Below are 57,671 nucleotides of genomic sequence, written 5' to 3'. Positions count from 1 at the left end.
TTTCCAGATGCAATATCTTATGCAGAAAAACCTATTAAAAAATTTATGTTATCTCAGACTAGAGAAACAGACTTAGCATTTTATTCTAAAATTAGTACGATTGAGATACAAGATGCTAATCAAGTTCCTATGAAAATTTTATTACCTGCTTTTGTTACTAGCGAATTAAAAACTGCTTTTCAAATTGGATTTACGTTGTTTGTTCCTTTTTTAATTATTGATATTGTTGTTGCAAGCATTCTAATGGCATTAGGTATGATGATGTTGCCACCAACAACAATATCACTTCCATTTAAATTAATGCTGTTTGTTATGGCAGATGGATGGCAAATATTATTAGGTTCTTTAGTAAAAAGCTTTCAGTTAAATTGAAACATATATTATGACATCAGAATCGGTAGTATTAATCGGATTAAATGCAATTAAAATTGCATTAAAAATTTCTTTTTTACCTTTATTTGCTGCAATGATTACTGGATTAATTATCAGTATATTTCAAGCTTCTACGCAAATTAATGAAATGACATTATCATTTATCCCTAAAATATTAGCAGTTTTAGTAATAATTCTAATTTTTGGATCTTGGATGCTACGCACATTCTTAGAGTACATGATTAACTTATTTAATCAATTGCCGTATTTATCGGGATGAATGTATGATTGATATTTCAACAAATTTCTTTTTTGATTTAATTCATCAAGTTATTTGGTATGTAGCACGTATAAATGGGTTATTTATCAGCGCTCCATTGTTTAGTGAAAATATCATACAGAAAAAAATTAAAATTGGAATTTCAATTTTATTATCTTTAGTTTTTGCTTATCAATTTCCATTAATTAATATTAAATTTTTTTCTTTTGAAGGAATATATCTTTTAATTGTACAAATTATTATTGGATTTTTAATAGGATTAATTCTGCAATTTTCTTTTTGTAGTGTTAAATTTGCTGGAGAACTAATTGGATTACAGATGAGTTTATCTTTTGCTGTATTTTTTGATCAAATAAGTGGTCCAAATACTCCAATAATTTCAAGATTCTTGTATATTATGTTGGCATTAATTTTTTTGTCATTTAATGCTCATTTGATAATATTTCATATTATTTTTATAAGTTTTAAGTTGATTCCAATCAATATGCATTTTAATTTCGGAAACGAAATATTTTTTTCTATTATTAATTATTCCGGTATAATATTTAATTATGGCTTGCTACTTGCAATACCTTCAATTACTGCTTTATTAATTTTAAATATATTGCTTGGAGTTTTAAATAGATTTAACCCTCAATTTTCAATTTTTGTTATTGGTTTTTCTTTTACTTTAGTGCTCGGATTATTATCTTTAAATTTTATTTTGTCTAATTTTGAAAATTTTTCTAAAAAAGTCATTGAAGATGTTTTCCGATATATCACTGAAAACTTGATTTATTAATTAAATAAATTTTTAATTTATATCACTCCATTAAACAAAGACATATTTTTCATAATTTGAAAAACTTGCATAGAAGATTCTACAATTACTTTAGAAAATTGTAATTCGGAAGCCATACGAATTAGTTCGTTATGTGTTTGACCTAGAATATTTTGCGTATATTCATTTATTTTTTCTATATCTGATGTTGCAGACTTTTCTAAGTCATCTAATTTTGTTAAATAATTACCAGATTTTACTTGAGCAGAAAATACCTGATTTTCAGTTTTTTGAATTAATATTTTTGTTTGATTTATCAAATCATACGGTAATTCTATATTAATTTCTTGAGATTTTTCATTTTTTATTTTTTTTAATGCATATTGTGATAATTCATTGATTAAAGCATCTAATTTTTGAAATAAATTTTCTTTTTCATTTTTTATGAATATTTCGCTGCCTATATGTCCTATATCTATTTGCCAATTTTCAGAAATTTTTAATTGTAAGCATTTTTCTCCGCCTTGATAATTTTCTTGATTATTACTATTAAAAGGTGCTTGATTACATTGATCTCCAGAAAAAATATAATTTTGATTTTCATCTGTGCTATTGGCAAGCATAATAAGTTCATTTTTTAAGCTTTTTAATTCTTCAATTAAAATTGTAGGATCTCCTAAAGTTTTTTGAATACTAACAACTTTTACTCCTATAACGCTTAAAGTATTACTAATATCTTGTAATATACTACATTCTTTAGATAAGAAAGATTTTATGTAGTTTCGAGTTTGATTAAATCTATTTAATTTATATAATCTATTTTGATTTATTATATTTTTTGATATAGCACTAGGATTATCTGAAGCATTGCATACGCGTTTTCCCGAATTAAAATAAGATGTCAGTCTATGAAACTGAGATGTAGAATATGTAATGTTATTTGAGCAATTTTTATATAAAGAATACGTGCTTAAAGTCATTGAATTTTCCTCTAAATTAATACTTTAAAGAACTTAAATCAATTAACTATTTACTTACTATTCCTAATAAAGATTCGAATAGAGAAGAAGCGATTTTAATTAATTGAATATTAGCGTAATAATATTGGCGATATAATTCTATATAAATATATTCTTCTTGCAAGTTAATTCCAATCTTATTTTCGTGTTCCAAATGTAATTGATTGTTAATTTTTTCTTGAGAATCTTTTACATTTTGTATTTTTTTAGTGATTTGGCCTATATAAGACATAAAATCAGCGTAGTTTTCTGTAAAAGTTGAATTATTAAATAATTTTATATTTTGAATTTCTAAAAGTTTTAAAGCATTAACATTATTATTGTAACTGAGATTATTATCTGAAGCAGATAATAAATTTCCATCATTTAAATTTAATTTAATACTATCTGAAATATTCATAAGAGAACTAATTTGAAATTGATCGCCATTGTTTGGAATGCCATCTAAATGTACAGAAATATTGTCAAAAAGAATTTCATTTTTAAGATTTTTTTGATCTGTTTCATAATTAACCTTCGTTTCTTTTCCGTTAACGAGTTTAAATATAACCCAGTGATCAGATTGATATAGTAAGTTGTATCTTAAAGCAGAAATATTAGAGTCTTTTATATCTAGGTTAGAAATTTTCGCATTTCCAGTATTAAATTTGCTTTGTACTGAATTCAATTGTTGATATGAAAATATATCTTTTCCTTTATTTCGATTTAAATCATATCCTTCTCGATTTATTTTATTGAATTCCTGAGACAAATAAAAGATATTTTGATTAATTTTTTCTTTTAATATAGGTATATTATAATTGTAAAATGATATTAAACCTCCAATTTCTCCTGAACTAATAGTATTAAAATTAATTTGTACTTTTTCTTTCTGAGTTTTTGCATCATTTAAATATGAAATAATTATATTTTGATTGTTATCTTTTTCATATATTAAAGGGTAAGATTGAGTATTATCTAATAAAGTAAATCCATTTTCTAAAGTAATATGAGTTGATCCTTTTTCATTTAAATGAACTATAATTCCTATCTTTTTACTAAGTTCTTCGAGAAGAGAATCTCTTTTATCTAATAAATTTAAAGATACTTGATTATGATTTGAATTAGCAATTAAGTAGTTAATATTTTTTAATTCACTAGATAAATTGTTAATTGTATTAATAACAGAATAAATCTCTTCGGATGTATTAGATTGAATTTTATTTAATTGATTTCCTATATTATTAAATTGGTTTACAAGAGATTCAAATTCTAACACTATATTAGTACGATAAATATTATTGTCGGGTTGTTGAGCAATAGATTCTAATGAACTAAAAACGTTATCTAACTGTTTTGAAAAATTTTCGATATTATTGCTAAAAAAATTGTCCAAATTTTTTAGTTTATTGCTTTTAGCATAAAGTGCATATAAAGCACTGTTAGTATGTCGAATTTTTTCGTTACTTGCTTCGTCGTATATTCTAGAAATATTTGTAATTTCTATTCCGTTTCCAATGAATCCTTTTGCAACGTTTTTGCCTTCCATAGCTGTATTTATCAACTGTTCTCGATGATATTGAGTATTATTAGCATTAGATATGTTGTTTTCAGCAACACTTAATGCTAGTTCGCCGTATTTCAATGAATTTCCAGCGATGTGGTATAGATTAAACATGTATACAGCCTTTGTTTGATTTATTTAAAATAAAATAGTAATGATTATTATCGGATTAATTAATAAAAAATTTGATATTTATTAATATTTATAATTTTAAAAAATTCTTATACAAAAAATATTTATAATTTTTGGAAAAAGTATTTGTTAAAAAAATTTTTTAATCCTATGCTTTTTTGACTAATTTTATCAGATAGCATCTGATCGTATATCGATTGATATAACATAATTTGTTCGTTATTTAATAGATTTTTTTCTAAATGTGTAGAACGCATACTTTTTATCATCAAATTTACAAATAAGCTTTCCATTTGTTCAGAAGAAGCGCTTTCTAGTTTATTTAAATTTTTTTGATAAATTAAATCGGATTGATTCAAAAAATTACAGTTAGTGTTTTCTACAGATAGAAGATGATTCATTTTTAATTTACCTCAATTTTAGCATTTAAACATCCAGCAGATTTCATAGATTCTAAAATAGCCATTAAATCATTGGGCTTAGCACCAATGCTATTAAGAGATGCAATTACAGCATTTAAACTTGTGCTGGAAGAAATTTCTTGTAAAGAATCGCCTTGATTTTTAATTAAAATTTCTGTTTCTGGAGTTATAACAGTATTGCCGCCACCTAAAATTGTATTAGGTTGATTGACTTTATTAGTTTTTTTAATTTCTACTGTTAATTCGCCATGAGCTACAGCGCAGTTATTTAATACGACTTCACGATTAATAACTACAGATCCAGTTCGCGAATTAATCACTATAATAGCATCTGCAGGTCCAAGCATAATTGGAATATTTTGTAAACGTGCAAGAAATTCTATTTTTTCCATCTTATTGTTGCGAGATAGTAAAACTTGAATAGTTTTACTATCTATCGGATACGCACTTTTTTTCCCAAAATAAGTGTTAATTGCATCACTAATTTGTTGTGCTAAAGAAAAATCATTATTATTTAATTGTAATGTAATTGTTTCTTTATTGTTAAAATCTATTTTTATTGATTTTTCTATAATTGCTCCTTCGTGAATTCTACCACCATTTAATTGATTCACTTGTGTATTATTTCCTCCTGATTGCGCTCCAAAACCAGATATTAAAATATTTCCCTGTGCAAAAGCATATACTTGATTGTCTACTCCTTTTAAAGGAGTCATCAATAGTGTTCCGCCTCTTAAGCTTTTCGCACTTCCTAATGATGATACTATGACGTCTATTTTTTGACCAATATTTGCAAAAGGAGGTAGTTTTGCAGTTACCATAACTGCAGCTATATTCTTAAGTTGCATGTTAATTCCCGATGGAACAGTGACTCCTAATTGAGATAACATATTTCTTAGACTTTGAACTGTAAATGGAGTTTGTGTAGTTTGATCACCAGTACCATCTAAACCAACAACAAGTCCATATCCAATTAATACATTATCTCTAATCCCTACAACAGTAGTAAGATCCCTAATACGTTCTGCATAACTACTATTAATATAAGTTATATATGCAATTAAGATTGTTATCTTAATTAAAAAAGGTTTCATATTTTTTCCTTAAAATGGCAAATATTTTAAAAACAATCTTTGTAACCATCCCATTTTTTGCGCTTCATGAATGTATCCATCGCCGATGTATTCTATTTTAGAATCAGAAATTAAAGTAGATATAACTTGATTATTATGATCAATTGTTTTTGGATTAACAATTCCAGAAAATCGGATAGATTCTGTTCCTTGATTAATTGCAATTTTTTTTTCTCCAGCAACACGTAGATTTCCATTTGTTAAAATTTCCATGACTGTTACTGTAATAGTGCCATGAAATGTATTGTTAGCTTCAGCTCCACCTTTTCCATTAAAAACATTATTTCCGTTAACGTCTGTAGTCAATCGATTATTTCCCATAATGCCATTAAGTATATTTGGTAAAGCGCTAATATCTAAATTTGTGTTTCCTTTTCGGCTAGCATTTGTTGAAGTACTTTTGCTTGCACTGACATTTTCCTGCAATAATACAGTCAGAATATCTCCAATATTACGAGGTCGTCTATCTTCAAAAAGAGGCTGGTATCCATAATTGATATTATTTTCTGGCTGAAAAATTGTTCCATTCACAAAATTAGGTAATGGTGGATTAGGAGTGATAGTTGTAGATCCTTCTATTAAAGATTGATTGCGCGGTGTAGAACATCCTCCTAGGAGGATTAGGAGAGCTATTGTAAAATAGCGTGATTCGTGCATTATATGCCTTTAAACTTAAAAAAAATTAAAAACTAAAAAAAAATTAAAAAATTTTTATACAAATTATATTTGAGATAAACGTTGCAACATTTGGTCAGATGTGGAGATTACTTTACTATTTAATTCGTAAGCACGCTGTGCTTGAATCATAGTAATTAATTCTTCTGCAATGTTAACATTAGAATTTTCTACAAATTTTTGTTTTAAAGATCCTGCTCCATTAATTCCAGGAGCATTATCTATAGGTGATCCAGAAGATTGAGTTTCTCGATAAAGATTTTCTCCTACGTTTTCTAATCCAGATATATTAGCAAAAGTAGAAAGTGTAATTTGTCCTACTTCTTGAGGTTGTGTTTGACCTGGTACGGTAACACTTACTATGCCGTCTCTACTAATAGATACATTAGATGCTCCACTAGGTATTGTAATAGATGGTTGAATAGGATATCCGTTAGAAGTTACTAACTGGCCGTATTGATCTAATTGAAATGATCCATCTCGGGTGTACATATTGGTTCCATCTGACATTAATATTTGGAAAAATCCTTGACCTTCTATAGCGAGATCTGTTTCATTTCCTGTATTAGTTAATCCACCTTGCAAATGTATTCGAAGAGCAGCGGACGGACGTACTCCTGTACCTATTTGTAAACCTGAAGGTAATACTGTCTGTTCGGAAGATTTTGATCCTGGTTGTCTGATTGTTTGATATAATAAATCTTCAAATATTGCTCTATGTCTTTTAAAACCGTTTGTAGAAACATTAGCAATGTTATTTGAAATTATATCGATATTTGTTTGCTGTGCTTCTAATCCAGTTTTAGCAATTGTTAAAGAACGAATCATTTTATTTCCTTATGCTTGATTAAACGATAATATTTGATTAGATAAACGAGAATTTTCATTAATATCATTTATAATTTTCATATTAATTTCAAAATTTCTAGCATTATTTATTATTTTTATTATAGCATCTATTGTTTGAACATTGCTCTCTTCAAAAGCACCCGAAATTAATTTTACTGATGTATCTTCGGTAAGTTTTTTATTTTTATAAGTCATAAATATTCCATTATTATTTAAATAAAATTCATTTGGTTTTGCTTTTACTAATTTCAATTTTCCAATAGATACTATTGATTTTGGTGAATCTCCTGCACCAAGTACAGAAATAACGCCATCATTACTAATTGTTAATGAAGCACCCGGCGGTATTTCTATTTCGCTACCTTCAGAACTGAGTAGTGGATAATTTTTGACTTTTAATTTTCCTTCTTCGTTGATTGTAATGTTTCCATTTTTAGTATATCCTTCAGTTCCATTTTTTAATTGTACTGTTAACCATCCATCATTCATAATTGCTACGTCTAAATTATTACCGCTATAATATATAGGTCCTGGTGCACTACTGTGCATTGGTGTAGTGGCGATTGATAAGGTCCTTGTGGATAGCGTAGGACCTTGTATAGGAATTGATTTTGCAGTTGGAATTTGTGCACGAAATCCGGATGTCGAAGCATTAGATAAATTATTTGCTGTAATACTATGACGTTCAGACTCTGAAATAGCCGCATTCATCATTGTATAAATTGCACGATCCATAGTAATTACCTCATATTTACTAAAACTTGTAATAGTTGATCTTGTGTTTTTATTGTTTGAGCATTAGATTGATAATTGCTTTGCTGTATCATCATCTTTACTAATTCATTACTTATATCTACATTTGAAGATTCTAATTTTTTTCCTAAAATTTGACCAAAGCCTCCAGATTCAGAAGTTCCAAGTGTTGCAGCTCCTGATTCTTCGGTCTCTATCCAGCAATTTTCCCCAGTTGATTTTAATCCAGATGGATTAGTAAAGTTTGCCATTACTATTTGTGCAATTAGTTGAGTTTGTCCATTACTATAATTAGCAATTATTTTACCGGAATTACTTATTGTATAGTCAATAAATTTTCCTACTCCGTATCCGTCAATTTTTTGATTATAAATTTTATTTTCGGATTCTTGCTGAATTAACTGATTCATGGATATTGTTACTTCGAATGCTTTAGATCCATTAATACTCGAACTTGGTATGGTAAGTTGTGGATAAATTTCTCCAGATTTTTTTAAATTTCCATTTTCATCAAATGAAATTGAAACAGATTTAATGTCAATGTTTTGTCCGTTCATAATTGGCGCTGTTTCGTCGTATCCGTTCACTGTCCAATTACCGTCTTCTTTATTTTTTACATAAAAAATCTTAATAATATGTTTTTTTCCTAGACTATCATAAGCTTCTAACTGACTAGTGAAGTTGTAGCTGTCTGGATTATTAAATTGAAATTGTTCTATTTTTGGAGGTACATCATTTGATTTTAAGTTTCCTTGAATGCTGCCTTTTGTAGAAGCCATAGGATACATTGAATCGTCTGGTAAAAAAATATTTTCTATAGGAGATCCCGTGCTAATGGAGGGAGGATTACCTGTTGCTTGATATCCTGTAAGAAACTTATTTTGAAAATTAACAATTTGTTTGTTAGAATTTAATTTAAATTCTCCATTTCTAGTAAAATAAACTTGACCTCCATTATCTGATAATCGAAAAAATCCATTTCCAGAAATCGCAAGATCTAAATTTTTTGCACTGGATAACATTGATCCATTCTCGAAATTTTGTGTTATACCAGATGTTTGTGAACCTAATCCAATTGCGCCTGAAAATATATCAGAAAATGATATAGCGGAAGACTTGAAACCTACTGTTTGAGAATTTGCAATATTATTTCCAATAACATCTAGAGCTTGTGATGCTGAATTAATTCCGTTGATACCTTGAGAAAAACTCATATTTTATTTCCTAGTTATTTATATTTTTTTAATTTTTATTATGAAAATTTTTATTCAATAGAAATGACATCTTTAACGTCGATTAAATTTCCTTTTTCTAAAGCTAATTTAGACTGACCATTTTTAAAAATGATGTTATTAATTTTTTCGGATTTTAACGCATAAATTTCCGGACGATCTCCATTGTTATTAAATGCTTCAAAACTGACTCTAAATATATTATTTTTTTCATTACTACTGGAATGTATTTCTGGAACAGTACGATTGTTATTAATATTTAATTTATAAATCCCAGGTTTTAAATTGTAATAATTTTCTACATATGAATTTCCTGATGTATCTGTTAAATTCAAGATCACGTGATCGGCTTTCGAAGCGAGTTTAAATCCGTAATTTTTTTTACCTTCGAATGATACTACTGGATTCCCGGAAATCATAATTGTATGTCCAATCCAATTGGATAAATTAATTGCTTGAGTATTATTGTTTGTATTTTTTATTTCTTGCATAATTTTGCTTAATTTTTCTATTCCCAATGCGGTGTGCATTTGTGTCATTTGTGATGTTAAATGATTATTATCTATAGGATGTGTGGGATCTTGATTTTTTATTTGCACTAAGATCATTTTTAAAAAATTATTTGTTAATGATTCAAGATTACTGTTATTTATTTGAGAATTTTTATCAAAATTTTTTTGATTCTCTATACTGTATATTTCGGAAAAATTTCGATCATCTTGAAAATTATTTTTTATACTTTCAGAAAATTTTTCTGGGAAAATGCTACGCTTTTTTATGCGATTATGATGAATTGTATCTAAATAAATATTATTTTCGTCTAATATTTTTTGTATATTGATTTGTTTTGTTGGAATATTCATTTTTCATTTTTTTTGAAAATTTGATTTAGTATTTATTGTCCTAAAGATAATGTTTTTAATATCATTGAACGCGCTGTATTGATGACTTCAATGTTTGCTTGATAACTTCTAGATGCAGAAATTGTATTCACCATTTCTTCAATTATATTTACATTTGACATTTTTACATATCCATATTCGTTAGCTTTTGGATGATGAGGATCATATATTAATTTTAATGGTTTTTTATCATTAATAATTTTTTTTATTTTAACTCCACCTATTTGATTTTTATGATTATTATTATCTAATTGAAAAATTACTTGTTTAGATTGATATGGATCTCCATTTTTATCAACACTTTCTGAATTTGCTATATTACTCGCGCTTATATTAATTCGGCAAGATTGCGCAAATAAAGCTGATCCAGAAATTTTTAAAATATTTAGCATAATTTATCCTTTATATAATACAGACATCATATTTTTAATATATCCGTTTGTAATTGTAATGCTTGCATAATATTTAATACTATTTTCAAGAAAATTTATTCTTTCTCGATTCATGTCTACTGTATTTTGATCGGCTGAAGGCTGATCAGGTGTTCGATAAAGTAAGTTTTTAAAAAAATATTGTATATTTTTTCTATTAAGATGATTTTTTGATGTTAAATTTAAATTTATTATGGAATTTTTTTCTTTTTCTTCTGAATTTGAAGCTTCACGCAGTATTTTTTCAAAATTGATATCACGTGATTGATATTTTGGAGTATCTGCGTTAGCTATATTTGCCGCTAATATTTCTTGTCTGACGCGAAAAGTATTCATGGCAATTTTTTGAAAATTTAAATATCGTTCTAGTTTATCTAACATACGGTATATTTTAATAAAATTTGTCCGAACAATATGCTAATAGTTATTAGACATTTTTAATGGAGAAAATAACACAATGTTTTTTGCTTATTTACGGTTATCATAATTTAAAATTTTAATGGATTTACTTCAACATTTTTTAAGAAAAATTGCATATGAAAAAAAATTTAAAAAATTTTTTAGTTTTTATTTTATTTACACTTTTTTTTGAATTTAAGATATTGGCAAAAAATTCAGACTTTTTAATTCCAGAAATAGAAAAATTATTATATGAACGAAATAATAGCAAATTAGTGGAATATAAAATTTTTATTCTTTCTCCTAAATTTATTGAAGATAATTGCATAAAACCAAAACTTTATATGACTAATTATATAAATATCAATAATATTTCAATTGTCAATATACAATGTACAAATAAAAAATATATTTTCAAAATTAATATAAAAAGTTATTCAAAATATTATAAATCATCTGTTCTTATCAAACCTAAAACAACTATTAAAAAAACTCATATTCATCAAACATATGGTGAAATTACTAATTTACCTAATGATCTTGTTTTATCTAATTATCCTATAATAGGAACAATTTCTACAAGATTGATCGGGGTTGGACAACCTGTTACTTTTAGTATGATACGCGACCCTTGGAATGTACATCAAGGCGATAAGATCTTTATTGAACTTATTGGAAATGGATTCCGAATCCGCTATTATGGAATTGCCATGAAAAACGCTGTTATAGGAGACATATTAAAAGTAAAATTACCATCTGGAAAATTTATTCAAGGAATTTTAAATTCAGATAACATGTTAGTTTTCAATATAAAATAATTTTAAGAAAAATTATATTTTGTCGATAAAATACTGTGTTATTTATTTCCAAAAAATTTTTTTTAAATACAGATATTAAAGAAAATTATTAATTTTTTAAGAAACTTTAAATTTCGTACTGATTAGAATATGAAAAATAATACAATTAATTTATGTTCTTTTGAAGAACTGCATAAAACTTTAAATCACATCTTTTACAATTTAAAAAAATTCAAGTTTATATTAAATTTAGAAGCAAATTTTTTGTCTACTACACCTGTAAATTATTTAAAAATTCAATTTATTATCGAAAAAAAACAAAAGATAGTTAATAAATTAAATGAATTAGACAAAAAACGAATTTCTCTAGAAAAAACTTTGAATATTCGATCTAATGATTTAAAACATCCTAAATCCCAAAATTTATGGAAAAAAATACAAAGCATCACGCATGAAGTTTATGAAAGAAATGAAAAAAATAATCAAAAAATTAGTACTCAAATGAATTTTGTGAACACGTTACAAAAAAAATTTACACAAGTTATTCCAGAAGCAACATTTTACCGTTCCGACGGAAATTCGTATAAATTACTTACAAAAAATTTTCAGAGTAAAGCTTAAACTCTTTAAAGCTTATTTAAAATCAATAATTGAAGTAAATTTAATCGGTCTTGTATCAATAATTTCTAGAGTAGATAGCACAGTAATTTTTGGAAATGAATTTCTTAATAGACGCGATAATACGTTACGTATAACAGGATTAACTAACAATACGTAAGGTGCTTTTAATTTTTTTTGATTTTTTAAAGCATAAGAAACATTTTTTATAAGATTTTCGACGATCTTTGGCTCTAAAGCGCTTCCGCTTTTTACAGTATCTATTAATAATTTTTCTAATTTCGAATCTAATCCAATTGCTTGAATTTCATTTTTATATTGATTTTTTGGAAACCAATTTTGTGTAATAAATCTTCCTAATTTTTGACGCACTAAACTTGTTAAAATTTCAATATCATTTTGTTGTGGACAATTTTCTGCAAGACAATCGATGATTGATCGCATATCTCTGATGGAAATTTGTTCTGTAAGTAAGTTTTTTAATATTTTATTAAATGTTGTAATAGAAATTATTTCAGGAATAAGTCCATCTACTAATTTTGGTGTAGTTTTTTTAAGATGTTCCAGTAAATTTTGAGCTTCTTGTCTTCCAAATAATTCTCCTGCATATTGCATTAAAATAGAATGAAAATGTGTAGCAATTACTGTGCTTGCATCAACTATTGTATAACCAATTGAATTTGCTTCTTCTTGCATATCTTTGCTAATCCATACTGCTGGTAATCCAAATGCCGGTTCATAACATGTTTTTCCGATCAGATCTTTTTTAATAAAACCTGGATTAATTGCCATGATTTTTTCAGGATATACTTCGTTTGATCCAATTTCAACTCCATTTAATAAAATACGATAACAGATCGGTGTAATTTCTAAATTATCACGAATATGTATCACAGGAGGCAAAAAACCCATTTCTCGAGCAAATTGTTTTCTAATACCTTTTATTCTTTTTAGTAATATCCCATTATTTTTGTTATTGTCTACCATATTGATAAGTTTATAACCTACTTCTAATCCAAGTGCATCTTCTTGATGCACATCATTCCATGTAGCTTCATTAAAAATTTTATTATTTTTTTGCAAATTAGAATTTGGTGTTTTGGTGATTTTTATGCTGTTTGTATCTAATTGTTTTGATAATTTCCATGTTATAAAAAGTAATAAACAAGTAAAAAACAAAAATATTGTGTTTGGCATACCCGGGATTAAGCCAAAAACCCCTATAATTAATGCTGATAAAAAAATTACTTTTGGATTATTAAATAATTGAGACAAAATTTGCTCACTAACATTTTGTTGTGTAGTTACTCTAGTAACAATTACTCCTGCAGCTGTAGAAATAATTAATGCTGGAATTTGTGCAATTAATCCATCTCCTACAGTTAAAATAGTATATGTTTTGCCTGCACTTAATATGTCCATATTATGCTGCATTGTTCCGATTAACAAACCTCCAATTAAATTAATCATCATAATCAGTATTCCTGCTACTGCATCTCCACGAACAAACTTACTGGCTCCATCCATTGATCCATAAAAATCTGATTCTTGCGTAATTTCTGCTCGTCTTTTTTTTGCTTCTTCTTCTCCAATTAATCCGGAATTTAAATCGGCATCAATAGCCATTTGTTTGCCTGGCATTCCATCTAAAATAAATCTAGCACCTACTTCGGCAATGCGTACTGAACCTTTTGTAACTACCATAAAATTGATAATTACTAACATGGAAAAAACTATAATACCTACTGCAAAATTTCCACCAACTAAAAAATTTCCAAAAGCATCTATAATTTTTCCTGCAGCGGAATTTCCATATTGACCATTTAATAAAATTATACGAGAAGATGCAATATTTAATGCAAGCCTTAAAAGCGTTGAAAACAAAAGTATAGTAGGAAAAATTAAAAAGTCCAAAATACTACGAGTGAACATAGTTAACAGAAGAATGATAATTGAAAATACAATATTAAAAGTGAACATAACGTCTAAAATAAATGCAGGTAAAGGCAAAATCATCATAAACAAAATCATAAATATGATTATTGGTCCTGCAAGCATTTTATATTTAATTTGATTAAAAAATTTTTTTAAAAAAATTAAATTATCGCCTGTATTATTCATTCGAAATTTTCCGATTTTTTGAAAATTTTAGTATATTAGGAACGTTGATATTAGTTGGTTTTTCAGGAGGAATGCCACCTAAATTTCTCCAACTTTTTAAGTTGTACACCCATGTTAAAACTTTAGCAACAGATTCATACAATTCTGATGGGATATATTCTCCAATACGACAATATTTATATAATATTTGAGCTAAACTAGGTATTTGTATGATAGGAACAAAATATTTTTGTGCTTTTTCTTTAATTTTTTTTGCAATATTTCCTGATCCTTTCGCTAAAAGAACAGGAGCATGCATTTTTTTTTGTTCATATTTTAAAGCAACTGCATAATGAATTGGATTTAATATAATTACATCTGCTTTTTTAATATTATTCATCATACGATGATATGCTAATTTACGTTGTTTTTGACGTATAAAATTTTTTAATTGTGGATTGCCTTCATTTTCTTTATTTTCATCTTGAATTTCAAGACGTGACATTTTTAACTTTTTTTTGAAGTTAAATAATTGAAATAATATATCGAATCCTACAATAGGAACAAGACTTAAAAGTATTAAAAAAACACATTTTTTAATTATTAATACGCTTTTTTCTATCGCAAATAAATAGTAGTTGCTAGATAAATCTGCAATTTTGAATTGCATAAACCATAGGTATAAAATACAAAACGTAAATGTTAAAATAAATTTAAAAACTGTTTTAATCATTTCAAAAAAAATATTATTTTCAAATATTTTTTTAATTCCTCTATATGGATTTATTCTAGAAAAATCAATACGTAAAGGTTTCTTAATTAATACCCATCCTCCTAACAAACCGGAGGTTCCGATAGATACTATGATGATAGAAATAAAAATTATCATTAAAATAAAAAAAATATCTTTTATTGATGAATAAAAATTAAATAGAATAAAATTGTTTTCTTCTTCTTGAAGAAACCCAAAGTTTAAGTTTTTTGTAATAAAAATTTTTATATATTTGATTAAATGATTTCCTAAAAAAACAAAGATAAGCCACCCAAAAAATAATGTAACTAAAGAAGAGAGATCTCTTGAACGTGGTATATTTCCTTCAAATCTAGCTTTTTTTAAACGATGCGGAGTGGGGTCTTCGTGTTTTTCTGATTCATTATGATTCATTATGATTTCTTATTTATTTTTTATATATATAATAAATACATTTATTTTTAATAAACTAAGTTAAAAAATTATTATTCATTTTTTTTTGTAAAATTATTCAAATTAGATTTCAGTTGAAATTCATTTTTTCCAGTAAATGCTTGAGGAGCAGCTAATTTCCATAATTGAGATGCTGGATCATCATTAGTTTCAATAAATTCGCTATGACTTTCACTGTTTTCTTTTTTGATGGCTGCCTCTTGTTTTTGAGTTAAAATAACTATGCTAATTCTTCTTTGTGATGCATAATGAGAATGTTTGTGCTTTGTTGCCATCGTATTAGCCATACCAATCACCCTTAGTATTTTATCGCTCATTAATCCACCTTCTACAAGTTCACGACGTGATGCATTTGCACGATCTGCAGACAATTCCCAATTTCCATATCCACGTTCTCCGTTAATGTATGGTTGATTATCAGTATGACCTGCCAAACTAATACGATTAGGTAATTCGTTTAATACCGGAGCTATTATACGCATAATATATCTCATATATGGTGCGATTTCTTTTCCTCCGGTTGTAAACATTGGTCTTTTTTTACTGTCAACGATTTCAATTCTTAATCCTTCATGTACTAAAGTAATATGCATATTTCGTTGAAAATCACGCAATCTTGGATCATTTTTTAATATTTGTTGCAAATGATAACGTGTTTTGTTTAATCTTCTTATATCTTTTTGATGCGCTAGTTCTTGTTCTTTTCTTTGATTTGCATGTTCTGTTTGAATAGTGCTTCCACCATTTTCTGGCATAGGTATAGAGTGAATGTTAGTTTTTTGATTTTTGTTTAAATTATCTTTTATTGGCATACGAAAGTAATCAGCAATTTGTTCGCGTTGCTGCGGAGTGCTTGTGCTAAGTAGCCACATAACTAAAAAAAAAGCCATCATTGCTGTCATAAAATCAGCATATGCAATTTTCCAAGAGCCACCGTGATGACTAGAATTTTGAGCTTTTCTCCATTTAATTAATATTGTTGTTGGTGAGTTTTTTTTCATGAATTCACTGTTGCATTATCGTTACGAGATTCTAATCCTGATTTTTTAACTTGACGTAAATGTTCTTCAAGTTCAGTAAATGAAGGACGTTCAGATGAGTAAAGAATTTTTCGACCAAATTCGATTGCTATTTGAGGTGCGTATCCATTAATACTGGATAACAGAGTAATTTTAATACATTGTAGCATTTTAATGTGTTCGTCACTTTTTTGTTTTAATAAAGCTCCTAGCGGCATCACACAGCCGTAAGCTAATAAAATTCCTAAAAATGTTCCTACCATAGCGTGAGCAATTAACTCTCCTAATTCAGCTGCCGGTCTATCTGCAGCGGCTAACGCATTAACTACGCCCATTACAGCAGCTACTATTCCAAAAGCAGGTAGTGCATCACCAACTTGTAACAAACTGGTAATTGGAACTTCATGTTCTTGCTCGCAAGTTTCAATTTCTTCATTCATTAAGGCCTCAATTTCATAAGCATTCAAATTTCCGCTAATCATAAGCCTTAAATAATCTACAAGAAAATCTATAATGAGTTTATCTTTTAGCATTAATGGATAATTTGAAAAAATTTTGCTTGTTTCAGGATTATCGATGTCTTTTTCTAAACTGATTAGTCCTGATTGTCTACTTTTTGAAAGTAATCGATATATAAGGGACATGACATCCATGTACATATCTTTATTATAACGTGATGAGTGAAATAATTTTGGAAATGCTTTGATAGTTGCAAAAATAGATTTGCCGTTATTTCCAACAATAAAAGCACCTAATCCAGCCCCTAATATAATTAATAATTCTACTGGTTGAAATAATGCGCCAATTTGGCCTTCTGCTAATAAAAAACCGCCAAACACAGAAACGAATACAACGCAGTAACCGATTATAATTAACACAATGATCCCTTAAAAAATAATGAATATTAAAATTTGTGAGTTTTAGAATAAATTTTGAAAATTTATTTAAACAATATTAAAACACTGAACTTTTTAAACATTTTATATTTTAATTTGTTTTAAAGGCATACGCGATTATCGGCTGTAACATTAGAAAGTTTACGTTTTTTTACCGCTCTTGATGGTGGATGACAAAAACTGCAAATAAAAATTTTTTTTGGATGAAATGCATATGTAATAAATGCGCCGCTACATTTAGTACACTTAGTTTGCCCTAATAATTGACTATCAATAAAACGTAATAATATCCAAGCTCTAGTTAATCCCAGCACTGGTTTCCCGTTTTGGGATCTTGGACACAATTCTAAATATAAACGATAAGCTTTTACCATTGCTTCTATATTTGAAATGTTTCCTGTACGTATCAAGCATAAATAAGCATTATAAAAAGCTGAGGAATGAATGTTTTGTTCCCAGGATAAAAACCAGTCTGCAGAAAATGGAAGCAAGCCTTTTGGAGCAGGAGATCCTTGTACTTCTTTATATAATTTAAGCAATCTACTGCGACTTAAACATGTTTCATTTTCAAGTATAGGTAGTCGTGCTCCTAACGAAATAAGTTCTGTAGCTAATTGTATGTCTTTTGATTCTTGCATAATACTTTTTCTATACATAATAATTACTCCTTGAGTAAAGGAATAGAACGCGCATGATATGATTTTAGCAATTGCGTGGATAACATAATACCGGTGTGTACTTGCTGTAATTCGTCTACTCTAGATTCACGTGTTAAGCAATTAATCACTTTTTTATCATCTAATCTTAGTAAACAGATTAATTGATTAGTTGCGCCTAATTTAATTAATTCAGATAAAGAAAGTTCTGATATCTTATCTAGTGTTTCTTCACATACACCAAGGCGAAAGCTTGCTATTTTTTTATCTTGTTTGATTATTTCTTGAGCAAGCAAAAGATAAGATAAATTTATTTCGTGTATATTCTTTAGAATATTATCATTACTCATTTGTATGCATCCTTGTTTTTCTAGCGAAGAAAGATTTTAAATAAACTCTTAATTAATTAATTTACTAAATTAAAATTTTGATAATTGAGCTCATTTTATAAACTTAAGAAGTTAAGTTTTTGTTTTCAATATTAAAAACTATTTTTTTAAAAATATAATGTTCTCGTTCCTGAATATCAAAATATTAATCTATTATTTCATGTTCATTGGAATAAATTGAGATTTATTTTATTTTAAATAAAATAAAAAATGTTCTTTTTTTAATTGAATATAAATTCTTTTTATATCTTTAATTTTATCTCTAATAAATTTTTAATTTCTAATTTTTTTTAAATTTTAAATCGTATTGATAAATAGTTATTTTAATTTATCTAAAATTAATGATTCTTTATTTTTTATTATTTTTTAATTGATATTTTATTTTAAATATATAACAAAATTAATTTTTTTAAAAGTTATTTGAAAATCACAATTTTAATGATTCTAATTTAAAAATGATACTTTTGTCTATAGTTTATTTGTAACAAAATTTTTTGTATTTATTTTTTTTAAATGAATGGTGGGAAATATTACTGTTTTAATTTAAATACGTCAATATTTTTTTATTCAAAAAAATAAAAAATTTTTATTAATCTTAATAAGATAATTTTATATTTAAAATATAAACTATATTTTATAGACATAAAAAAATCTATTTTAATAAAAATAAAAAAAATAAATTTTATAATAAAAATAAAATTTAATTTTTATTAATTAATTTATATTCTTAATAAAATTTAATATAAAATCAAAAATTGTATGATTATTTTATAATTTTTGAATTAACAATTTTTTCTGTAATATGTTGAGGAATTTTTTTATATTTTAAAAATTCCATTGAATATGAAGCTCGACCCTGAGTTTTTGAACGTAAATCTGTAGCATATCCGAACATTTCAGATAATGGAACTTGTGCGGTAATTATTTTGATTAAATTACTTATGTCTTGCATGCCTTCTATTATTCCTCTTCTACGACTTAAATCTCCAATTACATCTCCCATGTATTCATGTGGAGTCTCTACTTCTACTTTCATAATAGGTTCGAGCAAAATTGGTTTTGCTTGCATAAAGGCATTTTTAAAAGCTATAGAAGCTGCAATTTTAAATGCTATTTCTGAAGAATCAACTTCATGATATGACCCATCAAATACAGTTACACAAATGTTTACAATTGGATATCCTGCTAAAACTCCGTTATTTAATTGTTCTTGAATTCCTTTGTCAATTGCCGGAATATATTCTTTTGGAATTACTCCTCCTGCAATTTTATTAATAAAAGTATAATTATTTTTATTTTTTTCGTTTTTTAAATTTTTATTTTTTGGTTCTATACGTAACCAAACATGTCCAAATTGTCCTCTACCTCCAGATTGTCGAATAAATTTGCCTTCTTCTTCAATAATTTCTTGAATAGTTTCTCTATAAGCTACTTGAGGTTTACCGATATTTGCTTTCACATTAAATTCTCGATACATGCGATCTATAAGAATTTCGAGATGTAATTCACCCATTCCAGAAATAATAGTCTGACCAGATTCGTTATCGCTATGTACATGAAATGATGGATCTTCTTTTGCTAATCTACTTAATGCTATACTCATTTTTTCTTGATCTGATTTAGTTTTTGGTTCAACAGCAATAGAAATTACGGGATCTGGAAATTCCATTTTTTCTAAAATAACAGGATGATCTGGATGACATAACGTATCTCCTGTAGTAACATCTTTTAAGCCAATAGCTGCAGCAATATCGCCTGATCTAACTTCTTTAATTTCTTCTCTTTTATTAGCATGCATCTGTACAATACGTCCAAATCTTTCATATTTATTTTTTACGGAATTGTATACTGTATCTCCAGATTCTATTTTTCCTGAATAAACTCGAAAAAACGTTAAATTTCCTACAAATGGATCGTTGGCAATTTTAAATGCTAATGCAGAAAATGGTGCACTAGTCTTTTCTGTTTTTTTTTGATTTATGTTTTCAATATTATTATTTATTTTATTAAAGCTTATATCAAGTGGTGATGGCAAATATTCAATTACCGCATCTAACATTGATTGTATCCCTTTATTCTTAAAAGCTGATCCGCATGTAACGAGTACAATTTCATTTTTTAAAACACGTGATCTTAATCCTTTTTTTATGTCTTTTTTTGTTAAATGATCATTTAAATATTTTTCTGTTAAAGTTTCTGAATTTTCTACAGCAGCTTCGATCAAGTTTTGATGCCATTTTTTTGATAGTGCATTTAATTCACTTGGAATATCTTTATAAAAACAGGTTACACCTTGATCTAAGGTATTCCAATAAATTGCTTGCATTTTAATTAAGTCTATTATTCCAGAAAAATTTTGTTCATTTCCAATTGGTAAATGAATTGGTATAGGATTAGCAGATAATTTATATTTTAGTTGATGAATAACATTGAAATAATTTGCTCCAACACGATCCATTTTATTAATAAATGCAATTCTTGGCACATTATATTTATTAGCTTGTCTCCATACTGTTTCAGACTGAGGCTGTACCCCTCCTACTGCGCAGTATACCATGATTGCTCCATCTAAAACGCGCATTGAACGTTCTACTTCTATAGTAAAGTCAACATGACCTGGAGTATCGATAATATTAATACGATGTAAGTTGAATTGATTTTTCATTCCTGACCAAAAACAAGTTGTTGCTGCCGAAGTAATAGTAATTCCACGTTCTTGTTCTTGTATCATCCAGTCCATAGTAGCGGATCCATGATGTACTTCTCCTATTTTATGATTGACTCCAGTATAAAATAGTATGCGTTCTGTAGTAGTAGTTTTTCCAGCGTCTATATGTGCGCTGATTCCGATGTTTCTATAATTTTCTATTGGTGTTAAATGGTTCATGTTTTCCTTCATACTATAAAATATATCATTAAAATATTTTATTACCATCGATAATGCGCGAAAGCTTTATTTGCTTCAGCCATACGATGCACTTCTTCTTTTTTTTTCACCGCGGCTCCTTTATTTTCTAAAGCATCTGATAATTCATTTTTTAAACGTATAGACATAGAATGATCTTTTCTTTTACGAGCAGCTTCTATAATCCATCTCATTGCTAATGTATTTCTACGAGCAGATCTTACTTCAATAGGTACTTGATAAGTAGATCCTCCTACTCTTCTGGATTTTACTTCAATGATAGGACGTACTTTTTCCAGAGCTAAATCAAATATTGTTAAGTAATCCTTATTTAATTTTTTTTCTAAAGAAATTAGCGCAGAATAAGTAATTTTTTCTGCAATCGATTTTTTACCATTCATCATTAAAATATTAATAAATTTTGATAATAATTCTGGTTTTAATTTAGAATCTAGAAGAATTTGTTTGTAGTTTTTAACGCGACGTCGAGACATTTCGACTCCGATTTTAATATATTGAAAATTTATATAGTTATATATGTTAATTAAAATTTATATATGTTTTTTTATGTTTTATTTTTTTTCATTCCATATTTAGAACGACTTGTCTTGCGATCTTTTACTCCGGCACAATCTAAAGCACCACGAATTGTATGATATCGTACTCCTGGAAGATCTTTTACTCGGCCGCCTCGAATTAATACGACAGAATGTTCTTGCAAATTATGTCCTTCGCCTCCGACGTAAGCAGTGACTTCAAAACCATTGGTTAATCTTACACGACATACCTTACGTAATGCCGAATTTGGTTTTTTTGGAGTTGTAGTATATACTCTAGTGCATACTCCTCTTTTTTGAGGACAACCTCCTAAAGCTGGCACATTAGTTTTTGAAACTTTTATAGCACGAGACTTACGCACTAGTTGGTTAATTGTTACCATATTTGTATTGTTCCTTATCAATAATTTTTATACATTATCAAATATAATTTTTAATTTTTATCAATGTTTTTAGCTAAATATCGACTTTTTTAAACATTTAAAAACAAATATAATTTTATATTATGTGTGATATATTCAAGTGTCAAGTGATAACAAAAATATTTAACCAAAATATTTTTTATACTCTAAAAATAAGCGTAATTTTTTAGTTTTTCTTAAAATTTTATTAAGTTTGTTTTTTTAATTATAATTTATATTCTTTTTTATTGAAAAATTTATAATGTTTTTTAATTTAATTTTAAACATATTTTAATATAAAATTAAAATCTATAAAAACTAATTTAATAAAAATTAATACATAATATTCATTATGTTAAAAAAATTGTTATAAATATAAATTTTATTAAAATTATTATATTAAATATAATTCATTAATTTAAAATAAAAAAAATTATAAATATTTAAAAAAATAAAATATTCTTATTTAAATTAATTAAATTTTAAAAAATTAAAATTTTTTTTGATTTAAAAAATGAAAATATTAAAAAACTTTTAAAAAAAATTAAAATTTATTTTTTTAATATACTAAAATTATTAATTTTTTGTTTATAATCATAATATATTAAATATATATTAATTTTTTTTTTTGAATTAAATTAAAAAAATTTTATAAATATAAATTTTTTTTACTTAAAAAAAATAACAATATTTTATATGAAAAATATATTTTTTATGTAAAATATAATTTTATTTTCAATTTTTAATAGAATGATAATTTTGAACAATCTTATATATTTTTTTATTAACATTTCTGATATTTTTTTGAAAAATTATTTATTTTTAATTTTTCACAAAATTATAAAGTAATTCAAAACCCATATCACTTAAAATACTTTCTGGATGAAATTGTACTCCATACAAAGGAAACTGTTTATGTTTAATAGCCATTATTTCATATTGATCATTTTTATGAGATAAATAATTTTTTGCATTTATTATAAAATGATCAGGTAAAGTATTACTTTGAATGATTAAAGAATGGTAACGTACGACATATAATGGATTTTTTAAATTGTGAAATAAGTTTTTGTTATTATGAATAATTAATGATTTTTTACCATGCATAATTTTATTTGCACGAATAATTTTTGCGCCAAAAGCTAATGCAATTGCTTGATGTCCGAGACATACTCCAAATATTGGAATTTTTTTGTAAAAATTTAGTATTAAAGACAATGATATTCCTGAGTTCTCTGGAGTACCTGGTCCGGGAGAAATAATAATTTTATCTGGCGACATTTTTTCAATTTCTAAAATACTGATTTCATCATTTTTTTTAACTATTACGTGTGTGCGCATTGCAGAAAAATATTGATATAAATTCCATGTAAAAGAATCGTAATTATCAATAATTAATAGTTTTTGCATAACTTAATAAAGTTCATTTAATTTTTTTAAAAAGTTTAATAAATAATTATATTTAGCACTTTAATTAATACGTTTTTTCGTAATATAAAAGATAGGTATTAAATTAAAAAATAAATGCCAAGAAATTATTAATATTACTGGTCCAAGAAAAATTCCAATTATTCCAAATGATAATAATCCACCAAATACACCACATAAAACTAATAAAATAGGAATTTTCATTCCAATAATTTGGATAAAAATAGGACGTAAAATATTATCCAAAACAGACACTAAAATAGACCAAACCAGCAAAATTGTTCCTGTAATATTATCTTCCACAAGATATAACCAAATTACTATTGGAATTAATACTGGAAGGGCTCCTAATTGAGCAATAGAAAAAATAAATATCAAAATTATTAAAATTGACATAACAGGAGCATTAATAAGAATTAATCCCACGGCACTTAAAAATGTTTGTATAACAGAAGCAAGTACAATACTAATTGCAACGGCTCTTATAGATTTTACGGTCAAAAGAATTATTTTTTCGCTTTTTTTAGCATCAACATATTTTCCAAAAATTTTAATAGCTTTTTTAATATGATTTCCGCGTATATATAAAAATGTACTAAATACAATAGTTAAAATACTATTGATTAATAAATTTCCTAGACTCATGATATGATGAAATATCCATTTAGTCAATTCCCCTACATATGGTTGCAATTTAGTAGTTAAAAAAAAATTTTTTTCGGAGAAAAATTCTTTACTGAAAATAAACAATTTTTCACCAACTATTGGAATATTTTTCATCCAAAATAAATTTGAAAGCATATAAATATCTGCATTAGAAATCCAAGAAATTATTTTTGGAAAATTATTAAATACTGCAATAATTACGATAAAAACAGGCAAAATAAAAAAAAATAATAAAAAAAATATCATTGATAAAACCGATAAAAAATACGAGTTCCATAAAATTTTTTTTAACTTAATAAAAATAGGCCAAGTAGAAATTACAATCATGGAAGCCCATAAGAAACTTAAAATAAAAGGTTTTAAAATAAATAAGCATCCAAATAATATTAATACAATAAATATTATATTCAACGATATCTTTATGGAAGAATTAAAAAGTATACGAAAATTCATAATGTACTCTTAAAATAAAAATTTTAAATTTTTAAATGAACAAAATATCTAAAGCATCACTTTTATAGTAGAATTAATATGTTTTTTATATATATTTTTTTAAAACGATTAATATTAAATTCTGAAAATAAGAAATTATATTATATAAGTATTTTTTTTAAAAAATAATACATATAAAATATAATCAAAATAACATGGAATATATTGAAAATATATAATAAATTATTTTAGGTAAATTTTTTGAATTTTTTGTTAAAATATAAATTATCAACTTATAGCTAATAGATTTAAATTTAATTTAAACAATTTTTGTGATACAAAAAAATATTAAATTTATATTCTATATGAAAATTAATATCTATTTATATGCAAACTAGCAAAATCTCTTGTATTCGTATTGCTACTACTGGTGCAAACGGAAAAATGGGATCACAAATAACACGAACAGCATTAAATTTTCCGCAAATTATACATACTGCTGCATTAGTAAGAAAACAATCACCATTGGTACATCAAGATATAGGATTATTAGCAAACATTCATCCAATCGGAATTTTAACCCAAGATAACATTGAAAAAATAGAAAACAAATTTGACATACTAATTGATTTTACATCTCCTCAATCTAGTTTAGAATATTTAGATTTTTGCTACAAAAATAAAAAAAACATAGTTATTGGTACTACAGGATTTAATAAAAAACAAAAAAAAATTATTAAAGAAATGTCGAAAAAAATAGCAATATTTTTTTCTTCTAATTTTAGTTATGGAATGAATATTGTATTAAACTTATTGAAAAAAATTTTTCATGTTATTCATATTAACAATTTTGATATTGATGTTATAGAAATGCATCATAGAAAAAAATCTGATATTCCATCGTCAACTGCTATTGAAATATGTAATTGCATTAAAAGAAATTTTCGAAATTATCAAAGTAGTAAAATTAAAGTTTCTTCTATTAGATCTGGAAATATAGTTGGAGAACATAAAATTATTCTATCTTTTCTAGGGGAAAGTATAGAAATTACACATCATGCGTATGATAGAAACATTTTTTCTTTAGGAGCAATTCAATCTGCAATATGGTTATATCAAAAAAAATCTGGTTTATTTAACATGAATCATATTTTAACAAAAAGTAAATTGAAATAATATATTTTAACAATTTTTATTATAAATTATGGAGAAAATGTTTATAAATGGCCTTATTAACATTAGAAAATGGTATGCAATTTTATGGTAAAAGTATTGGATCAGATAAAATAGCTATTGGAGAAATTATTTTTAATACATCTATGATGGGTTATCAAGAAGTTATAACAGATCCATCTTATTTTAATCAAATTGTGACATTTACTTATCCGCATATTGGAAATGTCGGAATCACTCGAGATGATAACGAGTCTTCGTGTATTCAAGTAAAAGCAATTATTATATGTCAAGATTCGTCTATTATTAGTAATTTACGTAATAAATTAACATTATCTCAATTTCTTACAGCGCACAACGTTGTTGGTATTAGCGGTATCGATACAAGAAAGCTTACTAGGTTGATTAGAACGACGGGCAAGCAGTTTGTTGGTTGCATTTCATCGCAAGAAAATATTACCGTACAATCTGTTAAAATAAAAATAAAAAATTTTTTAAAAAATCAAACTTTCGATTTGGCAAATCAAGTTACTACAAAAAAAAAATATGTCTGGAAAAATAAAACAAAATATATCAAAAATAAAAAATTTACACAAAAATTTTTTTATCATATCGTAGCATACGATTTTGGTATTAAAAATAGTATTTTAAAACAATTAGATAATTTAAATTGCCGTATTACGGTAGTTCCTGCATATACTAAAGCTAAAGATGTTTTTTCTTTGCATCCAGACGGGATTTTATTATCTAATGGTCCCGGAAATCCAGAAGAATATAAGTATATTATCAATAATATTCAAAAATTACTTAAAAGTAATATTCCAATATTAGGAATATGTTTAGGACATCAATTATTAGCTCTTTCTGAAGGAGCAAAAATATTTAAAATGAAATTTGGACATCATGGCACTAATCATCCTGTAAAGGATCTAAAAAAAAATAAAATTATTATTACTTCTCAAAATCATGATTTTGCTGTTGATCCGAAAACATTATCGAAAAATATGATGATTACTCATATTTCTATGTTTGATGGAACATTGCAAGGCATTCAGTTTATTAATAAACCAGTGTTCAGCTTTCAAGGACATCCAGAATCTGGCCCTGGACCACAAGATGCATTATTTTTATTTAAAAAATTTATTGATTTAATCGAAAAAAATTTACATGCAAAAATAGGAAATTAAAATGCCAAAACGTAAAGATATAAAAAGCATTTTAATTATAGGTTCAGGTCCTATTATTATCGGACAAGCATGTGAATTTGATTATTCTGGCACTCAAGCATGTAGAGCATTAAAATCTGAAGGGTATCGAGTAATTTTAATTAATTCTAATCCTGCAACTATTATGACAGACCCAAACATAGCAGATGCAACTTATGTAGAGCCTATCGAAATAAATATTATAGAAAAAATTATTCAAAAAGAACGTCCTGATGCAATTTTGCCAACTATGGGAGGTCAGATTGCACTAAATTGTGCAGTCAAATTAAGCCATAAAGGAATTTTAAAAAAATTTAATGTTAGTATCATAGGAATTACTGTACAAGCTATTGAAAAAGCAGAAAATCGAGTTTTATTTAATCAAGCTATGAATAATATAGGTTTAGAAACAGCACAATCTTATTGCGTGAAATCTATACGTGAAGCATTAAAAATATCAAAAAAATTAAATTTTCCTTTTGTTGTACGTTCTTCTTTCGCAATGGGCGGTTCTGACAGTGGAATTATTTATAATACAAACGATTTAAAAGAATTCTTCTTAAAAACTTCTCGTCATTTAAAAAATTTTGAATTTATTATAGATGAATCTTTAATTGGATGGAAGGAATATGAACTTGAAATTATTCGTGATAAAAAAGATAACTGTCTTGTTATATGCTCAATTGAAAATGTTGATCCCATAGGTGTTCATACCGGAGATTCTATTGCTGTTTCTCCAGCGCAAACGTTAAGTGACAAAGAATATCAAAAAATAAGAAATGCTGCAATTGCAATAGTACGTGAAATTGGGATAGATTCTGGAGGAGCAAATGTGCAATTTGCAATAAATCCAAAATCTGGAAAAATATTAATTATTGAAATGAATCCGCGTGTATCGCGATCATCTGCTTTAGCATCAAAAGCTACAGGGTTTCCTATTGCAGAAATATCTACAAAGCTATCTGTAGGATATACGCTTGATGAATTAATGAATAAAGTAACAAATAATAAAATTCCAATTGCATTTGAACCATCTTTAGATTACATAGTAACAAAAATTCCTAGATTTAATTTCGAAAAATTTTCTGGTTCCAAAAAAACACTAACAACGCAAATGAAATCTGTAGGAGAAGTAATGGCAATTGGAAGAAATCAACAAGAATCTCTTCAAAAAGCTATAAGAAGTTTAGAATTAAATATACACGATGGATTTAATTCTAACTTAAATTTAAAACAAAAAAATATTAAATCAATTATTTATAAAAAACTTTTAATACCTAATCCAAGCAGATTATGGTACATAGCAGATGCATTTCGTATTGGTATATCTGTTCGCATTGTTTCTCATTTAACAAAAATCGATTGTTGGTTTTTATATCAAATTTATGAACTAATAGAATTAGAAAGTAAGATAGTACAATATGGCTTATCTGGATTAACTAAAAAACGTCTTTTTTTGCTCAAACAAAAAGGATTTTCTGACTCAAGATTAGCTAATTTGTTAAATGTTAATTATCGTAAAATTATGCAATTACGTGCAAAATACGATTTACATCCAGTATATAAAAGGATCGATACGTGTGCAGGAGAATTCAATACTAAAACTGCTTATATGTATTCTACATATGGAGAAGAATGTGAAGCTTTACCAAGTCAAAATAAAAATAAAGTTTTAGTTCTTGGAAGCGGACCCAACCGTATAGGACAAGGAATCGAATTTGATTATTGTTGCGTTCAAGCTTTAATTGCGTTAAAAAAGAATAAATATGAAACCATTATGGTAAATTGTAATCCAGAAACTGTTTCTACAGATTATGATGTAGCAAACCGTTTATATTTTGAACCAATTACATTAGAGGATGTTTTAGAAATTGTAAAAATTGAAAATCCTAAAGGAATCATTATTCAATGTGGAGGTCAAACTCCTTTAAAATTATCTTCCGAGCTAGATGCTTTTAATATCCCTATTCTTGGTACACAAGCAAAATATATTAATGTTGCAGAAAATAGAGAAAAATTTAAAAAAATAGTGCACGATTTAAATCTTAAACAACCCAAAAATGCTATTTCTACAACTGTTATATCTGTTTTTAAAAATGCCAAAATTATTGGATATCCAATAATTGTTCGACCTTCTTACGTTTTAGGAGGAAGTTTGATGAAAATTATATATAATAAATCAGAATTAATACAATATTGTTTTAATATAAAGAATATTTCGCAATATTTCCCAATTTTGTTAGATGAATTTTTAGAACACGCTATCGAAATAGATGTAGATGCAATTTTTGATGGAAAAAATATATTAATTTGTGGGATTTTAGAACATATAGAATACGCAGGAATTCACTCTGGAGATTCTACATCTGTTTTTCCTTCATATACTCTTTCAGAAAAAATTAAAAACCAAATTAAAGAACAAACTAAAAAAATTGCTATTGCTTTAAAAATTGTAGGCTTCATAAATATTCAATTTGCAATTCAAAATACAGAAATTTATTTAATTGAAGTAAATCCTAGGGCATCACGCAGTATTCCTTTTATTTCAAAAGCAACAGGTGTTTCGTTTACAAAAATATCTACTTTAGTAATGATTGGAAAATCGTTATTAGATCAACAAAAAACTCAAGAAATTTTGCCTCCTTATTTTGCTGTTAAAGAAGTGACGTTGCCGTTTCATAAATTTCCAGGATGCAATATCATGCTAGGCCCAGAAATGTATTCTACCGGAGAAGTCATGGGAATTAATAACTGCATGTTTCAAGCTTTATCGAAAGCTATATTTAGTAGTCAAATCGAAATCAATTATCAATTTTCTTTAATGAAAAAAGCATTTTTATTATTTCTTAACAATGATAAAAGCAATTTTTTAAAAATAGTACAATATTTATTGAAATATCGTTTTTTATTAGATATGAATGAACGTGCTGCTATTTTTCTTGAAAAATACGGAATTGATATAAAGTTAATAAATAAAATATATAAAAAAAATATTAACTTAAAACAACACATTATATATGGTAAATACGATTATATTGCAATTTTTGATCATAAAAATCATATGAAACCAAAAATAAAAAAATATTTTTGGTCAGTTTCTTTAAAAAAGAAAGTTTATTCTGATAGAAATTTTGAATGTTTTCCAATTATTAAAGCTTTAGGCACTGATCCTATAAAAAATATTATTTCTCTACAAGAAGCACATGCACAGATCCATTTCGAAAAAAAATAAAATTTATAAGATATATTTTAATTATGAACATTAGTATTATTTGGGCACAAGCAAAACATGGAGTAATCGGATATAATAATTCGATACCGTGGTACTTACCTCAAGATTTAATATGGTTTCAAAAAAATACTATATACAAACCAGTAATTATGGGAAGAAAAACATTTGAGTCTATAGGAAAACCATTACGAAATAGAATAAATATTATATTAAGTAAAAATAAAAAAATAAATAAAAACTTTGATAAGTGCCAATTTACTGATGATCCGAAAAAAGCGCTAAATTTTGTTAGAACACATAAAGAAATTATGATAATAGGTGGAAAAAAAATTTATGAAATTTTTTTGCCTCAAGCAAGTACTTTATATATTACTGATATTAATGCATTAATATTCGGAAATGTATTTTTTCCACATTACGATAAAAAAAAGTGGAATCTTGTATTTGAAAAGTATTTTTTACAGGATTATTTGAATTTATATGATGTTTGCTTTAAAATATTTAAACGTAAAAATGAAGTATAAATTAACAATTTTTTATTTTAAAAAGTTATTTTAATTTATTGACATTTTACTGAAAAAAATTTTTTATTTGCCCATTTTAGCGCTGTTAATTCGCCCCCCCAACAACATCCAGTATCTAACTTGTAAATATTTTTTGGCGTAGGATAATTACCTAAAGATGACCAATGTCCAAAAACGATATTGTACTCATTAAGTACTGTATTATAAAAATTAAACCAAGGTTTAATAAAATTCGGAGCTTTTTTAGGAGAAATTTTGTGATGCATATCTATTATAGATTTGGAAAAACAATATCGAATTCGAGTAAAAATATTTATACTTAATTGTAATCGAAATTCTTCCGTAAGGTTATCATGCCAAATTTTATTTGATATATTATTTTTTTTACATGTTTTATTTAAAAATATTTTATATTGCTTTTTTTTTAAATTATTTTCGATGTCTTTAGCATTTTTAAGTAAATCATTTAAATTCCAATTTGGTAGAATTCCTGCATGTACCATAATGAGTTTATTTTTTTCATCAATTTTTAAAATTGGTTGATTACGTAACCATCGTATAAGAGTACTGGAATCTGGAGCATGGATAATTTGCATGAATTGAGGATCAATTTTAAATTTTTTTTTATTTATATATGCAAGTAACAAACTAATTTCATGATTTCCTAAAATAACAAAAATATTTTTTCTAAATTTATATATAAATCTTAAAACATCTAACGAATTAGGTCCACGTCCCACAAAATCTCCAGTAATCCATAATGTATCTTTTTCAAAATTGAATTTAATTAATTTTAAAAGAGATAAAAATGCTTTATAGCATCCGTGAATATCTCCGATAATATATCTTGACATATAAATTTTAATTCCTTCTAACAATATCAAAAATAATAATTTATAATAACATTTTGTTTTTATATTTTGGAATAAAAGGTTTTTTATTATATTTAATGTTTACGAGAAAACACCTTAGATAGATCATAGTATTCTTGCATACTCAAATTTTCAGCACGTAAATTTGGATTAATATTGACATATTTAAAATCTTTTATAGATATATATTTTGATAAACTATTTTTTAATATTTTTCTTCTTTGGTTAAAAGCTAATTTAATAATCATTTTAAATTTTTTGAAATCTTGATAAGGAAACTTAAATATTTTATTTGGAATTAAACGAATTAATGTTGATTCTACTTTAGGAATCGGTATAAAAGATGTTTTAGATATATCGAGTAATTTTTCCACACGACAATAGTATTGCATTATGATACTCATGTACCCATAATTCTTACTGTTAGGTTGTGCCAAGATACGTTCAGCTACTTCTTTCTGTAAAATAAAATGCATGTCAAAAATTTTTTCAGTTTGTTCGATAAGACGATATATTAATTGTGTAGATATATTATATGGTAAACTACCAAATATTTTTACGGGTTTATTAAAATTAATAAAAAAATGATCTAAATTCATTCTCATAATATCTTGATTTATAATATTTAAATTTAATTGAATATTTTTATTATTTTTTAATTTTAAGACTAAGTTTTTATCGATTTCAATAATAGTAAAAAATTTAGATTTTTTAGATATCGGTATGGTTAGTGCACCTAATCCGGATCCTATTTCTATTATTTCTATGTTAAAGCTTGGATTAACAAAATTTACGATTTGATCGATTATATTATGATTACACAGAAAATGTTGTCCAAATTTTTTTTTTGGCTTACACATAATTTTTAATTTTATATACTATTAATATTTTTATTTAACTTTACTTAAATTAATCGCGAGTTTAATTGCTTCATATAAACTACCATGATTAATTTCATATGGTTTTAATAAATCTAAAGCAGTTCCATGATCCACTGATGTTCTAATAAACGGTAATCCTAAGGTAAAATTAACTGATTTTCCAAATCCCAGATATTTTAAAATTGGTAATCCTTGATCATGATACATAGCTAAAATAGTATCTGCATTTTTTAGATATTTATTTTGAAATAAACTATCAGCAGATATTGGACCAATTATATTACATGGTAATGTTTTTAAAGATTGTATTGCTGGCTTAATAATTTTTATTTCTTCCGTTCCGATATAACCGTTTTCCCCGGCATGCGGATTTAAACCGCAAACATATATGCATGGATAAGAAATACGAAATTGATTTATTAACGTTTTGCATATCGTAATAAGTGTTCTTTGAATTAAAGAATAAGTAATAGTATTCGAAACCAATTTAATTGGAATATGAGTAGTAGCTAAAGCAATACGTAAAGAATCGCATATTAACATCATAACTGAATGTTGACACTTAGCTATTTTTGTTAAGAATTCTGTATGTCCAATAAAAGAGATCCCGCTATCTTGAATAATTTTTTTGTTTACAGGACCAGTTACCAAAGCAGAAAATTCATTTTTTATACATCCTTGACAAGCTTGTATTAGTGTTTCAATAACATAACTGCTATTTTTTATGTTTAATAACCCTCTGGTAACTGTATGAGCGATTTTTACCGGTAATATTGCTAATTTTTTTGGCTGAGTATATTGAGGAGGGCTATTTTTATTAAAATAATATAATTTTAATTTTATTCCAATATTTTCAGCACGATTTTTTAGTAATTCAGGATCGCAGCATATAACTAACTCTGCTTCCCAATTATATTGTGATATTAGCGCAACTAGTTCTGGTCCAATCCCTGCTGGTTCTCCTGGTGTAATGACAATTCTAGGAATTTTTTTCATATAGGGTTGATTTTTTCTATATAATTCAGCAAATATTCTGTTTTCAGCCAATAGTGTATATTTTCAGAAATTTTTTTTAAAAATAAAATTTTATACGCTTTTGACAAATATTTTTTATATGTATTATCGTATGCTTTTATATCGACTAATTGAATAATATGCCATCCTAAATCAGATCTAACCGGCATAGTAATATTATTTTTTTTTAGATAATTTATTTTTTGTAAAATAAATAAATTAAATTTATGATTAATTTTCCATCCTAGATCACCTCCTTGTTTTAATGATCTTAAATCTTGAGAATACTTTTTTGCTGCATATTCAAAACTTATTTTTCCAGATTCTATATAATTTTTAATTTTTAACAATTTGTTATAAGTGTCATTTTCATTAGATGTTCTATTTGGAATAATTAATATATGTCTGATATGCCTAGAAAAAGTAATTTCTTTTTTATATTTGATATCGCGTATATGAAATATATGTAAATTATTATTTAAAATAATTAAAACTATTTTGTTTTTTTTTTGATATGCATTTAAAAAAATCATATGTAGTGATTTTGGCAAATTTTGTAAATTTTGCCATCCCGAATATGATTCTTGTTTAAAATTATGTGCATACAAGTATTTTATAATTTTTTTTTTGATACATTTTGATTTTTAATTAAATTTAATATATATATTTGAGATTTTTTAAATTCATTTATTTTATTAATTGATGTATCATGTATTAATGGTATTATAAAATGTGCAAGATTTAATAATATCTTGTTTTCTCGTAAAAAAATTATTTTACTTAAACTATCTAATTCATAGAAATCAATATTAATTTGTCTTTTTATTTCATGATATTTAATATAAATTTCAGAAATTTTTTCATTTATTTTTTTAAAAATTTCAGTGCTATAAATATCAGGTGATAAAGAATTTTGTGATGTACTATTTTTTATAATATAGTCGCATATTAAATAATTTAAAATTTCATTTTTCAAATTATTTTGAATAGATTCTGAATGTGCACTGTTTTGTAAATATGAAGAATTTTTTTTTAATATCATATCTACATCATTCTTTAAGATGACATCTTGATTTACAATCGCAGATACTTCATCCAGAATTTGAAGTTTAGTATAAGCATTTTTAATATAAAAGATATATAAAAATAAGCTAAATAATATATTTTTTAGCATTTTATTTTGTAATTATTTATCTAAAAATTTATTTATTCTTAATTTGAATATATTATATATTAAAAAATTTATAGTTTCAAATTAGTTCACGTTAATATTATTTTTTAATTCAATTTTTTGTAAATACACATCATTTGATTGTTTTAAACCGATATTAAGAAAAATACTTTGTTCTATTTTTTTATAGTCGTTTTTTTGAAAATTTATCTTTTGTTCATATTGTAATTTATATGTAAAGCAAGATGCATTATACTCTATGTTAAAAGTATTTTTTAAGTATTTTATGGGATTTAAATTGTAACTATTTGACGCTAAAATAAAGAATCTGTTCTTTAATAGAAATTTTCCGGAAAATTGAATTTCATAAATATTATTTTGTATTTTTTGATTTAATTGAAAATAATTTATCCAATATTGACTTAAAAAACGATATCCTAAAAAATAAGAATAATAATTTTTTTGATATATAATTTGTGTATCAAATTTCAAAAATCTTTTATTAATTTGATCTAATTGAAAAGCGCTATTTAATTTTAAATATTTATTAATTTTCCAATTAGCAATTCCAAAAAAATTTGGATATTTATGACGAAATTTTTTTGTATAAGACGGTTCAAAATTCAAAATCTTTTTAAAAGACATATTAAATCTTTCGATATATTTATTATCATAAATATATGTTTTCCATTCCAATGTTGCTTTATTTGAATGAGAAAATGGATTTAAATAATTATAGCAAATATTATTAGAAATATTAAAATAATCTATATTTAACATGCAAGGAACGTATTTTAGTTTCATATCATTTTTTTTATGATATGGCATATATACATACTGAAATTTTAATTGCATACTTTGGAAATAACTTTTATAATTAATTATTATATTTTTCAACAAGTGAATATTTGTTTTAAATTGAGGCGCATATTTATTTACTTTTTTTAAAAAAGTATTATTATAATTATATTCATAATAATTCATTATTATTAATTTTATTTCATTATTAAATGAAATTCCTGAATAAAAAAAAGTATTAAAAAAAGTTGGTTCTATGTGCGTACGTGTTATTTTAGAAAATAAATCTTTTTTTATTTGAAATTGAGTTAATTCACCAAATAGTTGAAAATTTAAATACATATTTTTATCGTTCACATTATACTTAAAATATAAGTACGGCGATGTATTATACGCGCCTTTATCTGCAGTATAAACATAAAATTTTCTATATGCTGATTCTATTTTCCAATTTTTATTGGAAAAATTTAATTTTAACTGTGTAACAATATCATTTTCAATGAAATTTTTTTTATTTAATTCAAACGTATTTATGAAATAAAATAAGTTATTACTATTTAAATAATGTGCATTAATATTAATATTATTATTCAATGATTCTTCATAATTCCAGCGAAAAAACCAAATATAATCATTGTTTTTTTTACTTTTTAACCAACGAAAGTTTACGTATTGTTGTTTATTTAAATTATTTGTATAAAATAATTTGTTATTAAATTCAAAACCATGATTCGTTGTATATTTTGGAAAAATATAAAAATAATAGTTTTTAAACAAATTTGATTGATATGAAAATAATATTGAGAATCCAGATTTGTTATTATAATTTATACTAGGTACAAAGTGATTAAAATTATTATTTAAATTTATTTTTAAATAAGGAAAATAAAATACGGGAAATTTTTTAAAATATATTTTTGGATTCCAAATTTTTATTGTTTTTTTTATGCGATTATAAATTATTTTTGATCCTGAAATTTTCCATAGGTAACATTTATATTTGCATATACTTATTGATCCATTTTTTAAAAGAACTAACTTGTTGTCATTTCTAATTTTAAATAAAGTTGCATTTCCAAAAATATTATCGTTAAAAAAATGATAATTTATTTTATAGAAGTCTAAATCACCTGTTTGTTTAACAAAAAATGCTTTTACCCCTGTTATATAAAAATCTGAATTAAAAATATATTTCACATCGTCCGTGGCAAAAATCAACGTACGCTGTTTTTCATTTATTATTTTAAATTTTTTTGCAAAAAATAAAGATTTATTTTGATATATCTTTGCATTTCCAATAAAAAAAAATTTGTTAGGAAATTCAATGTTTATAGAATCAGAATAAATATATAATTTATTTTTTTCTAGATGTAAGCTAGAGTTGGTATGCTTAGTTTTTTGAAGTATATCAAAATTATCACATCCAGTTACCTTAGATAATGCTTTTATTCCATATAATGTTAAAAAAGAAAAAAAAAATAAATTATTAATTAACTGTTTCATAAAAGTTATTTATATTAAATATTTTTTAGTTTAAGATTAAATAACTTACAATAATTATTGCACTTAACATTTTAATATTAAAGTTTAAAAAATACAAATTTTAACTTTATTTTTAAAAATTTTAAATCGTTTAATTTATATATCAATATTTAAAGCTTTTAATGCGTTATTTTCAATAAATAATCTTCTAGGCTCTACTGAATCACCCATAAGAGTAGAAAACAATTGATCTGCAGATTCTGCATCACGGATGGTAACTTGAATCATTGATCTTGTATCAGGATTCATGGTAGTTTCCCATAGTTGCTCTGGATTCATTTCTCCTAATCCTTTATATCGTTGTATGTTAATACCAACTTTAGATTCTTTTACTAACCATTCGAAGGCTTGTTCTAAATTATTGATTTTTTGACGCTTTTTGCCTTTTTGTACATATGCATATTTTGGATTAATGGAAGATAATTGACGTAATAAACAGATAATATTTTTATATTCTATAGTGTTAATAAATGTATGATTAATTTCATATTTTTCTTGAACACCATACATTTTTTTTCTTAATAAAATTTTATAAAACTTGCATGTATCGTCTTTACAAATCTCGTACAAATAAGTGAAAAATACTGATTTATTTAAACATTTAAAATCTTTTAAAGAACGTATCCAGTTTGTTAATTTATCCTTATTTAAGAAATGTTCTTCTGTTAATTCAGGTTGATGTAATAAGTATTGCAAAAATTCTTTAGGCAAAGAATCATGCGTATGAATCATTTTTTTAATAGCAAAAAAATTAAGCATGACTTTTTTTAGCGATTTTCCTGATAATATTGGAAATTGTGAATTAATTTTTAAATTTGCATCTTCTATTGCGCGTTGAATTTGAAATTTTTCCATATCATCATAGTCTTTAATATATTTGATTAATTTTCCTATTTGTATTTTATAGAGAGGAGGCTGAGCAATAAATAAATAACCTCGATCTATTATTTCTGGCATTTGACGATAAAAAAAAGTAAGCAATAAAGTACGAATATGTGAGCCGTCTACATCTGCATCGGTCATAATAATAATGTAATGATATCTAAGCTTATCTGGATTATATTCTTCTCTTCCAATGCCGCATCCAAGAGCGGTAATAAGTGTTGCTACTTCTTGAGAAGATAACATTTTATCAAAACGAGCTTTTTCAACATTTAGTATTTTTCCTTTTAATGGTAAAATAGCTTGATTTTTTCTGTTTCTTCCTTGTTTTGCTGATCCTCCGGCAGAATCTCCTTCAACTAAATATAATTCACATAAAGATGGATTAGTTTCTTGACAACTTGCTAATTTTCCAGGCAATCCTACAATATCTAGCGTACCTTTTTTACGTGTCATTTCTCTAATTTTTTTTGCTGCCTCTCTTACACGAGCTGCATCCAGAACTTTATTTACAATAGTTTTCGCATCTTTTGGATTTTCTAATAAAAAGCTAAAAAATTTTTCATTCATTAAAGATTCAACTGCAGTTTTCACTTCAGAAGATACTAGTTTATCTTTTGTTTGAGATGAAAACTTAGGATCGGAAATTTTTACTGAAACAATTGCTACTAATCCTTCTCTTGTATCTTCTCCAGTAGTAATTACTTTTGATTTTTTATTATATCCTTCGCGATCCATATACGAGTTTAGTGTACGTGTAATGGCAGATCGAAAACCAATTAAATGTGATCCTCCATCTCTTTGTGGAATATTATTAGTAAAACAATAAATGTTTTCTTTAAATCCATCGTTCCATTGCAAAGCACTTTCTACAAAAATATTGTCTTTTTCTGTAGCAAAATGAAATATATTAGGATGAATAGAATTTTTATTTTTATGACAATATTTTACGAAAGCTTTGATGCCACCTTCATAATGAAAATATTGTTTTTTTTGATTCTTTATATCGTTTAAATAAATAGAAATTTGAGAATTTAAAAAAGATAACTCCATTAATCTTTTAGACAAAATATCAAATTGAAATTCAGTGTTCTTTTTAAAAATAGAAAAATTTGGCCAAAATCTTATTTCTGTTCCGTTTTTTTTAGTATTTCCAATTGTTTTGAGTGGTTGATCAGGAATTCCATGAAAATAATATTGTTCATATATTTTTCCTGATCGATATATTTTAAGTTTTAATTTTTCTGAAAGTGCATTAACAACTGATACGCCTACTCCGTGTAATCCACCAGAAACTTTATAAGAAGTATTGTCAAATTTACCTCCAGCATGCAATACAGTCATGATAACTTCTGCAGCAGATACTCCTTCTTCTTCATGAATATCTGTAGGTATTCCTCTTCCATCGTCTTCGACAGAAACAGAACGGTCATCATGTATAGTAACTTTGATTGATTTACAAAAACCAGCGAGAGCTTCATCAATAGAATTATCAACAACTTCAAAAATCATATGATGTAATCCTGTTCCGTCGTCTGTGTCTCCAATATACATTCCGGGACGTTTTTTAACTGCTTCTAAACCTCTAAGCACTTTAATACTGGAAGAAGTATAATTGTGTGACATTTTTGTATCTCCTTGAATTTTGAATGTGCCTAGATTAAATATTTCTTAATTTAATTAGTATAATAAACTTTAAAAGTTTTATTTTAATATATATTGATATTTTTGTTAGTTAGTATTTAAAAAAAATCAAATTTTTTAAAGTAATTTTGATATTTTATTTTTATAAAGTATGCTTATTCGATAATTATATTTACTAATTTTGTATTATATTCGAATTGGCATTATAATATGATTAATTGCGAAATCCGATTCATCTTCTATTAAAATGCTAGATTTAGAATTAATAATAAATATTTTTACTTTGTTAGATTTTATTGTATTTAAAGCATCAAGCATATAGCTTACATTAAAACCAATTTCTATAAATTTACCGATATAATTTATTTCTAATATTTCTTCTGCTTTTTCATGAAAAATATTTTTTATATAAACTATCATACAATTTTTTTTTAAACTTAAAATAATACTATTTGATTTATCAGAAAGGATAGAAATACGTTTTAATGCATTTTTTAACATTGTACAATCAACTAATATTATATTATTATCTAAATAATTTTTTTCGAAAATGTAGTTGTATTCAGGAAATTTACCTTCTAATAATTTAGAAGTGAGAGTATATCCTGAAACGCTAATACAAATATATTTTTTTGAAATATTAAATTTCACTGTTTTATTTGTGTTCTCTAAAATACGAACCAAATTTAAAATTCCATTTCTCGGAATAATTATAGCATAATCAAAATCAATGTTGCTACTTATAGCACATTTAGCTCTAGATAAACGATGTCCATTTGTAGCAATAACGTGTATACAATTAGTTTTTATTTCAAATAACATACCATTTAAATATGATCTTACATCTTGATTGGCCATAGCAAAATAAGTAGATTCAAGTAACATTTTGAAGTTATTTTCTATTAAACTGATTTCTTTTTGATTATCTAGAATATTTATACTAGGAAAATTTTTTGCAGGTAAAGTGGATAAAGAAAATTTAATTTGTTTACAAAAAATTAATAATTTTTCATTTTTTAAAATTAAATCAATCTTTGTTTTTGGCGAAAAACTTCTAATAACGTTTAGTATTTTTTTCGCAGATACAGTAGTTTCTCCGTTTTCTGAGCAAGATGTTAGTTTGATATTTTTTTTTAATTCAATATCTAAATTTGTTCCTATAATCAAAAGGTCTGTTTTATTTGTTATTTTTATTAATATATTTTCAAGAATTGGTGCTGTAGCGCGTTGTATAGAAACTAAATATATTTTTTGTAAAATAGATAGTATTTGTTCGCGTTGAATTTGAAATTTCATAGTTTTAATATTTTCAATTTAAATATTTATATAATACATTTTTTATAAAAAAATTTTTAAAATCAAATTTAAATTTCTTAAATGTGTTAGTATGTATTAATAATACTATATTAAAATATTTTCTGACTACCACATCAATATAATTTTTTAAAAATATAAATATATACGAAGTATATTTTTTTTAGTAATACTGTTTTTTTGAGTATTATAGATACATTAAAATCCTGCTAATTATTTTGAACATATCAATCACATATAAAAATTGTATATATTATCAATTTAAACAAAATAATAATATTTTATTTACTAAATTTATATAGTACATTATATTTCTTATTTCTAAATTAAAAATATATTGAAAAAATTTAAAATATTAATTTTAATAATTTTTAAAAGAACTACAAGATATGCTATATTTTATAAACAGTTTTTTAATGGTTAATATAAATTATGAAACGTACTTTTCAGCCGTCTATTTTAAAAAGAAAAAGAGATCATGGCTTTAGAATTCGAATGTCTACTAAATCAGGAAGAAAAATTTTATCTAGAAGACGCGCAAAAAATCGTACTAAATTGATAGTAGCATAATGGAATTATTTAATGAAAAAAAATATGCTTTCTAAAAATATGCGTATATCCAAATCAAGAGAAATTTTTTTTATTTTAAAACATGCTAAAAAAATTTATTCACCATGGATAATTTTTTTTTATCACAGAAATATATTTGTACATCCTCGTATCGGATTAATAGTTTTAAAAAAATATATATATTTATCGCATGATAGAAATCGTATTAAAAGATTAATAAAGGAAAGTTTTCGGTTAAATCAATTTAGTTTAATAAAGTCTGATTTTCTAGCATATCCTAAAAAAAATATATTAAAATATAACAATCATGTACTGAAAAAAAAATTAAATATTTTATGGCAAAATTATTTTTACTTATAATTGATTATTTTTTTATCTTTTTAATATACAATTATCAAATTTTTATTAGCCCAATTTTAGGATCAAATTGTCGATTTAAAATAACATGCTCACAATACGCAGTTAAATCTATTAAAAAATTAGGCATTTTTTGGGGTACATATATTGCGTGCAAAAGATTGTTAAAGTGTCATCCTTATAATTTAAAAAAATAAAAACTATCGAGATTATGTTTTATGGGTTTACAAAATAATTTTTTATTCATTGCTTTTCTGATCATTTCATTTATAGCGTTAGAAACATGGCAAGTTGAATTTTCTGACCCAGAAAATTTCAATAAAGAAAATAAAGTAGAAAAAAAAAATATTATAGAAAATAAAATTTTTGAAAAACAAAATAATTTTATTACCATAATTACAGATTTATTAATTTTAAAAATTAACACTTATGGTGGAAATATAGAAGAAGTATCATTACGTACTTATTTTGAAGATTTAGAAAATAAAAACTTATTAAAGTTACTTGAAACTTCCAAAGATTTCATATATCAAGCTGAAAGTGGATTAATTAAATCTTACAAAATAAAAAATAATAATACCGAAATACATCCTATATTTAAAAGCGAAAAAAATACATATGTATTGTCGGATACTCTAAACAATCTTAGCGTATCTATGATATATGACGATAATTTAGGAATGAAATATACAAAAAATTTTGTATTTACTAAAAACAGTTTTGCATTCAAAATTAATCATAAAATTCAAAATTATGGAAATAATCCGATAGAAATTGCACTTTTTAGTCAATTAAAACAATCTATAGAAACTAAAAATATCAATGAAAATTACAATTTTAATTTTCATACGTACCGCGGTGCTGCATATTCTAGCGATGATCATAAATATAAAAAATATGAATTTAATGATATTAAAAATAATAAACATTTAAATATTACAACTATGTCAGGATGGATTGCTATGCTGCAACAATATTTTCTTGTTGCTTGGATACCAGAACAAATGTATAAATATCATTTTTATACTGAAAATTTTTACGATCAAGATCAAGTAATTATTGGTTTTAAATCATATCCAATATCCATATTGCAAGGAGAAGAAAAAAATATTCAATCTACATTATGGATTGGTCCAAAACTACAAAATACCATCAAAACTGTAGCAAATCATTTAAATTTAACTATCGACTATGGTTGGCTTTGGTTTATAGCTCAACCATTATTTAAAATGTTAACATGGATATATAAATATACGAACAATTGGGGAGTATCTATTATTCTTATTACTTTTATAGTAAGAGGTTTAATGTATCCTCTTACAAAATCTCAATATACTTCTATGGCAAAAATGAGAATTTTGCAACCAAAAATAGTTAATATTAAAAATAAATTTAGCCAAGATAAACATCGTCAAAGTCAAGAAATGATAGCTTTATATAAAAAACAAAAAGTTAATCCCCTGGGGGGATGTATGCCGTTGTTTATTCAAATGCCGATTTTTTTAGCTTTATATTATATGCTTTCTGGATCTGTAGAGTTACGACATGCACCATTTATGTTGTGGATTTATGATTTATCTGAAAAAGATCCATATTATATATTGCCTGTTATAATGGGTATAACAATGTTTTTGATACAAAAAATGTCGCCTTCTACACATGTTGACCCAATGCAAAAACGAATTGTAACATTTATTCCATTAATTTTTACTATATTCTTTTTATGGTTTCCATCTGGATTAGTACTGTACTACATAGTGAGCAATTTAGTTACTATGATGCAACAATATGTAATATATAAGGGATTAAAAAGAAAAGGAATATATACAGAAAATATAAATTGATATGTTAACGATTAATAATCAATACAATAAAAACGACACAATTGCAGCAATTGCTACTCCTCCCGGAAGGGGAGGCATAGGTGTATTACGAATTTCTGGAGCATTGTCTGCAAAAGTCTCTAAAATTTTTTTAAAAAAAATACCAAAGATAAAACACGCTACTTATTTGCCGTTTTATAATATGAAAGGTAATTTACTAGATCAAGGAATCGTATTGTTCTTTAAAAAACCATATTCTTTAACTGGAGAAGATGTTTTAGAATTACAGGCACATGGAGCACCAATAACGTTGAATGTCTTATTGCAAGAAATTATTTCTATACCTAATATCAGAATAGCAAACCCAGGAGAATTTTTAGAACGCGCTTTTATAAATGGAAAAATAGATTTAATTCAAGCAGAAGCGATTTCTGATTTAATTAACGCCCGTTCAGTACAAGCATCTAGATCTGCTTTATTTGCCTTAAAAGGAGATTTTTCTAAAAAAATTCATAAATTGTTATATTTAATTCAGAAATTACGTATGAACATAGAAATGACATGTGACTTTTCTGAAGAAAACACACATGTCATAGATATAATAAATATGAAAAAAAATTTAAAAAAGATCTTTTTAAAAATCAAAAAAATACAAAACTTATCTAAATATAGCAATCTTCTACAAGAAGGTATAAAAATTGCTATCATAGGAAAACCTAACGCTGGAAAATCTAGTATATTTAACGCATTATCTGGTCGAAAATCTGCTATTGTGACTAAAATTCCGGGAACAACGCGAGATGTTTTACATGAATATATCAATATAAATGGTGTTTCAATAAACATTAGTGATACTGCAGGTTTAAGAGTAACTCGTGATATAATAGAAAATATCGGAATTCGTCGCGCATTAAAAGAAGTTTGTATATCAGATCATGTTTTATTTATAGTAGATAGTAGTATAGATAGTTCAAATGATATATATAAATTATGGCCTCAATACAAAGAATTTGCTTTAAAATTAAACAAAAAAATTGCTGTTATACGCAATAAAGCAGATTTAAGCAAAGAACCTATCGGCATTATAGATAATCAGGATTATCCAATAATTACGATATCAGTTAATGATAATTCAAGTATAGATATTTTAATAAAATATTTAAAAAATTTAAAATGTTTGCAATTAAATGAAGAAGGATATTTTATCGCGAAACAAAGACATTTATACGAATTAAAAATTACGAAATATCATATTTTTCAAGGAAAAAAAATTTTGAGAGAAAATACTTTAGAATTAGTTGCAGAGGAACTATCTGCTGCTCAGAAGGCTTTAGAAAGAATTTTAGGAATAAATCTTAATTCAAATAGTTTTCTTAATGAAATTTTTTCAAATTTTTGTATAGGTAAGTAGTTAAGAAAAATTATTCGACTGTAACTGTTTTTGCTAAATTTCTAGGATGATCAACATCTATATTTTTTTCTAATCCTATATAATAGGCTAAAAGTTGCATTGGCACAATATAAGCCATAGGAGTCGAGATATCTTCTACAAAAGGGAGTTGAATATTTTTAATATTTACATAATTTGAAAAAAAAATATTTTTTTCTGAAAAAATATATATTTTTCCGGAACGAGCACGAATTTCTTCTATATTAGATAACAATTTTTTTAATAAACTATTATTTGGTGCAAGTATAATCACTGGCATGTTAATATCAATGAGAGCTAAAGATCCATGTTTTAACTCTCCCGCTGCATAACCTTCAGCATGAATATAGGAGGTTTCTTTTAATTTTAATGCGGATTCTATAGCGATAGGGTACAATTCGCCTCTTCCGATAAAAATTGCATTATTTGTATTGGCAAAATCTTTTACTAAATTTTTAATGTAAGGTGCCAAAAGCAGCATTTGTTCTATTCTATAAGGCAAAATCTGCATAGCATGAAAAATATCTAATTGTAGTTTTTTATTCATTTTTTTTAATAAACTTATATGTGCTATTAAGCTTAGTAATGCTGTAAGTTGTGTAGTAAATGTTTTAGTAGAAGCAACACTAATTTCTATTCCTGCGTATGTTAAAATATTTATATCAGATTCTCTACTTAAAGTAGATTCTGGAGTGTTACAAATTGCTAAAGACGATAAATAATTAAGATTTTTTGATAATCGTAACGCAGATAAAATATCTGCAGTTTCTCCAGATTGCGATAAAAAAATTAATAAACTATTTGGATTTACTACAATATTGCGATAGCAAAATTCGGAAGCTATATCAACATTACAAGATAATCCAACTAAATTTTCAAACCAATACTTTGACACCATAGCAGAATTATATGAACTTCCACAAGCAACAAGTTGAATATGTTTTGTATTAATTAAAATTTTATTAGATTTATCAGACATTTCTGATAGATACACATAATTGTTTTTTAAACGATTTTTTAAAGTATTTTTAATAGCTTGAGGTTGCTCAAAAATTTCTTTTTTTAAAAAATAACGAAATTCTCCTTTTTTATTAGGATCTAAGATAATATTTTTTTTTACTATATCTCTACGAATCAATTTTCCATATTTGTTCCATATCTGAATATTCGAACTAGTAATTTCTGAAATATCTCCATTTTTTAAAAAAATAAATTTATTAGTTATATCTAATAAAGCTAATTGATCTGAAGCAAAAGCATTTTCTTTTATACCGCATCCAATAATTAAAGGGCTTCCCGAACATTCTGCTACAAGCGCTTTCGGATTATTAGCATCTATTATTACTGCACTATAAATTCCAAATAACATAGGTGATACGCGTTTTACTACTTCTATTAAAGTGCCTCCGTTACGTTTTTGTTCCCAATGAATTAAATGAGCAATAACTTCAGTATCAGTATCACTGTGAAATTGATATTGATATGTTCGCAAATGATGCCTTAAAGATTCATGATTTTCTATAATACCATTGTGTACTACTGCTATGTGTTCCGATAAGTGAGGGTGTGCATTGTTTTCTGTTGGAGAACCATGTGTGGCCCATCTAGTGTGTGCTAAACCTGTATTTCCTAAAAAAACAGATTTTTTTTTAAAAATTGATTTTTTTAATACTTTAACTTTTCCTACTTTTTTTAAACATTTCAACTGATTATTATTATCTATAACAGCAATTCCGGAAGAATCATAGCCGCGATATTCAAGACGATTTAATCCTGATAACAAAAGATCTAAAACATTACGCTGTGAAATTATACCTACTATTCCACACATTAGAATTTTCCTAAATTTTATATGTAGTGTTATAATCAACATGTTTTATTAATCATGTTGTTAATTTTAAACTAGTTATTGTTATAATAAAATTTTAGAATATAACAATTTATACTTTTATACATAGTTATATTTAATAAATTAAATTTTTAATTGATTTTATATTAAGAATTATTTTTTTTTAAAATCGAAAATTGTCTTATTCTACTAATTATTTTTTCGCCATTATTTATGTTTTTAGTGACAGTAGTTCCTGCACCTACTGTAGCGCCAGATCCGATTATAATAGGTGCAATTAATTCTGAGTTAGCACCGATAAATGCATCATTATTAATTATAGTTTTATTTTTGTTTTTACCATCAAAATTACACGTGATTGCTCCAGCACCAATGTTTACTTTTTTACCTATATTTGCATCTCCTAAGTAGCTTAAGTGACCAGCTTTTGAATTTTTTCCAAAAATAGTGTTTTTTACTTCAACAAAATTTCCAATATTTACATTTTTTGATATTCTACTATTTGAATGTATATGGGCAAAAGGACCAATAATACTGTTAGAATCTAAATGAGTGTTTTCTATTATAGAATATGGGTAAATAATAACGTCATTATTAATCGTAACATTTTTTAATTTACATCCGTTGCAAATTTTCACTCGATCGCCAATAATTATATTTCCTTCTAATATCACATTTACATCAATAAAAATATCTTTTCCATGTTTTAACGTCCCTCTTAAATCAAAACGTCTATGATCTGCTAAACTAAGACCGTTTAATAATAGTTTCTTTGCTTGTTTTTTTTGATAAAAACGTTCTAGGTGCATTAGTTGTAAACGATTATTTATTCCAAAAATTTCAAATGTATTTTTTGATTGCATCGAATTAATGACATGACCGCTGTGATGTGCTATTGAAACAATATCGGTCAAATAAAATTCTTTTTTTGCGTTGTTGTTATTTATTTGATGAATCCAAGTATTTAATTTTTTTTTATTTACTACCATTATCCCGGTATTAATTTCTCGAATTTTTTTATGATTTTCTGATACATCATCTTGTTCAATAATTTTAACAATTAATCCGTCTTTTCTTAAGATTCTGCCATAACCATACGGAGAATCAATTTTTGCTGTTAACAAACTTATATTAAAACCAGTATGAAAATATAATAGCCTACTTAAAGTTTTTATAGATATTAGTGGAATATCTCCGTATAAAATAAGTATCTGATCATTGTTTGCACCCTCATATTTTTCCATAACTTTTTGAATCGCATGTCCAGTACCGTTCTGATTAGATTGTAAGATCCAATTTAAAGATGAGTGATTTGATATTATTTTTTTACGCAATAATTGACCTTCATATCCATAGACGATATAAATTTTTTTTGTAGGAAGATTTAATACGGTATCTATAACATGCTGTAAAATTGGTTTTCCAGCTAATTTATGTAATACTTTCGGAGTCGCACTGAACATGCGCTTTCCTTGACCGGCTGATAAAATAATTACGCTCAATTCTTGAGACGAAGTATTCATGTATTTATCTCTCTTTAATAAGAGAACTAAAAATATAATATAAGATTTAGATTTTTAGTAGAATAGTTTTTTGTTAATTAATAATTAATAAATTATTTAAAAATTTTCGAAATTTAATATTTTATACATATTTACAATCAAAACTATAATTAAGTTGAAAATATTAAAAATTTAGAATAAAAATTATTATTTTTTATTTGACAAATAATAGGTTTTTAATTTTGCAATAGACTTAGATAATTCTATTATGGCTCTCATGTATTCTTTTTTTGCCTGTGCAGTTTTAATTAAATTTTCTGCTTTTTTTTTTGATTCTATTGCTCTATTTTTATCAATTTCTTGCCCTCGAATTGCAGTATCCGCTAAAACTGTTGCTACATTTAAATAAATTTCAAATATTCCTCCAGAAAGATAAATATATTCTCTATTTTTGTTTTCAAATATTATTTTTATAAATCCAGGTTTAATAGTAGTCAAAAAAGGTGCATGTTGTGATAAAATCCCAAATTCTCCTTCTGATCCTGTAATTTTAATTTGTTTTACTAAATTAGAAAAGATTATTTTTTCTGGACTAATGACTTTTAAATGAAAAAGTTTTTGCATAATAAATTTGATTTCAAGAATTAAAATTTTTATATTTATTTAAAACATCTGATATATTACCGGTCATATAAAATGCTTGTTCAGGAATATGATCATACTCACCTTGTATTATATTTTGAAATCCAGAAATAGTATCCTGTAAAGATACATATTTACCTGGACATCCAGTAAAAATTTCTGCAACAAAAAATGGTTGTGATAAAAATCTTTGAATTTTTCTTGCACGAGATACTAATATTTTGTCATTTTCTGAAAGCTCGTCAATTCCAAGAATAGCAATTATATCTTTTAAATCCTTATAACGTTGTAATATTGATTGTACTTGACGTGCTATTAAATAATGTTGTTCTCCTACTACTAACGGATCTAAGTGCCTGCTAGTAGAATCTAATGGGTCAATAGAAGGATAAATACCTAAAGATGCAATGTTACGACTTAATACTATAGTAGCGTCTAAATGTACAAATGTAGTAGCTGGGGAAGGATCGGTTAAATCATCTGCAGGAACATAGATGGCTTGCACTGAAGTAATAGACCCTGTGTGCGTCGAAGCGATACGTTCTTGAAACATTCCCATTTCTTCTGATAAAGTAGGTTGATATCCTACAGCCGATGGCATACGTCCTAATAATGCGGATACTTCTGTTCCGGCTAAAGTATATCGATATATATTATCAATAAATAATAAAACGTCGCGACCTTCGTCTCTAAATTTTTCAGCTAATGTTAATCCTGTTAAAGCAACACGTAAACGATTTCCAGGCGGTTCATTCATTTGACCGTATACGAGTGATACTTTATCAATTACTTTTGAAGCAATCATTTCATGATAGAAATCATTACCTTCTCTTGTACGTTCTCCTACTCCAGTAAATACCGAATATCCAGAATGTTCAATTGCAATATTACGAATTAATTCCATCATGTTCACAGTTTTGCCTACTCCTGCACCTCCAAATAAACCTATTTTACCTCCTTTAATAAAAGGACAAATTAAATCTATAATTTTAATACCTGTTTCTAATAACTCATCAGAAGTAGAAATAGCATTATAATTTGGAGCCTCATTGTGAATAGATCTGTATTCTTCTGATATAATGTCTCCTTTCATATCGATTGGGTGCCCTAAAACATTCATGATGCGACCTAGTGTTACTTTGCCTACTGGAATTTCTATTGTTTTATTTAAATTGTATACTATTAAACCTCTTTTTAATCCATCGGAAGATCCCATTAAAATGCAGCGTACTATTCCATCTCCAATTTGTTGCATAACTTCCATAATTAATGTTGTATTTTTATTTTTGACTTTAAGAGCAAAATTTAATTTTGGTAAATAATTTTGAGAAAATTTAACATCAATAACTGGTCCAATAATTTGGACTATTTTTCCGGTATTCATGTATACATCCTGTATTTTAATCAACTAAATTAGATCCTGAAATAATTTCAATTAATTCTTGAGTAATATTTGATTGCCTCTTTTTATTATATAATATATTTAATTCTTTGATTAAATTAGTGCTATTATCCATTGCAGATTTCATTGCTATCATACGAGCTGCTTGTTCACTAGATAAATTTTCAATATAAAATTGATAAACCATAGATTCTATATATCTTGGCAATATAGCATGAAATAAAGATTTAAAATCAGGTTCATACAAGTAATTTGTAGATGCTGTTTGATGTGATTTTTGTTTAAAATTTAAAGGTAAAATTATTTTAATTTTAGGTGTATACATCATAGTGTTAACAAATTTATTATATGCAATATAAATTTTATCTATATTTTTATCATTGTAATTATTTATGATAATTTTTATAGGATCCATTATTTCTGAAATTTTTGGTGTGTCGCTAATGTTAGATATTTGTGCTATTATATCTTTTTTTAAAAAACTAAAAAATGATATTGCTTTTAATCCGATTAGTGCGAGTTTAATACGAATATTTTTTTGTTGATATTTTTCTAAATCATATAAAACTTTTTTAAATAAATTAATATTTAATCCTCCAGTAAGTCCGCGATTTGTAGAAATAATTACATATCCAATACATTTTAATTTTCTTTCCGTCAAGTATGGATGATTAAATTGCATATTTTGCATAATTAATCGTTGTAAAATATAAAATATTTTTTCAAAATATGGATGAGTTATTTTTAACAAATTTTGAGTTTTTTTCATCTTAGATGCAGAAATTTTCTCCATTGCTCTTGTAATATTTTGTATATTTTTTATACTAATAATTTTTTGACGTATATCGTTTATGTTAGTCATATTTTGCCTGAACGATTTTTTTAAGAGCACTAAGTACTTCGAGTATTATATGCATTAATTTTACATGAATTTGAATTCGTCCAAAATTTTTTTTATTTTTTCTTGAATATCAATGTTATATTTATCAGAAAAACGAATATCTTTCATAAATTCTGAATAATTTTCTTTTGCATAATATAATAATTTTTTTTCATATTTATTAATATCTGCCACATTAACATTTTTAAAATAGTTATTTTGTATAGCAAAAAATAATAATGCTTGATTTTCCATAGAAACAGGAGCATATTGTTTTTGTTTTAATAATTCTACAATTTTTTCTCCATGAATTAATTGATTTTTAGTATTTTTATCTAAATCTGAAGAAAATTGAGAAAATGATGCAAGCTCATTATACTGAGCCAAAGAAGTACGTATGTTACTTGATAATTTTCTAATGATATCAGATTGCGCTGCCCCACCTACTCGAGATACTGAAATACCCGGATTAATTGCTGGTCGTATTCCTGAATTAAATAAATTAGATTCTAGAAAAATTTGTCCATCTGTAATACTAATTAAATTAGTTGGCACGAATGCGGATATGTCACCTCCTTGAGTTTCAACGATAGGCAGGGCAGTTAAAGAACCACTCTGATTTTTAATTTTGCCTCTTGTAAGATTTTCTACATATTTGTGACTTACGCATGCTGCTCTTTCCAATAAGCGTGAATGTAAATAAAAAATATCTCCTGGATATGCTTCTCTACCCGGGGGTCTTTTGAGCAATAAAGAGATTTGACGGTAAGCAATCGCTTGTTTAGACAAATCGTCATATACAATTAATGCATTTTCTCCACGATTTCTAAAATATTCTCCCATAGCACATCCTGCATAAGGTGCTAAATATTGCAAAGCAGCAGCATCAGAAGCAAAAGCAGAGACAATAATAGTGTTTGATAATGCTTGATATTTCTTCAACGTTTCTACTATTCTAACAACTGTAGATGCTTTTTGTCCTATAGCAACATAGATACATTTAACGTTATTATTTTTTTGATTAATTATAGCATCTAATGCTAAAGTAGACTTTCCGGTTTGTCTATCTCCTATAATTAATTCTCTTTGACCTTTTCCTATAGGGATCATAGAATCGATAGCTTTATACCCGGTATATAATGGTTCATTAACTGATTTTCGATCAATTACTCCTGGAGCTTCGGTTTCTATTGGAGCAAAACAATTACAATTTGTTTTTCCTTGACCGTCAATTGGATAGCCCAAAGAATTTATTACGCGTCCTAATAATTCATTTCCAACTGGAACTTCGAGAATACGACCTGTAGAATATACTTTCATGCCTTCCACGAGATTAATACAATTTCCCATGACAACTGCGCCTACTAAATCACGTTCTAAATTTAGTGCAATTGCAAAAATATTATGAGGTAACTTGATCATTTCTCCTTGCATAATATTATTTAATCCGTAAATTTTTATAATACCATCGCTTATTGATAGTATAATTCCTTCTTCTTGAATTTCACTTTTTATTTCAAATTTTTCAATTCTTTTTTTAATTAATGTACTAATCTCTGTAGCGTTCAAAATCATATTTTTTCCTTTGCATGAAATTTTTATAAATATTCAGATAGCTTATTTAAGCGATTTTTTATGCTACTATCTATTATAAAATTTTTCGATTTTATTACAATTCCTCCTAACAAAGATTTTTCAATTTTTAATTGAACTTTTATTTTTTTTTTAATTTTATTTGATATTAAAAATTTTATATCTTCTAATAATTTTTGATTTAATTTAAATTTAGTAATAATTTGAACTATTTCGATATTTTCTGAAATATTTTTAATTTCTATAAATTTTTTTAAAATGTTTGGCAAAATAATTAAACGATCGTTATAAGCAATAATTTTCAAAAAATTTTCAAAATATACATCAATTTTCCCTGATAAGTTATTAAAAAAATTTTTTTTATTTAACTTAAAAAAATATATATTAGATAAAATGTGTGGTGTGAATTTTAAAGCAGTACATGATTCTGTTAGCATGTACAGCCATTTTTCAGTTTTATTTATTTCTGAAGAAAATTTAAATGCTGCTTCCGCATATGGATGCGATACAAAAGTTTTATTTTCAAAATTCATACAATATTTTCTCTATAACTTTATTTAAAATTTAACATTTCTTTTTTTATGATTTTGTTACTCGTTTCTTCATCAAGAGATGATTCTATAATTTTTTTTGTAGTTAAAATTACTAAATTTGTAATATCTTTTTTTAGTTCTTCTCGAATTCTTTTTTTTGCATTTAAAATTTCTAAATAACCTTGAGATATAATCATTTCTTTTTTTTGTTTTGCTTCTATTATAGCGTTTTTCAAAAAAATCTCTTTTTTATGATGTGCTTCTAACAAAATACTTTGAGATTGAATTTTTGCTTTTTGTAAGCATTTTTGAGCTTTTTCTTGAGCTAATTGAAGATTTATTTGTGCCTGTTTAGCAGTATTTAGCGCAAATTCAATATCTTTTTGTCTTTTTTCAATAGATGCAATCAAATTAGGCCATATATATTTCATACAAAAAAATACAAAAATAATAAACGCAATAGTTTGTCCAAATAATGTTGCGTTAAGATTCATATGATGTTTCCTATTTTAATTTTTAATTGATTGAAAACATTAAATATAATCCTAGACCAACTGTAATCATTGGAATAGCGTCAACTAAACCCATGACAATAAAAAATTGCGTACGTAATGTCGGAATAAGTTCGGGTTGACGAGCTGCTCCTTCTAGGAATTTTCCTCCTAAAATTCCAATTCCTATAGCAGCTCCAATAGAAGCTAATCCCATCATGATAGCAGCTGCAAAATATAAAAGATCTATATTAAAATTGTTCATTATTTTCTCCATAATTCATTTTTTGTGCACTTTTTCACTTGCCATTGAAAGATATACTATTGTTAAAATCATAAAAATAAAAGCTTGTAAAATAATCACGAGGATATGGAATATAGCCCATGGAACACTTAAAATCCATTGCATCCACCATGGTATAAATCCGGAAATCAAAATAAAAATTAGCTCTCCTGAATATATGTTTCCAAATAAACGTAAGCTTAGTGAAATTGGTTTAGATAATAAATTTACGCTCTCCAGTAATAAATTAATGGGAATAAAAAAATAATTGTTAAATGGGTGAAAAATTAATTCTTGAAAGAAACACTTGGCTCCTTTTACTTGAAAATTAAAATATACGATTAACGCAAAAACTCCTATTCCTATGGATAGAGTAGTATTGATATCAGATGTAGGAACAATTCTAAATGAAGAAATATTAAATTTTTTTTCGACAATATATGGTATAATATCTATGGGTATTAAATCCATAAAATTCATGCAAAATATCCAAATAAAAATTGTAAAAGAAAGTGGAGCAATAAGATTGTTTTTTTTAAAACCAAAAATATCTTTTACATTAATATTAATAAATTCAATTAATAATTCTACTGCAGATTGACATTTATTTGGAACTCCAGAAGTCATACTTTTAGAAACTTGATAAAATAAAAAAAAAGCAACTATTCCTATTAGAACAGAAAAAAATAAAGAATCTATATTCAAAATCCAAAATGAATTAGATTGATTTTCTACAAGTTTTAATGTACTTAAATCTATTTGCAAATTTTTTAAATGATGTGACACGTATTCTTTTGGAGTTAAATTTTGATTAAATTTTGACATAAATATTTTTCAAGTTAAATAGGTAAAATTTTTATTTTTTAAAATAAATATAAAAGTTTTGTAGCTAAAATAAGATGCATTTTTTAATGAATATATTTAAAATATAAATTATTTAATTACATTATACTATTAAACGAACAAATTTTAAATTTTAATTTAAATTTATTTTTGAAATTTGTTAAAAATATTTTATTTATATTAAATAAATTAAATCTTTAAAAGATTATTTTTTTTCATCCATATTAATATGATAGATATAGCTACCGGTGTAATTCCAGATAATCTAGAAGCTTGTCCAATCGAATAAGGACGAAAACAATTCAATTTTTCAATTACTTCGCTAGATAATCCAGAAATATCTTTAAAATTTAATTGATTAGGAAAAATTACATTTTCATAATATTTATTTTTTTTAATTGTTTTTTTCTGACGTTTTATATACCCTGAATATTTAATTTGTATTTCTACTTGTTGCATAATTTCTTCGTCTTTTATAGTATTTTGCATGCATTGTAGTGATGATAATGTACGATGATTTATTTCTGGATGTAATAAAAAGTTTTTGGCTGTAATATGATTTATTTTATTTTCATTGAAATATGCACGGAATTTCTTTTTTTCTTCTATATTAAAATTAATGTGAGTATTTTCCAAATTTTTATGTTCTTGACAGATTTTTTCTTTTTTTTTGCAAAAATTTTTCCAACGGATATCATTAATCATGCCTAATTTTCTACCAATCTCTGTAAGACGTAAATCAGCATTATCTTCTCTAATGATTAGTCGATACTCAGATCTAGCAGTAAACATACGATATGGTTCTTCTGTACCTAAAGTACATAAATCATCAATTAACACACCTAAATATGCCTGATCTCTTGTAGGAAACCAAAATTGATTTTTTAACGTTAAAACAGCATTTACTCCTGCTAATAATCCTTGCGCAGCAGCTTCTTCATAACCTGTAGTACCATTAATTTGTCCTGCTAAAAATAAACCAGGAATAATTTTACTTTCTAAAGTTAGTTTGAGATCTTTTGGATCTAAAAAATCATATTCAATTGCATATCCTGGTCGTGTAATTTTTGCTTTTTCTAATCCTGAAATGGAACGAATCATTTTTATTTGTATATCTAAAGGTAAGCTGGTAGATATTCCATTTGGATAGATTTCATAACTATTTAACCCCTCAGGTTCTAAAAAAATTTGATGTGAATTTTTCTTTTCAAATCGAATTACTTTATCTTCAATTGATGGACAATATCGAGGTCCTATTCCTTGAATAGTACCGTTGTATATAGGGCTATTTTTTAAATTTTCTTTAATTATATTATGTGTATTTTCGTTGGTATGAGTTATATAGCACGGTACTTGTTGAGGTCGAATACCAGAAAATTTTTCAAATGAAAAATTTGGTATTGGAACGTGTCCGTGTTGCATTTCTAATTTTGCAAAATTAATACTTCTTACATCAATACGAGGTGGTGTCCCTGTTTTTAATCTTCTAATATTAAAATCAAAGTTGTTATCTAATATTTTAGATAATTTTAATGAAGCATGATCTCCGGATCTTCCAGAAGTATACGTTGTATTTCCAATGTGAATTTTTCCATTTAAAAATGTACCTACGGTAAGTATTACTACGCTGCTATTAATTACTAATCCGGAATTTGTAATAATTCCAGAAATTCGGTTATTTTTTAAAACTAAATCTACTACTTCTTGTTGTAAAATTTTTAATTTTTTTTGTTTAAATATAGTATCAAGTACAGCTTGAGCATATAATTTTCTATCCATTTGTGCACGAGTGGCTCTTACTGCAGGTCCTTTGCTTTCATTAAGTATTCTAAATTGAATGCCAGATTGATCTGCAAAATTTGCCATAGCACCACCGATAGCATCAATTTCTTTGACTAAATGTCCTTTCCCTATACCTCCAATTGCTGGATTACATGACATTTGTCCAATAGTATCAATATTTTGCGTAATTAAAAGCACATGACAATTCATTTTTACAGCAGCTAAAGCTGCTTCTACTCCGGCATGACCTCCACCGACAACAATTATATCAATATTTTTTAAATAAAACATAGTGCAGTTTCCATAAAAATAGATAAAATTCTTATTAATATTATTTATATATTAAATATTTAAAATATAATTTAATTTTTATACATTATGATAAATTTTTAATTAAATAAATAAAATAAAAACTTTATAAAAATATTTTAAATATATTTTATACATAAAATATTTTATTTAATTTTTTG

General features: G+C 25.5%; 55 protein-coding genes (1 of these 55 running past the window's edge). 14 read left to right on the top strand and 41 right to left on the bottom strand.

Annotated features, from left to right (window positions below):
* The 3 genes in view from fliP to fliR are tightly spaced (at most 10 nt apart) and all read left to right on the top strand, a layout consistent with a single transcriptional unit that may run on beyond the window.
* Nucleotides 1–372 carry the final stretch of a flagellar type III secretion system pore protein FliP gene (gene fliP, locus WIGMOR_RS00275; RefSeq protein ID WP_071818473.1) on the top strand. 417 nt of this gene lie to the left of the window's left edge, so only the last 372 of its 789 coding nucleotides appear in the window; its start codon lies beyond the left edge, outside the window; its stop codon occupies nucleotides 370–372.
* 10 nt (nucleotides 373–382) lie between these two features.
* Nucleotides 383–652: a flagellar biosynthesis protein FliQ gene (gene fliQ / locus WIGMOR_RS00270; protein WP_014353853.1), complete on the top strand. Its 270-nt coding sequence runs from the start codon at nucleotides 383–385 to the stop codon at nucleotides 650–652.
* 4 nt (nucleotides 653–656) lie between these two features.
* A complete protein-coding gene (fliR, locus tag WIGMOR_RS00265) occupies nucleotides 657–1,433 on the top strand; it encodes a flagellar biosynthetic protein FliR (RefSeq protein WP_014353852.1) in 777 nt (258 codons plus the stop codon).
* A gap of 17 nt (nucleotides 1,434–1,450) precedes the next feature.
* Here the strand turns inward: fliR and flgL are convergent, their stop codons facing one another.
* From flgL to flgB, 11 genes are all read right to left on the bottom strand, one after another.
* Nucleotides 1,451–2,392: a flagellar hook-associated protein FlgL gene (flgL, locus tag WIGMOR_RS00260; protein WP_014353851.1), complete on the bottom strand. Its 942-nt coding sequence runs from the start codon at nucleotides 2,390–2,392 to the stop codon at nucleotides 1,451–1,453.
* A gap of 46 nt (nucleotides 2,393–2,438) precedes the next feature.
* Nucleotides 2,439–4,088 (bottom strand): flagellar hook-associated protein FlgK, encoded by a 1,650-nt coding sequence (gene flgK, locus WIGMOR_RS00255; protein ID WP_014353850.1) that lies wholly within the window; start codon nucleotides 4,086–4,088, stop codon nucleotides 2,439–2,441.
* A gap of 122 nt (nucleotides 4,089–4,210) precedes the next feature.
* The gene (locus WIGMOR_RS00250; RefSeq protein ID WP_014353849.1) at nucleotides 4,211–4,507 is read right to left on the bottom strand and encodes a rod-binding protein; all 297 of its coding nucleotides are present in this window, start codon (nucleotides 4,505–4,507) and stop codon (nucleotides 4,211–4,213) included.
* Nucleotides 4,508–4,509: 2 nt separating this feature from the next.
* The gene (locus WIGMOR_RS00245; RefSeq protein ID WP_014353848.1) at nucleotides 4,510–5,622 is read right to left on the bottom strand and encodes a flagellar basal body P-ring protein FlgI; all 1,113 of its coding nucleotides are present in this window, start codon (nucleotides 5,620–5,622) and stop codon (nucleotides 4,510–4,512) included.
* A gap of 9 nt (nucleotides 5,623–5,631) precedes the next feature.
* The gene (locus tag WIGMOR_RS00240) at nucleotides 5,632–6,318 is read right to left on the bottom strand and encodes a flagellar basal body L-ring protein FlgH (protein WP_014353847.1); all 687 of its coding nucleotides are present in this window, start codon (nucleotides 6,316–6,318) and stop codon (nucleotides 5,632–5,634) included.
* Nucleotides 6,319–6,381: 63 nt separating this feature from the next.
* Nucleotides 6,382–7,164, bottom strand: coding sequence for a flagellar basal-body rod protein FlgG (gene flgG, locus WIGMOR_RS00235; protein ID WP_014353846.1), 783 nt, complete (start codon nucleotides 7,162–7,164; stop codon nucleotides 6,382–6,384).
* Between the two features lie 9 nt (nucleotides 7,165–7,173).
* A complete protein-coding gene (locus WIGMOR_RS00230; protein ID WP_014353845.1) occupies nucleotides 7,174–7,920 on the bottom strand; it encodes a flagellar basal body rod protein FlgF in 747 nt (248 codons plus the stop codon).
* 5 nt (nucleotides 7,921–7,925) lie between these two features.
* Complete coding sequence (flgE, locus tag WIGMOR_RS00225) at nucleotides 7,926–9,152, bottom strand: flagellar hook protein FlgE (RefSeq protein WP_014353844.1); 1,227 nt, start codon at nucleotides 9,150–9,152, stop codon at nucleotides 7,926–7,928.
* A gap of 50 nt (nucleotides 9,153–9,202) precedes the next feature.
* Complete coding sequence (locus tag WIGMOR_RS00220; protein ID WP_014353843.1) at nucleotides 9,203–10,033, bottom strand: flagellar hook assembly protein FlgD; 831 nt, start codon at nucleotides 10,031–10,033, stop codon at nucleotides 9,203–9,205.
* Between the two features lie 32 nt (nucleotides 10,034–10,065).
* Nucleotides 10,066–10,464: a flagellar basal body rod protein FlgC gene (flgC, locus tag WIGMOR_RS00215; protein ID WP_014353842.1), complete on the bottom strand. Its 399-nt coding sequence runs from the start codon at nucleotides 10,462–10,464 to the stop codon at nucleotides 10,066–10,068.
* Between the two features lie 3 nt (nucleotides 10,465–10,467).
* Complete coding sequence (gene flgB, locus WIGMOR_RS00210; protein ID WP_014353841.1) at nucleotides 10,468–10,884, bottom strand: flagellar basal body rod protein FlgB; 417 nt, start codon at nucleotides 10,882–10,884, stop codon at nucleotides 10,468–10,470.
* A gap of 155 nt (nucleotides 10,885–11,039) precedes the next feature.
* Here flgB and flgA point away from each other — a divergent pair, with 155 nt between their 5' ends.
* Both flgA and WIGMOR_RS00200 read left to right on the top strand, forming a co-directional pair.
* On the top strand, nucleotides 11,040–11,720 hold the full coding sequence (gene flgA, locus WIGMOR_RS03435; RefSeq protein ID WP_014353840.1) for a flagellar basal body P-ring formation chaperone FlgA: 681 nt from the start codon (nucleotides 11,040–11,042) through the stop codon (nucleotides 11,718–11,720).
* Nucleotides 11,721–11,849: 129 nt separating this feature from the next.
* Nucleotides 11,850–12,320 (top strand): flagella synthesis protein FlgN, encoded by a 471-nt coding sequence (locus WIGMOR_RS00200; protein ID WP_014353839.1) that lies wholly within the window; start codon nucleotides 11,850–11,852, stop codon nucleotides 12,318–12,320.
* Nucleotides 12,321–12,332: 12 nt separating this feature from the next.
* Here WIGMOR_RS00200 and flhA read toward each other — a convergent pair whose 3' ends face one another.
* The 11 genes from flhA to ydiK form a co-directional block, all read right to left on the bottom strand.
* On the bottom strand, nucleotides 12,333–14,438 hold the full coding sequence (flhA, locus tag WIGMOR_RS00195; protein WP_014353838.1) for a flagellar biosynthesis protein FlhA: 2,106 nt from the start codon (nucleotides 14,436–14,438) through the stop codon (nucleotides 12,333–12,335).
* Nucleotides 14,431–15,582 (bottom strand): flagellar biosynthesis protein FlhB, encoded by a 1,152-nt coding sequence (gene flhB / locus WIGMOR_RS00190; RefSeq protein ID WP_014353837.1) that lies wholly within the window; start codon nucleotides 15,580–15,582, stop codon nucleotides 14,431–14,433. Before flhB ends, flhA begins: the two co-directional genes overlap by 8 nt.
* A 71-nt stretch (nucleotides 15,583–15,653) precedes the next feature.
* Complete coding sequence (gene motB, locus WIGMOR_RS00185; RefSeq protein ID WP_014353836.1) at nucleotides 15,654–16,622, bottom strand: flagellar motor protein MotB; 969 nt, start codon at nucleotides 16,620–16,622, stop codon at nucleotides 15,654–15,656.
* On the bottom strand, nucleotides 16,619–17,518 hold the full coding sequence (gene motA / locus WIGMOR_RS00180; protein WP_014353835.1) for a flagellar motor stator protein MotA: 900 nt from the start codon (nucleotides 17,516–17,518) through the stop codon (nucleotides 16,619–16,621). Before motA ends, motB begins: the two co-directional genes overlap by 4 nt.
* Nucleotides 17,519–17,637: 119 nt before the next feature.
* Entirely contained in the window at nucleotides 17,638–18,192 is a 555-nt protein-coding gene (gene flhC / locus WIGMOR_RS00175; RefSeq protein WP_014353834.1) for a flagellar transcriptional regulator FlhC, read from the bottom strand.
* 5 nt (nucleotides 18,193–18,197) lie between these two features.
* Complete coding sequence (gene flhD, locus WIGMOR_RS00170; protein WP_014353833.1) at nucleotides 18,198–18,542, bottom strand: flagellar transcriptional regulator FlhD; 345 nt, start codon at nucleotides 18,540–18,542, stop codon at nucleotides 18,198–18,200.
* Nucleotides 18,543–19,344: 802 nt separating this feature from the next.
* A complete protein-coding gene (fusA, locus tag WIGMOR_RS00165; protein WP_014353832.1) occupies nucleotides 19,345–21,468 on the bottom strand; it encodes an elongation factor G in 2,124 nt (707 codons plus the stop codon).
* A 41-nt stretch (nucleotides 21,469–21,509) separates the two neighbouring features.
* On the bottom strand, nucleotides 21,510–21,980 hold the full coding sequence (gene rpsG, locus WIGMOR_RS00160; protein WP_014353831.1) for a 30S ribosomal protein S7: 471 nt from the start codon (nucleotides 21,978–21,980) through the stop codon (nucleotides 21,510–21,512).
* Between the two features lie 71 nt (nucleotides 21,981–22,051).
* Nucleotides 22,052–22,426, bottom strand: coding sequence for a 30S ribosomal protein S12 (rpsL, locus tag WIGMOR_RS00155; protein ID WP_014353830.1), 375 nt, complete (start codon nucleotides 22,424–22,426; stop codon nucleotides 22,052–22,054).
* Nucleotides 22,427–23,266: 840 nt separating this feature from the next.
* Complete coding sequence (locus tag WIGMOR_RS00150; protein WP_014353829.1) at nucleotides 23,267–23,854, bottom strand: anthranilate synthase component II; 588 nt, start codon at nucleotides 23,852–23,854, stop codon at nucleotides 23,267–23,269.
* Between the two features lie 60 nt (nucleotides 23,855–23,914).
* On the bottom strand, nucleotides 23,915–24,991 hold the full coding sequence (gene ydiK, locus WIGMOR_RS00145) for an AI-2E family transporter YdiK (protein ID WP_014353828.1): 1,077 nt from the start codon (nucleotides 24,989–24,991) through the stop codon (nucleotides 23,915–23,917).
* Between the two features lie 366 nt (nucleotides 24,992–25,357).
* Between ydiK and dapB the strand changes: the two genes are divergently transcribed.
* From dapB to WIGMOR_RS00125, 4 genes are read left to right on the top strand one after another with little or no spacing between them, the layout of a single operon-like run.
* Entirely contained in the window at nucleotides 25,358–26,146 is a 789-nt protein-coding gene (dapB, locus tag WIGMOR_RS00140) for a 4-hydroxy-tetrahydrodipicolinate reductase (protein WP_014353827.1), read from the top strand.
* A 47-nt stretch (nucleotides 26,147–26,193) separates the two neighbouring features.
* Nucleotides 26,194–27,330: a glutamine-hydrolyzing carbamoyl-phosphate synthase small subunit gene (gene carA / locus WIGMOR_RS00135; RefSeq protein ID WP_014353826.1), complete on the top strand. Its 1,137-nt coding sequence runs from the start codon at nucleotides 26,194–26,196 to the stop codon at nucleotides 27,328–27,330.
* Between the two features lies 1 nt (nucleotide 27,331).
* Nucleotides 27,332–30,580, top strand: coding sequence for a carbamoyl-phosphate synthase large subunit (carB, locus tag WIGMOR_RS00130; protein WP_014353825.1), 3,249 nt, complete (start codon nucleotides 27,332–27,334; stop codon nucleotides 30,578–30,580).
* Between the two features lie 23 nt (nucleotides 30,581–30,603).
* Nucleotides 30,604–31,104 (top strand): dihydrofolate reductase, encoded by a 501-nt coding sequence (locus WIGMOR_RS00125; RefSeq protein WP_014353824.1) that lies wholly within the window; start codon nucleotides 30,604–30,606, stop codon nucleotides 31,102–31,104.
* 35 nt (nucleotides 31,105–31,139) lie between these two features.
* On the opposite strand, the gene WIGMOR_RS00120 is transcribed toward WIGMOR_RS00125, so the two are convergent.
* From WIGMOR_RS00120 to dnaN, 8 genes are all read right to left on the bottom strand, one after another.
* Nucleotides 31,140–31,958, bottom strand: coding sequence for a symmetrical bis(5'-nucleosyl)-tetraphosphatase (locus WIGMOR_RS00120; protein ID WP_014353823.1), 819 nt, complete (start codon nucleotides 31,956–31,958; stop codon nucleotides 31,140–31,142).
* Between the two features lie 92 nt (nucleotides 31,959–32,050).
* Entirely contained in the window at nucleotides 32,051–32,836 is a 786-nt protein-coding gene (rsmA, locus tag WIGMOR_RS00115) for a 16S rRNA (adenine(1518)-N(6)/adenine(1519)-N(6))-dimethyltransferase RsmA (RefSeq protein ID WP_014353822.1), read from the bottom strand.
* Between the two features lie 30 nt (nucleotides 32,837–32,866).
* Nucleotides 32,867–33,853, bottom strand: coding sequence for a 4-hydroxythreonine-4-phosphate dehydrogenase PdxA (pdxA, locus tag WIGMOR_RS00110; protein ID WP_014353821.1), 987 nt, complete (start codon nucleotides 33,851–33,853; stop codon nucleotides 32,867–32,869).
* Nucleotides 33,850–34,479: a peptidylprolyl isomerase gene (locus WIGMOR_RS00105; RefSeq protein WP_041944091.1), complete on the bottom strand. Its 630-nt coding sequence runs from the start codon at nucleotides 34,477–34,479 to the stop codon at nucleotides 33,850–33,852. Before WIGMOR_RS00105 ends, pdxA begins: the two co-directional genes overlap by 4 nt.
* A 5-nt stretch (nucleotides 34,480–34,484) precedes the next feature.
* Nucleotides 34,485–35,045: a peptidylprolyl isomerase family protein gene (locus WIGMOR_RS00100; protein WP_041944090.1), complete on the bottom strand. Its 561-nt coding sequence runs from the start codon at nucleotides 35,043–35,045 to the stop codon at nucleotides 34,485–34,487.
* Nucleotides 35,046–35,126: 81 nt separating this feature from the next.
* Nucleotides 35,127–37,343, bottom strand: coding sequence for an LPS-assembly protein LptD (locus WIGMOR_RS00095; protein WP_014353820.1), 2,217 nt, complete (start codon nucleotides 37,341–37,343; stop codon nucleotides 35,127–35,129).
* Nucleotides 37,344–37,478: 135 nt separating this feature from the next.
* Entirely contained in the window at nucleotides 37,479–39,890 is a 2,412-nt protein-coding gene (gene gyrB / locus WIGMOR_RS00090) for a DNA topoisomerase (ATP-hydrolyzing) subunit B (protein ID WP_014353819.1), read from the bottom strand.
* Between the two features lie 204 nt (nucleotides 39,891–40,094).
* On the bottom strand, nucleotides 40,095–41,204 hold the full coding sequence (gene dnaN / locus WIGMOR_RS00085) for a DNA polymerase III subunit beta (RefSeq protein ID WP_014353818.1): 1,110 nt from the start codon (nucleotides 41,202–41,204) through the stop codon (nucleotides 40,095–40,097).
* 450 nt (nucleotides 41,205–41,654) lie between these two features.
* Here dnaN and rpmH point away from each other — a divergent pair, with 450 nt between their 5' ends.
* From rpmH to mnmE, 5 genes are read left to right on the top strand one after another with little or no spacing between them, the layout of a single operon-like run.
* Entirely contained in the window at nucleotides 41,655–41,792 is a 138-nt protein-coding gene (gene rpmH / locus WIGMOR_RS00080) for a 50S ribosomal protein L34 (protein ID WP_014353817.1), read from the top strand.
* A gap of 12 nt (nucleotides 41,793–41,804) precedes the next feature.
* Complete coding sequence (rnpA, locus tag WIGMOR_RS00075) at nucleotides 41,805–42,152, top strand: ribonuclease P protein component (protein ID WP_014353816.1); 348 nt, start codon at nucleotides 41,805–41,807, stop codon at nucleotides 42,150–42,152.
* Complete coding sequence (yidD, locus tag WIGMOR_RS03565) at nucleotides 42,128–42,346, top strand: membrane protein insertion efficiency factor YidD (RefSeq protein ID WP_014353815.1); 219 nt, start codon at nucleotides 42,128–42,130, stop codon at nucleotides 42,344–42,346. The genes rnpA and yidD overlap by 25 nt, the downstream gene beginning before the upstream one ends.
* A gap of 21 nt (nucleotides 42,347–42,367) precedes the next feature.
* A complete protein-coding gene (gene yidC / locus WIGMOR_RS00065; RefSeq protein ID WP_014353814.1) occupies nucleotides 42,368–43,993 on the top strand; it encodes a membrane protein insertase YidC in 1,626 nt (541 codons plus the stop codon).
* 1 nt (nucleotide 43,994) lies between these two features.
* Entirely contained in the window at nucleotides 43,995–45,383 is a 1,389-nt protein-coding gene (gene mnmE, locus WIGMOR_RS00060; RefSeq protein ID WP_014353813.1) for a tRNA uridine-5-carboxymethylaminomethyl(34) synthesis GTPase MnmE, read from the top strand.
* A gap of 10 nt (nucleotides 45,384–45,393) precedes the next feature.
* Here mnmE and glmS read toward each other — a convergent pair whose 3' ends face one another.
* The 11 genes from glmS to mnmG all read right to left on the bottom strand — a co-directional run bounded on the left by glmS (nucleotide 45,394) and on the right by mnmG (nucleotide 57,492).
* Nucleotides 45,394–47,232 carry a glutamine--fructose-6-phosphate transaminase (isomerizing) gene (gene glmS, locus WIGMOR_RS00055; RefSeq protein WP_014353812.1) on the bottom strand — a complete coding sequence of 613 codons (1,839 nt, stop codon included), beginning with the start codon at nucleotides 47,230–47,232 and terminating at the stop codon, nucleotides 45,394–45,396.
* 164 nt (nucleotides 47,233–47,396) lie between these two features.
* Complete coding sequence (gene glmU, locus WIGMOR_RS00050) at nucleotides 47,397–48,773, bottom strand: bifunctional UDP-N-acetylglucosamine diphosphorylase/glucosamine-1-phosphate N-acetyltransferase GlmU (protein ID WP_014353811.1); 1,377 nt, start codon at nucleotides 48,771–48,773, stop codon at nucleotides 47,397–47,399.
* 186 nt (nucleotides 48,774–48,959) lie between these two features.
* Nucleotides 48,960–49,376 carry an ATP synthase F1 subunit epsilon gene (atpC, locus tag WIGMOR_RS00045; protein WP_014353810.1) on the bottom strand — a complete coding sequence of 139 codons (417 nt, stop codon included), beginning with the start codon at nucleotides 49,374–49,376 and terminating at the stop codon, nucleotides 48,960–48,962.
* A gap of 13 nt (nucleotides 49,377–49,389) precedes the next feature.
* Complete coding sequence (gene atpD / locus WIGMOR_RS00040; RefSeq protein ID WP_014353809.1) at nucleotides 49,390–50,778, bottom strand: F0F1 ATP synthase subunit beta; 1,389 nt, start codon at nucleotides 50,776–50,778, stop codon at nucleotides 49,390–49,392.
* 16 nt (nucleotides 50,779–50,794) lie between these two features.
* Nucleotides 50,795–51,658: an ATP synthase F1 subunit gamma gene (gene atpG / locus WIGMOR_RS00035; protein ID WP_014353808.1), complete on the bottom strand. Its 864-nt coding sequence runs from the start codon at nucleotides 51,656–51,658 to the stop codon at nucleotides 50,795–50,797.
* Nucleotides 51,659–51,718: 60 nt separating this feature from the next.
* Entirely contained in the window at nucleotides 51,719–53,251 is a 1,533-nt protein-coding gene (gene atpA / locus WIGMOR_RS00030) for a F0F1 ATP synthase subunit alpha (protein ID WP_014353807.1), read from the bottom strand.
* A 23-nt stretch (nucleotides 53,252–53,274) separates the two neighbouring features.
* Complete coding sequence (locus tag WIGMOR_RS00025; RefSeq protein ID WP_014353806.1) at nucleotides 53,275–53,802, bottom strand: F0F1 ATP synthase subunit delta; 528 nt, start codon at nucleotides 53,800–53,802, stop codon at nucleotides 53,275–53,277.
* Nucleotides 53,803–53,822: 20 nt separating this feature from the next.
* Complete coding sequence (gene atpF / locus WIGMOR_RS00020) at nucleotides 53,823–54,296, bottom strand: F0F1 ATP synthase subunit B (RefSeq protein WP_014353805.1); 474 nt, start codon at nucleotides 54,294–54,296, stop codon at nucleotides 53,823–53,825.
* Nucleotides 54,297–54,318: 22 nt separating this feature from the next.
* On the bottom strand, nucleotides 54,319–54,558 hold the full coding sequence (gene atpE / locus WIGMOR_RS00015; protein ID WP_014353804.1) for a F0F1 ATP synthase subunit C: 240 nt from the start codon (nucleotides 54,556–54,558) through the stop codon (nucleotides 54,319–54,321).
* Nucleotides 54,559–54,573: 15 nt separating this feature from the next.
* On the bottom strand, nucleotides 54,574–55,401 hold the full coding sequence (atpB, locus tag WIGMOR_RS00010; RefSeq protein WP_014353803.1) for a F0F1 ATP synthase subunit A: 828 nt from the start codon (nucleotides 55,399–55,401) through the stop codon (nucleotides 54,574–54,576).
* A gap of 207 nt (nucleotides 55,402–55,608) precedes the next feature.
* Nucleotides 55,609–57,492 (bottom strand): tRNA uridine-5-carboxymethylaminomethyl(34) synthesis enzyme MnmG, encoded by a 1,884-nt coding sequence (mnmG, locus tag WIGMOR_RS00005; RefSeq protein WP_014353802.1) that lies wholly within the window; start codon nucleotides 57,490–57,492, stop codon nucleotides 55,609–55,611.
* Between the last annotated feature and the right edge of the window lie 179 nt (nucleotides 57,493–57,671).

The organism is Wigglesworthia glossinidia endosymbiont of Glossina morsitans morsitans (Yale colony), from assembly GCF_000247565.1.
GTDB lineage: Bacteria > Pseudomonadota > Gammaproteobacteria > Enterobacterales > Enterobacteriaceae > Wigglesworthia > Wigglesworthia glossinidia_B.
The sequence above is the reverse complement of the archived record's forward strand: the minus strand, read 5'-3'. Positions and strand labels throughout refer to the sequence as shown.

What these genes read in the sequence shown, in the direction of transcription:
- fliQ (WP_014353853.1), top strand. Translation starts at nt 383, where the DNA reads ATGACATCAGAATCGGTAGTATTAATCGGATTAAATGCAATTAAAATT.
- fliR (WP_014353852.1), top strand. Translation starts at nt 657, where the DNA reads ATGATTGATATTTCAACAAATTTCTTTTTTGATTTAATTCATCAAGTT.
- flgL (WP_014353851.1), bottom strand. Translation starts at nt 2,392, where the DNA reads ATGACTTTAAGCACGTATTCTTTATATAAAAATTGCTCAAATAACATT.
- flgK (WP_014353850.1), bottom strand. Translation starts at nt 4,088, where the DNA reads ATGTTTAATCTATACCACATCGCTGGAAATTCATTGAAATACGGCGAA.
- WIGMOR_RS00250 (WP_014353849.1), bottom strand. Translation starts at nt 4,507, where the DNA reads ATGAATCATCTTCTATCTGTAGAAAACACTAACTGTAATTTTTTGAAT.
- WIGMOR_RS00245 (WP_014353848.1), bottom strand. Translation starts at nt 5,622, where the DNA reads ATGAAACCTTTTTTAATTAAGATAACAATCTTAATTGCATATATAACT.
- WIGMOR_RS00240 (WP_014353847.1), bottom strand. Translation starts at nt 6,318, where the DNA reads ATGCACGAATCACGCTATTTTACAATAGCTCTCCTAATCCTCCTAGGA.
- flgG (WP_014353846.1), bottom strand. Translation starts at nt 7,164, where the DNA reads ATGATTCGTTCTTTAACAATTGCTAAAACTGGATTAGAAGCACAGCAA.
- WIGMOR_RS00230 (WP_014353845.1), bottom strand. Translation starts at nt 7,920, where the DNA reads ATGGATCGTGCAATTTATACAATGATGAATGCGGCTATTTCAGAGTCT.
- flgE (WP_014353844.1), bottom strand. Translation starts at nt 9,152, where the DNA reads ATGAGTTTTTCTCAAGGTATCAACGGAATTAATTCAGCATCACAAGCT.
- WIGMOR_RS00220 (WP_014353843.1), bottom strand. Translation starts at nt 10,033, where the DNA reads ATGAATATTCCAACAAAACAAATCAATATACAAAAAATATTAGACGAA.
- flgC (WP_014353842.1), bottom strand. Translation starts at nt 10,464, where the DNA reads ATGCTAAATATTTTAAAAATTTCTGGATCAGCTTTATTTGCGCAATCT.
- flgB (WP_014353841.1), bottom strand. Translation starts at nt 10,884, where the DNA reads ATGTTAGATAAACTAGAACGATATTTAAATTTTCAAAAAATTGCCATG.
- flgA (WP_014353840.1), top strand. Translation starts at nt 11,040, where the DNA reads ATGAAAAAAAATTTAAAAAATTTTTTAGTTTTTATTTTATTTACACTT.
- WIGMOR_RS00200 (WP_014353839.1), top strand. Translation starts at nt 11,850, where the DNA reads ATGAAAAATAATACAATTAATTTATGTTCTTTTGAAGAACTGCATAAA.
- flhA (WP_014353838.1), bottom strand. Translation starts at nt 14,438, where the DNA reads ATGAATAATACAGGCGATAATTTAATTTTTTTAAAAAAATTTTTTAAT.
- flhB (WP_014353837.1), bottom strand. Translation starts at nt 15,582, where the DNA reads ATGAATCATAATGAATCAGAAAAACACGAAGACCCCACTCCGCATCGT.
- motB (WP_014353836.1), bottom strand. Translation starts at nt 16,622, where the DNA reads ATGAAAAAAAACTCACCAACAACAATATTAATTAAATGGAGAAAAGCT.
- flhC (WP_014353834.1), bottom strand. Translation starts at nt 18,192, where the DNA reads ATGTATAGAAAAAGTATTATGCAAGAATCAAAAGACATACAATTAGCT.
- flhD (WP_014353833.1), bottom strand. Translation starts at nt 18,542, where the DNA reads ATGAGTAATGATAATATTCTAAAGAATATACACGAAATAAATTTATCT.
- fusA (WP_014353832.1), bottom strand. Translation starts at nt 21,468, where the DNA reads ATGAACCATTTAACACCAATAGAAAATTATAGAAACATCGGAATCAGC.
- rpsG (WP_014353831.1), bottom strand. Translation starts at nt 21,980, where the DNA reads ATGTCTCGACGTCGCGTTAAAAACTACAAACAAATTCTTCTAGATTCT.
- rpsL (WP_014353830.1), bottom strand. Translation starts at nt 22,426, where the DNA reads ATGGTAACAATTAACCAACTAGTGCGTAAGTCTCGTGCTATAAAAGTT.
- WIGMOR_RS00150 (WP_014353829.1), bottom strand. Translation starts at nt 23,854, where the DNA reads ATGCAAAAACTATTAATTATTGATAATTACGATTCTTTTACATGGAAT.
- ydiK (WP_014353828.1), bottom strand. Translation starts at nt 24,991, where the DNA reads ATGAATTTTCGTATACTTTTTAATTCTTCCATAAAGATATCGTTGAAT.
- dapB (WP_014353827.1), top strand. Translation starts at nt 25,358, where the DNA reads ATGCAAACTAGCAAAATCTCTTGTATTCGTATTGCTACTACTGGTGCA.
- carA (WP_014353826.1), top strand. Translation starts at nt 26,194, where the DNA reads ATGGCCTTATTAACATTAGAAAATGGTATGCAATTTTATGGTAAAAGT.
- carB (WP_014353825.1), top strand. Translation starts at nt 27,332, where the DNA reads ATGCCAAAACGTAAAGATATAAAAAGCATTTTAATTATAGGTTCAGGT.
- WIGMOR_RS00125 (WP_014353824.1), top strand. Translation starts at nt 30,604, where the DNA reads ATGAACATTAGTATTATTTGGGCACAAGCAAAACATGGAGTAATCGGA.
- WIGMOR_RS00120 (WP_014353823.1), bottom strand. Translation starts at nt 31,958, where the DNA reads ATGTCAAGATATATTATCGGAGATATTCACGGATGCTATAAAGCATTT.
- rsmA (WP_014353822.1), bottom strand. Translation starts at nt 32,836, where the DNA reads ATGTGTAAGCCAAAAAAAAAATTTGGACAACATTTTCTGTGTAATCAT.
- pdxA (WP_014353821.1), bottom strand. Translation starts at nt 33,853, where the DNA reads ATGAAAAAAATTCCTAGAATTGTCATTACACCAGGAGAACCAGCAGGG.
- WIGMOR_RS00100 (WP_041944090.1), bottom strand. Translation starts at nt 35,045, where the DNA reads ATGCTAAAAAATATATTATTTAGCTTATTTTTATATATCTTTTATATT.
- WIGMOR_RS00095 (WP_014353820.1), bottom strand. Translation starts at nt 37,343, where the DNA reads ATGAAACAGTTAATTAATAATTTATTTTTTTTTTCTTTTTTAACATTA.
- gyrB (WP_014353819.1), bottom strand. Translation starts at nt 39,890, where the DNA reads ATGTCACACAATTATACTTCTTCCAGTATTAAAGTGCTTAGAGGTTTA.
- dnaN (WP_014353818.1), bottom strand. Translation starts at nt 41,204, where the DNA reads ATGAAATTTCAAATTCAACGCGAACAAATACTATCTATTTTACAAAAA.
- rpmH (WP_014353817.1), top strand. Translation starts at nt 41,655, where the DNA reads ATGAAACGTACTTTTCAGCCGTCTATTTTAAAAAGAAAAAGAGATCAT.
- rnpA (WP_014353816.1), top strand. Translation starts at nt 41,805, where the DNA reads ATGAAAAAAAATATGCTTTCTAAAAATATGCGTATATCCAAATCAAGA.
- yidD (WP_014353815.1), top strand. Translation starts at nt 42,128, where the DNA reads ATGGCAAAATTATTTTTACTTATAATTGATTATTTTTTTATCTTTTTA.
- yidC (WP_014353814.1), top strand. Translation starts at nt 42,368, where the DNA reads ATGGGTTTACAAAATAATTTTTTATTCATTGCTTTTCTGATCATTTCA.
- mnmE (WP_014353813.1), top strand. Translation starts at nt 43,995, where the DNA reads ATGTTAACGATTAATAATCAATACAATAAAAACGACACAATTGCAGCA.
- glmS (WP_014353812.1), bottom strand. Translation starts at nt 47,232, where the DNA reads ATGTGTGGAATAGTAGGTATAATTTCACAGCGTAATGTTTTAGATCTT.
- glmU (WP_014353811.1), bottom strand. Translation starts at nt 48,773, where the DNA reads ATGAATACTTCGTCTCAAGAATTGAGCGTAATTATTTTATCAGCCGGT.
- atpC (WP_014353810.1), bottom strand. Translation starts at nt 49,376, where the DNA reads ATGCAAAAACTTTTTCATTTAAAAGTCATTAGTCCAGAAAAAATAATC.
- atpD (WP_014353809.1), bottom strand. Translation starts at nt 50,778, where the DNA reads ATGAATACCGGAAAAATAGTCCAAATTATTGGACCAGTTATTGATGTT.
- atpG (WP_014353808.1), bottom strand. Translation starts at nt 51,658, where the DNA reads ATGACTAACATAAACGATATACGTCAAAAAATTATTAGTATAAAAAAT.
- atpA (WP_014353807.1), bottom strand. Translation starts at nt 53,251, where the DNA reads ATGATTTTGAACGCTACAGAGATTAGTACATTAATTAAAAAAAGAATT.
- WIGMOR_RS00025 (WP_014353806.1), bottom strand. Translation starts at nt 53,802, where the DNA reads ATGAATTTTGAAAATAAAACTTTTGTATCGCATCCATATGCGGAAGCA.
- atpF (WP_014353805.1), bottom strand. Translation starts at nt 54,296, where the DNA reads ATGAATCTTAACGCAACATTATTTGGACAAACTATTGCGTTTATTATT.
- atpE (WP_014353804.1), bottom strand. Translation starts at nt 54,558, where the DNA reads ATGAACAATTTTAATATAGATCTTTTATATTTTGCAGCTGCTATCATG.
- atpB (WP_014353803.1), bottom strand. Translation starts at nt 55,401, where the DNA reads ATGTCAAAATTTAATCAAAATTTAACTCCAAAAGAATACGTGTCACAT.
- mnmG (WP_014353802.1), bottom strand. Translation starts at nt 57,492, where the DNA reads ATGTTTTATTTAAAAAATATTGATATAATTGTTGTCGGTGGAGGTCAT.